We start from the raw sequence: 56,527 nt of genomic DNA, 5'->3' as shown, positions 1-56,527 counted from the left end.
CAGCCCGCCGAGCTGTGGGACGAGACCGGGCGCTGGGACAAGATGGGCGACGAGCTGCTGCGCTTCAAGGACCGCCACGAGCGCGACTTCGCGCTGCAACCCACCTCCGAGGAGGTCGTCACCGACATCGCGCGCCAGGAGCTCAAGAGCTACCGCCAGCTGCCGAAGAACTTCTACCAGATCCAGACCAAGTTCCGCGACGAACGCCGGCCGCGCTTCGGCGTCATGCGCGGGCGCGAATTCACCATGAAGGACGCCTACTCCTTCGACCGCAGCGAGGAAGCCGCCGGGCGCAGCTACGACATCATGTTCGCCGCCTACAAGCGCATCTTCGACCGCCTCGGCCTCGAATACCGCGCGGTGGCGGCCGACACCGGCGCCATCGGCGGCGACCGCTCGCACGAGTTCCAGGTCATCGCCGACACCGGCGAGGACGCCATCGTCTACTGCCCCGACTCCGACTACGCTGCCAACATCGAGCTCGCCGAGGCGGTGTCCCTGCTCGCCCGCCGCGCAGAGCCCGCCCGGGCGCTGGCAAAAACCCCCACACCGGGCAAGGCGACCTGCGAGGACGTCGCCGCGCTGCTGGGCGTGCCGCTGGCGACCACGGTGAAGTCGCTGGTACTCGCCACCGACGATGTCGATGAAAAGGGCAAGCCCGCCGGCGTCACCGTGTGGCTGCTGCTGGTGCGCGGCGACCACGCCCTCAACGAGGTCAAGGCCGGCAAGCTGGAAGGCCTCAAGGCAGGCTTCCGCTTCGCCACCGAGGCCGAGATCCTCGAACACTTCGGCTGCAAGCCGGGCTACCTCGGCCCCATCGGTCTGAAGAAGCCGGTCAAGGTCATCGCCGACCGCACGGTCGCCCACATGGCCGACTTCATCTGCGGCGCCAACGAGGCCGACTTCCACTTCACCGGCGTGAACTGGGGCCGCGACCTGCCCGAGCCCGACCAGGTCGCCGACCTGCGCAACGTCGTCGAGGGCGACCCCAGCCCGGACGGCCGCGGCGTGCTCGCCATCCAGCGCGGCATCGAGGTCGGTCACGTGTTCTACCTCGGCACCAAGTACTCCAAGGCGATGAACGCCACCTTCCTCGACGAGGACGGCAAGCCCAAGCACTTCGAAATGGGCTGCTACGGCATCGGCGTGACCCGCATCCTGGGCGCCGCGATCGAGCAGAACCACGACGCCCGCGGCATCGTCTGGCCGCGCGCGATCGCACCCTTCGAGGTGGTGGTCTGCCCGGTCGGCTGGGGCAAGTCGCAGGCGGTGCGCGACGAGGCGCAGAAGCTCTACGACGCGCTCGTCGCCACCGGCGTCGACGCCATCCTCGACGACCGCGACGAGCGCCCGGGCGTGATGTTCGCCGACTGGGAACTGATCGGCGTGCCGCACCGCGTCACCATCGGCGACCGCGGGCTCAAGGAAGGCGTGATCGAATACCAGGGCCGGCGCGATGCCGAAGCCGCCAAGCTGCCCGCAGGCGAGGTCCTCGGCCACGTGCTCGAGCGCCTGAACCAGGGCTGACCCCCGGGGAACCCGCCATGCGCCGCCTGCCCGCCCCGCTCCGCCAGCTCGCCGCCGCGTGTGCGCTCGCGCTCGCGGCCGGTAGCGCGCAGGCCGGCGCGCAGCAGTACGAGCCCATGGCGGCGAGCGTGCGCGCCGCGCTGCACGCCGCGGTCAGCGACGCCGTGGCACCGACGCTGCCGATCCCCGACGCCGGTGAACGTGCACAGTGGCTCGCCGAGATGTCGCGCCGGCTGGCCAGGCGCATCCCGGACGAGGCCTATCGCAGGGAGCTCCTCACCAGCATCCACTACGAGGCCACCCGCGCCGGACTCGACCCGCAGATGGTGCTCGGTCTGATCCAGGTCGAGAGCGCCTTCCGCAAGTACGCGATCTCCTCGGCGGGCGCGCGCGGCTACATGCAGGTGATGCCGTTCTGGATCAAGGTCATCGGCCGCGAGGACGACAACCTCTTCCACATGCGCACCAACCTGCGCTACGGCTGCACCATCCTGCGCCACTACCTCGACATCGAGAAAGGCAACCTCTTCCGTGCGCTGGGACGCTACAACGGCAGCCTGGGCAAGCCGGACTACCCCAACCTGGTCCGCGCCGCCTGGGAAAGGCACTGGACCTGGACGCCGCAGCAGCTTGCCTCCGCGGGCGCTTCCCAGCCGCAAAGCGGCGCCACGACGGCGCGCTGACCCCACCAGGGCATCGCGCTCACGAGGGGCACTACCGCCCCTCCACGCAGCACCGCACGGCTCGCGCCATGCGCGGACACGTCCGCTGCCATGCCGGGACCTGCCCCCTGCCGACCCGCTCAGCCCGCCACCGCGGCGAGCGCCCTCGGCTTGTCGTCGATCGCACGCAGCTCCTTGCCCGCGGCGCCCAGCGACTGCACGTCGCCAGACAGCTCGCCCCCCTCCTCGATGAGGATCTTGCCGTAGCGGATCTTGCCGCTCACCCGCCCGCCGGCGTGGATCAGCAGCTGTTTGCGGGCGGTGAGCTCACCCTCGAAATGGCCGTGGATCTCGGCGATGTCGATGCCGACCGTGCCCTTGAAGGCGCCCTTCTCGGCGATGCGCAACACGCGGCTGTCCATCGTCGCCTCGACCCGCCCCTCCACGACCAGGGTATCGCAGTCGAGGATCTCGGCGCCCTTGAGCTTCACCTCGGGACCGACGATCAGACGGCTCTCACCCACGGCCCCCGCAGCCGCCGCCGCCGCATCCGCGCGCTCGACCGCCTGCGGCTCGCGCGCTGCGGCCGAACCGCCGGTTTCGGCCGGCGGCGTCACGGGCACCGCGGCAACGTTCGTGCCTGCCGTGCGTTGGGCGTTGCGCTGGGCGGACACCTCGCCGGTGCCGTGGAACAGATTGGGCTTGTTGAACATGTTCTCTCCTGGAGTCCGGCGCAGCGACGGCGCTGCGCTCTCCAGCCCCTTCAGCAACCGCCATGCCAAAGGACCTTTTCCTTTTGCCTGCGGGCACTTGGCGCACCGACCCGGGCGGTACGTGGGCGCACGCGCGGGGAAACCGTCGCCCGTCCCCGACACCGCATCCCGAGATCGGGCGCAAGCCTCCGGGGAACAAGGCCTCCCCGCTGTCGCTCGGCGGCGACACCGATACCCGCCGCTTACTTCGTCTTGCACTTGCGCGACGCTGCGACCGCGCGCGCCGTCCTAGACTCGGCGACCCCGGCGCAGCACTCCGCTGCGATGCTCAACCCCCTCCCTGCATGCATCACCTCTCCTTTCGCAGCATCCTGCTCGCGAGCTTCCTGCTGATCACCGCCAGCCTGGCCGCCGCCGTCGCGGGCGGCTGGCGCGGCATGGAAACGGTCGTGCGCGCGATCCAGGAGGACAAGCAGCGCGCGCTCGCCCTCAGCGCCGCGGCGCGTCAGCTCCGCGAACGCAGCGTGAACCTCGAACGCAGCGCGCGCCAGTACGAGGTGCTGGGCGAGCCGGCACTCGCCCGGCGCTTCGAGGCCACCCTCGCCGAGGCACTGCCCGCGCTCGCGCTGCTGGAATCGGCCGGCCCCGCACTCGCCAGCGCAGGCGCGGCCTGGCGCGCCTGCGCGGACCGCATCGCCGCATGGCTGGCGAGCCTCGCCATACCCGGGCCGACCGACGGCGTGCGCGAACAGCCCATGCCCGCCACTGCGGCCGGGCGCGGCGACGGCCTCGCCACGGCGGACGACTTCCGCCACCTCGGCGCGCTCGCCGACCGGCTCGCCGCGGCGCTGGACCACCATCTCGGCGAGCGCGATCTCGCCCTCATGGACACGCTCGAGCGCGAACGCCGTGCCGTCGCCCTGCAGATCCTCGCCGCCCTGCTCCTCGCCGGCCTGCTCGCGGCACTCGCGGGCGGGTGGCTGCTGCGCCCGCTCGGGCGCATGGAACAGGCGATCGGCGAGCTCGGCGAGAACCGCCTCACCCGCCCGATCGACATCGACGGCCCTGCCGACCTGCGCAGGCTGGGCGAGCGGCTCGACTGGCTGCGCCTGCGCCTCGCCGAACTCGAGGCCGACCGCGGCCGCGTGCTGCGCCACGTCTCGCACGAGCTCAAGACCCCGCTCGCCTCGCTGCGCGAAGGGGTCGCCCTGCTCGAGGACGGCGTGCTCGGCCCGCTCGAACCCGAGCAGCGCGAGGTGACCGCCATCCTCGCGCACAGCGCGCGCACCCTGCAGGCGCGCATCGAACAGCTGCTGCGGCTCAACGCGAGCCAGTTCGACGCGCGCTCGCTGCACCTGCAGCCCACCGCCCTCCTGCCCCTGCTGCGCAAGATCGGCGAGGAGCAGCGCCTGCCGGCGCGCGCACGCCGGGTGACGATCGGACTCGCGGGCGACGCTCCCATCGTGCATGCCGACGCCGGCAAGCTGCACAGCGTGTTCTCCAACCTGCTCGCCAACGCGATCGCCTTCAGCCCCACCGGTGGCCACATCCGCATCGAGCTCCGCCGCGCCGGCGAGAACGTGGTGATCGACTGCCGCGACGAAGGCCCGGGGATCGCGCCCGACGAGCTCGAACGCATCTTCGAGCCCTTCTACCAGGGTCGTCGCAGCCCTCCCTCAAGCGCACGCGGCAGCGGCATCGGGCTGGCGATCGTGCGCGAGTTCATCGGCGCCCACCGCGGCCGGGTGCGCGCGCTGCCGAGCGAGCTTGGCGCCCATTTCCGCATCGAGTTGCCCCATGCCTGACGCCCGCCTCCACGTCGTCCGCGCAGTCTCCCGCGCAGCACGCCGCGTGTGCGTCCGGATCGCCCGCGCCGTGCTCCCCGCCACCCTCGCCCTGCTCGCGGGGTGCGCCGACCTCCCGGCCCGGCAGACGGCCGAGGACGACACGAGCGCCGCGGCACTTGCCCACGAAGCCGCGCAGCAGCGCCTGCACACCGCGGTGCAGGCCGCCCAACCCGGGCAGGAGCGGCTCGCCACGGCGCGGCGCGCGCTCGAAAGCCTGCTCGCCGACGATCGCGCACAGGCGCGCGCGCTGCATCCCTACGCACGCGCCCTGCTCGAACAGCTCCGCGTGCGCCAGCAAGTCGCCGCACTCGCCGAGCACCTGCGCCGCCAGCTCGACGAGCTTGCCCGCGCCAGCGACGCGCAGGCGCTGGAACTCGACGCGCTGCGCCGGCAGAACGCCGCGCTGCAGCGCCAGCTCGAGGCGCTCGCCGAGATCGAACGCGAGCTGACCTTGCCCGGCCTGCCGGTGCGGCCCCGCACCGGGCTGCCCGAATGAGCACGTCGACGGAGATGCACGCGACCGCGGCGGCGGCACCGGCGCGCCTGCTGGTGGTCGACGACGACGCCGACCTGCTGCGCCTGCTCGCGATGCGCCTGCAGGCCACCGGCTACGACGTCGCCACCGCGGACAGCGTCGCGGCCGCACGCAGCCGTCTCGGCGTGGAGCGCTTCGACCTCGTGGTGAGCGACGTGCGCCTGCCCGACGGCGACGGACTCGCCCTGTTCGAGGACATCCGCCGCCAGCATCCGGCGCTGCCGGTCATCCTGCTCACCGCGCACGGCACCATCCCCGATGCGGTCGAGGCCACCGCGCTCGGGGTCGCCGGTTATCTCACCAAGCCCTTCGACAGCCAGGCCCTGCTGCAGGGCATCCGCCAGGCCCTGCAACGCGCCGGCCCCACCCACGCCCGCAGCGGTCTCCGCGCCGACGCCCCCGGCAGCGCCGGCGACACGGCCTGGCGCGCAGCGATCCTCAGCCGCAGCAGCCGCATGCAGGCAGTCCTCGACGAGGCCCGTCTGGTCGCCGCCGCGGACGCCAGCGTGCTGATCCGCGGTGACAGCGGCACCGGCAAGGAGCTGCTCGCACGCGCGATCCACCTCGCCAGCCCGCGCGCCGCTGCGCCCTTCGTCGCGATCAACTGCGGCGCCATTCCCGAGCCGCTGCTCGAATCCGAGCTCTTCGGCCACGTGCGCGGCGCCTTCACCGGCGCCACCAGCGCCCATCAGGGCCTGGTGCAGGCCGCCCACGGCGGCACACTCTTCCTCGACGAGATCGGCGACATGCCGCCCGCGCTGCAGGTCAAGCTGCTGCGCGTGCTGCAGGAGCGCGCCGTGCGTCCGGTGGGTGCGACGCGCGCGCAGGCGGTCGACCTGCGCATCGTCTCCGCCACCCACCGCGACCTCGACGCGGCGCTGGCCGCGGGCCAGTTCCGCGCGGACCTCTACTACCGCATCGACGTGGTGAGCCTGCAGCTGCCCACCCTGGCCGAGCGCCGCGAGGACATCCCGCTGCTCGCCGGGCACTTCCTGCGCAGCCTCGCGCACAAGTACGGCAGGCGCCTCACCGGCTTCGCGCCCGAAGCGCTGGAGGCACTCGCCACCGCGCCGTGGCCGGGCAACGTGCGCCAGCTCCACAACGTGGTCGAGCAGGCGTGCGCGCTCGCCACCACGGCGCTGATCCCGCGCGCCCTGGTCGAACGCGCCCTGCGCGTGCAGCCGGCCGAGGCCCTCGGCTACGCCGAGGCGAAGCGCCGCTTCGAGCGAAACTATCTGATACAGCTGCTGAAACTGACTGCGGGTAATGTTTCGGACGCTGCACGGCTGGCGGAGCGCAATCGCACCGAGTTCTACCGCCTGCTGCAGCGGCACGACCTGACGCCCGAGCTCTTCCGCGGCGCCGGCCCCGATGTCGAACAATGAACAAGACCCAGACGGAGCCCGACATGATCAAACGCCAGACCATCGCCGCCATGCTGACCACCACCGCGATCGCCTTCTCGATCGCCACCCCGGCCCAGGCCGCCCGCCTGCTCGAAGCCGGACCGTTCGACACCGTCTCCGCCTGCAGCGGTGACAAGCCCGCCACCGCTACTCCGGGCGAGCGCAAGGACAAGCCCGCGCAGACCTGATCGCCGCCGGCCCTGCCCGCTTCAAATCCAGGCCGCGCCCCGGGCACCGGGTGCGCGGCCTTGTTCGTCAGTGCATGGGACGGAGGCGCGGCGGGTTCATGCAGGAGGCGCGAACGTGGCGGTCGAGCTGCGCCGCTCCGCTCAGGCGGTCCCGCCCACCGTCAGCCCGTCGATGCGCAGCGTCGGCTGGCCGACGCCCACCGGAACGCTCTGCCCGTCCTTGCCGCAAGTCCCGACGCCCGGATCCAGCCGCATGTCGTTGCCGATCATGCGGATCTTGGTGAGCGCGTCCGGGCCGTTGCCGATCAAGGTCGCCCCCTTCACCGGGCGGGTCACCTTGCCGTTCTCGATCAGGTAGGCCTCGGCAGTGGAGAAGACGAACTTGCCCGAGGTGATGTCCACCTGGCCGCCGCCGAAGTTCACCGCGTACAAGCCCTTCTTCACCGACTTGATGATCTCCTCCGGATCCTTGTCGCCGTTCAGCATGTAGGTGTTGGTCATGCGCGGCAGCGGCAGGTGGGCGAAGGACTCGCGGCGGCCGTTGCCGGTGACCGGCATGCCCATCAGGCGGGCATTCATCATGTCCTGCATGTAGCCGGTGAGGATGCCGTCCTCGATCAGCACGGTGCGCTCGGTCGGGTTGCCCTCGTCGTCGATCGACAGCGAGCCGCGGCGATCGGGCAGCGTGCCGTCGTCAACCACGGTGACGCCCCTGGCCGCCACCTGCTGGCCGATGCGCCCGGAAAACGCCGAGCTGCCCTTGCGGTTGAAGTCGCCCTCCAGCCCGTGGCCGATCGCCTCGTGGAGCAGGATGCCCGGCCAGCCGGGGCCGAGCACGACCGGCATGGTGCCGGCCGGGGCCGGGTCGGCGCCGAGGTTCACGCGCGCCTGATGCACCGCCTGGCGGGCGTAGTCGTGCAGGCGGTCGTCGCAGAACCAGCCGTAGTCGTAGCGTCCGCCGCCGCCTGCGCTGCCCTGCTCGCGGCGGCCGTCCTCCTCCATGATCACGGTGATCGACACGCGCACCAGCGGACGCACATCGGCGGCTTGATGGCCGTCGCTGCGCACCACCATCACCACCTCCCAGGAGCCGGCGATGTGGGCCATGACCTGGGTCACGCGCGCATCCTCGGCGCGTGCGAAGGCCTCGAGGCGCTCGAGCAGCTCGACCTTGGCGGTGTCGTCGAGCGAGTCGAGCGGGTCGTCGGCCCGGTACAGGCGGGTCCTGAGCTTGTGCGGGACGATGCCGACGCGGCGGCGCTCGCCGGCCGCGGCGATCGCACGCGTGGCGGTGGCGGCGCCGACCAGGGCGTCGAGCGAGATGTCGTCGGAGTAGGCGAAGGCGGTCTTCTCGCCGCTGATCGCGCGCACGCCCACGCCCTGCTCGATGTCGAAGCTGCCCGACTTGACGATGCCCTCTTCCAGGCTCCAGGCCTCGGAGCGCTGGTACTGGAAGTAGAGGTCGGCGAAGTCGATGTCGTGGCGCATCAGCTTGCGGAAGGTCTTCTCGAGCTCCGCCTCGCCCAGGCCGTAGGGCGACAGCAGGTAACGGTCGGCGACCTTGAGGGGATTCTGGCTCTTGCTCATCGGTAAATCCTTGGCGGAGGATGCCGATTGGACCGGCATCGGGCAAAAACGATCATTGCGGGGCGACGACACGAGGAGGCTGCGGCATCGGCCACGTTCGCCCCCTCGCGGACGGCGCGTTCAGGCCAGGCAGCGGTGGCGCAAGGCAGGCAGGCTCCCGCGTACCGCCGCGAGGCGCGCGGGATCGAGGTCCGCGACCACCACGCCGGGGCCCTCGTCGCGGCAGGCGAGGATCTCGCCCCAGGGATCGACGATCATGGTGTGGCCCCAGGTCACCCGCCCACTCTCGTGGCACCCGCCCTGGGCCGGCGCCATCACGTAGCACTGGTTCTCGATCGCGCGCGCACGCAGCAGCACCTCCCAGTGCGCGCGGCCGGTGGTCCAGGTGAAGGCGGCCGGCAGCACGATCAGATCCACCTCGCCCATGGCGCGGAAGAGCTCGGGGAAGCGCAGGTCGTAGCACACCGACAGCCCGATGCGCCCGGCCGGCGAGTCGAAGCAGGCGACCGTGCCGCCCGGCTCGATGGTGGCCGCCTCGTCGTAGCGCTCCTCGCCGCGCTGGAAGCCGAACAGGTGGATCTTGTCGTAGCGCGCCACGCGCCGGCCCTGGTCGTCGAAGACCAGGGTGCTGTTGCGCACCTTGTCCTCGGCCTCGGCGACCAGCGGGAGGGTGCCGCCGATCAGCCACACGCCGTGGCGGCGCGCCTCGCTGGCGAGGAAATCCTGCAGCGGGCCGGCGCCCTCGGGCTCGCGGATGCGCACCTTGGCGGTCTCGTCCTTGCTGATGAGCGGAAAGTATTCGGGCAGCGCGATCACGCGGGCGCCGGCGGCGGCGGCCTGGGCAATCAGGTGCGACGCGGTTTCCAGGTTGGCGGCGACGTCGGGCCCGGAGACCGTCTGGATGGCGGCGATGCGCACCGGCGCGGAAAGGGAGGTTTCGGTCATGTCGGCGAGCTTGGGGCGGGGTGCTGCCGCTGGCGGCAAGACCCCGCGGGGGTTGGGCAAGGAAGGGCACGCAGCTTGGGCGCTCGCCCCCGGATCAGCGCGACTCCGGCGCAGCGGCCCTGCCGCGCTTGGCGACCTGGGGGTCGGACCACGCGCCGGTCACCGTGTACTCGAAGGCGAAGAGCTTCTCGATCGGGTCGCTGAGCACCTTCTGGGCGAGATAGGTCACCACGCCGGCGACCGGATTCACCAAGCCCGCCGCCGCGCCGATCGCCACCGACTCGGACAGCGTCGGCTGCACCAGAACGCGCAGGTCCTGCGTTTCGGAGACCACGTCGGCGCTGCCGCTCATCGCGACGCGCGCCGCGGGTCCGCGGATCTCCAGGTCCTCGCTGCGCAGCACACCACGGTCAAGCTCGATGCTACCGGAAATGCGATCGAAGGCGAATCCTTCGGAGAACACGTCGCGGAAGTCGAGCGTGATCCGGCGCGGCAGCGACTGCAGGCTGAGGATGCCGAGCAGACGGCCGACGCCGGGTTCGAGCCGGTTGAACTGGCCCGCGCCGGTCTCCAGCCGCAGCCTGCCCGACAGGCTGGGATAGTCGATCCGGGTCGGCGCACCCCGCCATGCGAGCTGGCCGGCCAGGCTGGCGGCGCCGCCGCGCACCACGTCGGGGTGGCCCAGGCGCCGGATCAGCCCACCCATCGACGCGGTCTCGAGCGCGAAGTCGAGCTCGGTGCGCTGGCGCGCGCCCGCGCGCCACTGCCCCTTGCCGGCGAGGCGTCCGTCGGCGTTCATCAGCGCGAAGCGGTCGAGCTGCCAGAGGTTGCCGCGGTTGCGTGCGAGGACCTCGAGGCGGCCGAGTTCGAGCTCGTTGATGTCGAAGCGCTCGGCCACCACGTCGAGCGCGGGCAGGCGCTGCGGCGGATCGTCCACCGCCTCGTCGCCCGCGGAGTCACCGTCTGCGCCAGCCTGCACGCCGCCGGCCTCGCGCACCAGACGCAGGTGGCGGAAGCGCGCCGCGAGCGTGCCCTTGCCCGCCGCCCGCCAGTCGAACTCGCCGTCCGCGCGATCGCTCTCCAGGCGCGCCTTCCAGCCGCCCGGATCGGCGCGCGCGCGCAGGTCCACCGCCTTGAAGGTCTGGCCGAACACACCCACCTCGTCGGCCGCGAGCGCGAACTCCGCCACCGCGGCGGGCGCTCCATCGCCGGCCACGGCAGCCTCCTCCGCGCCCGCGGCGGGAAGGGGCGCGGCGCGCTCCAGCACGGCGCGCCAGGCGTCGAGGTCGAGGCGATCGAGCACCGCGGCGACACGCACGCCCGCCTCGGAACCCGGCGGCGCGTCTGCGCTCGCACGCCCGAGCGCAACGCCGCCGCGCACCACCCCGCCGGCGGAGCGCAGCAGCTCCGCGCGCAGGCGGTCGTCGATCGCGAGGGTGATGCGCGCATCCTGGCTGCCGGCCGGACGCTCGAAAGCCAGCCTCGCCGGCCAGCCCTCGGCGGCCGATTTGCCGAACGGCGGCGGCAGGCTGCAGGCGAAACCGGCAAGGTCGGAGGCGATCTCGACCCGCGTGCCGCGCCGGCCGACGCGGATGTCCGCGGACCACTCCGCGGTGCCGGCGAGTTCGTCGAGCAGCGGGACCTCCCAGGCCGCCGCCAGCGCCGCGGCGTCCGCCCGCCCGGCGGCGCGGAAGCGCACCGTGCCGTCCTCGCCGGTCTGCGCGGAGAGGCGCAATGGATTGCCGAACAGGCGCGCCTGCGCCTCCGGGATGCTCAGGGTGTCCGCGGTGAAGCGCAGCCGCCCGCGCGCCGCCTCGAGCGGCGGCAAGGCCTCCAGCAGCGCGATGCGGTTGTCGGCGAAGCGGTATTCGCCCTGCACGCGGGAGTCGATCGTCGCACGCAGCGGCATCACCAGCTCGAGTTCCAGTTCGCCCCGCCCCTCGGCCACCATGCCGTCGGTGAAGCCGTCGATGCGGCGCGACACCGGGCTCGCCGAGACGAAGCGCAGGAACTCGGCGGTCGGACCGCGCGCACGACCGGTGATGGTCATGATCTCGCTCGGAAGTTGGTCGAGGTCGGGCACCTCCGCCACCACGTCCACCAGATCCACCCCGAAGATGCGCCCGCGCGGCACGAGGATGCGCAGACCCGGGCCCTCGAAGCGCACCTCGCCGTCGATGCCCTCGATGCCCGGCCAGCCGGGGGCGTAGTCGAGCGCGGCGTCGGCAACCTGAACGCTCACCAGGAAGCGGCCCTGGCCGGCACGGAAGGGGAAGTCGTCGAGCGCGCCCCGCAATTCCAGCCGCGCCTCGGGCACCTTCGCGGAGCGGATCCCGCGGCGCAGCCAGTCGCGCGTGTCGTCGTTGACCGCCCTGGGCACGTAGCGCCACACCGCGGTCGACTCGGCGCGGGTCAGGCGCGCCTGCAGATCGATCTCGCCCGCCCCCGTCGTCGCCGGCCAGTAACGGCCCGCGGCGGTGCCGGCCGCGTCGGCGTTCTCGAACGCGGCCTCGTCGAGCACGATCGCCAGCCGGCCCTCCGCGCGCTGCCAGCCGCCCTGCGCCTGCAGGCGCGAGAAGTCCAGCGGACCGGGATCGAAGACCGCCGGCAGGTCGATCCGCATGTCCGCCGCGGCAAGCCGGAAGCGCCCGCGCTGCCGGTCGCCGTCCACACTGCCGGAGAGCCCGGTGACGCCGGGCAGACCGTCTTGCGCCGCCAGCCCGAGCCCGGCGAAGCTTGCCGTCAGCGCCCAGTGCTCGGGCGCGGCGGGCTCCCCCTTCCAGGCGAGGCGCAGGCCCTCGACCCGACCGCGCGGCGCAAGCGCCGCCAGGCGCGAGCGCAGCCCGGCATCGAGCGGCAGGTGGGCGGCGAGCGCGACGAGCGTGGCCAGTTCGAGCCGGTCTGCGACGAGGCGCCCCCCGGCCGCCGCGGGCCCGCGCCCGGCCTGCTCCTCGCCGGTGCCACGATCGCGCGCCTTGCCATCGAGCGCCGGATCCAGCCCCAGCTCGACATCGGTGGGGGGCAGCACGAGGCCCTGGGCGGTTTCGAACCCGAGCCCGCGGCCGGCGAAGCGGAATCCATCCTCGCCGCGGGCCAGCTCGACACGACCGTCGAGACGGGCGAGCTCGAGAACCGGCAGATCCTCGCCGAGCACGGCCCGCACCCCGTCCAGCGCGAGGTCGGCGGTCAGCGCATGACCGCCACGGCCGTCCGCGTCGAGCCAGGCTTGCAGCGCACCCTCGCCTTCCAGGCCGAAAGGCAGGTCGACCCAGGGCCGCCAGTTGCCCAGCGCCGTGCGCCCGAGTTCGACGTACAACCGACCGGCGAAACGCTGCGGGCGCAGCGGGTCGATGCGGCGCAGCTCGCCGCGCAGGCTCGCACGCTCGCCGAGGGCGGCCGGCAGCCGTGCCTCGAGCGCGAAGCGCGCCGGACGCGTGCGTCGATCGAGGCGGAATTCCACCTCTTCGAGCTCGAGCACCGGCGCACCGCGCGCTTTGTCCGCCCAGGCAAGACGCGCGCCGTGGATGAGGATCTGGCGCTGCGCGAGCAGCCAGCCGAGGCCGCCGTCGCCGCCCTCGTCCCCGTGTGCAAGCGCGATGCCTGCGACGTGCAGCGCTCCCTCCGGATCGCGGCGTACCAACAGGTCCGGCGCGCGGATCTCGAGGCGGTGGAAATGCGGCTCGAGCATCGCCAGCGAGGACCACGCCAGGGTGGCGTCGATCTCGGGCAGGGTCAGCGCGGGGCGGCCCTGCGCGTCGGACAGGCTCACCCCGGCCAGGCGCAGGCGCGGTCGCCAGCCCGCCCAGCCGCCCTCGATGCGCTCGATCGCCACCGCCACGCCAAGGCGCTCGCCGAGCAACTCGGCGATCGGCACGCGCAGTTCGCCCACTGCCGGCAGCACGAGATGGCGCAGCACCAGCACCCCGACCGCGAGCACGCACCAGACCAGCAGCAGCGCATCGGACAGCCTGCCGGCCGCGCGCCGCCAGCCGCCGCGCGCGGCCGGCAGGCCGTCGACGGACGGGGGTACGGATTCGGCAGGTGCGTGCGGGGCGGAGGGGCTCAGTCGGATGCTCGCAGGACGTTGTGTGGGAGCGCGGTTGCAGCGCTGCCGGCGCATGGCGCGGGCAGCTAGAATATTGGGATCGCGCCCGCCACCGGATCGCCGACGCGCGCGCATTCTACCAAGTCTCGATCGCCCTCTCGATCACCCTCTCGCGCCGCACTGGAGCCCCCTCATGTCCGCCCCGAACAGCGTTTCCGCCCCTGCCCTCCCGCCCGCGGTGGCGCAGGCGCGCCGCCTGTCGCGCTATCTGGCGCGCATGCTCGACAGCCAGCCCTGGCTGGCGGAGGCGCTGGCCGCCAGCATCGAGCGCCCGCTCGCCGAGGCCGACCTGCAGCGCTTCGTGGCCGCGCGCGAGGTCCTCCACGGTGGCGGCGACGGCGCGCTGCGCCCGGCGCTGCGCCAGCTGCGCATGTGGACGCTGTGCCACCTGATCGTGCGCGACCTCGCGCTCGGCGCCCCGCTCGCCGAGGTCACCGAGACCATGACCCTGCTCGCCGAGGTGGCGCTGCGCCACGCCCACGACGTGCTGCGCGCGGGATTGGTCGAGCGCCACGGGCAGCCGCTCTCGCCCACCGGCTGGGAGCAGGAGCTCCTCGTGGTCGGCATGGGCAAGCTCGGCGGGCGCGAGCTCAACGTGTCCTCCGACATCGACCTGATCTTCATCTACCCGGAGGACGGCGACACCGGCGGGCGCAAGGCGATCAGCAACTACGAGTTCTTCGAGAAGCTCGGCAAGCAGCTGATCCAGGCGCTCGCCGAGATCACCGAGCACGGCCAGGTCTTCCGCGTGGACATGCGCCTGCGCCCGAACGGCGACTCCGGCCCGCTGGTGTGCTGCTTCGACATGCTGGAGAACTACTTCGTCACCCAGGGCCGCGAGTGGGAGCGCTACGCCTGGATCAAGGCGCGGGTGATGCTGGGCGAGCGCTGGCCCGAGCTCGAACAGCTCGCGCGCCCCTTCGTGTTCCGCAAGTACCTCGACTTCGGTGCGATCAACGCGATGCGCGAGCTGCACGCGCAGATCCGCCGCGAAGTCGCCCGCCGCGAGCGCGCCAACAACGTCAAGCTCGGTCCCGGCGGCATCCGCGAGATCGAGTTCATCGCCCAGGTCTTCCAGCTCATCCGCGGCGGGCGCGACACCGCGCTGCAGGTGCGACCGACGCTCGCGGTGCTCGCCCGCTTGCCCGAGCGCGGCATCCTTTCGGAGGAGGCGGTGACGGAGCTGTCGAACGCCTACGTCTTCCTGCGCCGGCTCGAGCACCGCCTGCAGTACCTCGACGACGCCCAGACCCACGACCTGCCCGAGAAGGACGAGGATCGCGCGCTGATCGCCGAGGCCATGGGCTTCGCCGACTACGCGGCGCTGCTCGCGGTGCTCGACGCCCACCGCGAGGTGGTGAGCCGGCACTTCGACAGCGTGTTCGGCGACCCCTCCGAGGAGGACCACAGCCTTGATGCCACCTGGGCCAACGCGCGCGACACCGAGGCCGCCACCGGCGCGCTCGGCGAGCTCGGCTACCGCCACCCGCGCATGGCCGCCGAGCGTCTCGCCGCGATGCACGCCAGCCCGCGCTATCGCCAGCTGCCCAACAACATCAAGAGCCGCTTCGACGCGCTCATGCCGCGCGTGCTCGAAGCCGCCGCCAGCACGCCGGGCGCGGACGAGACGCTCGCGCGCATGCTCGACCTCATCGAGGCGATCGGCCGCCGCGGCGCCTATCTCGCGCTGCTGCAGCAATACCCGCAGGCGCTGCGCCGGGTCGCCGACCTGATGAGCGCATCGCGCTGGGGCGCGCAGTTCCTCACTCGCCATCCGATCCTGCTCGACGAGATGCTCGACGCGCGCAGCCTGGACAACGCCCCCGACTGGAAGGCCTTCCGCGCCAGCCTGGCCGAGGAGCTCGAGGCGCTCGAACCCGACATGGAGCGCCAGATGGACGTGATGCGCGAGCGCCATCACGCCCAGGTCTTCCGCCTGCTCACCCAGGACCTCGCCGGCCTGCTCACGGTCGAGAAGCTCGCCGACCACCTCTCCGAGCTCGCCGACATCGTGCTCGACCTCACCCTGCCGTTGTGCTGGCGGCGCATCAAGATCCGCCACCGCGAGGCGCCGAAGTTCGCGGTGATCAGCTACGGCAAGCTCGGCGGCAAGGAGCTCGGCTACGCCTCCGACCTCGACATCGTGTTCCTCCACGACGACGAGGCGGGGGAGGCGCCCGAGGTCTACACCCGGCTGGCGCAGCGCGTCAGCACCTGGCTGTCGAGCCAGACCGCCGCCGGCCAGCTCTTCGAGACCGACCTGCGCCTGCGCCCGAACGGCGAGTCCGGCCTGCTGGTGAGCTCGCTCGAGTCCTTCCGCAGCTATCAGCTCGAGTCGGCCTGGGTGTGGGAGCACCAGGCCTTGACGCGCGCGCGTTTCTCGGCCGGCGACCGCACGATCGGGGAAGCCTTCGAGCGCATCCGCTGCGAGGTGCTGTGCATGCGGCGCGACCTGCCCAGCCTGCGCGCCGAGGTGCTGGCGATGCGGCACAAGATGCGCGACGCACACGGCAGCAGGAGCGAGGAGGTGTTCGACCTCAAGCACGACGAAGGCGGGCTGATCGACGTCGAGTTCCTGATCCAGTACCTGGTGCTCGGCCACAGCCACGACCACCCGCGCCTCACCGGCAACCTCGGCAACATCGCGCTGCTGGGCATCGCCGGCGAGCTCGGCCTGGTCCCCGCCGACCTCGCCGCCGCCTGCGCCGACAGCTACCGCGAACTGCGCCGCCTGCAACACCGCCAGCGCCTCAACGAGCGTCCCTCCCGCGTCGATCCCGCCGAGGCCGCGGCCGCACGCAAGCCGGTGCGCGCGCTGTGGCGGGCCGTGTTCGGGGACTAGGCCGCCCGGCTGCGCAGCGCTTTCCCGTGGGAGCGACGCGAGTCGCGATCGACCGTCGAGCGGCGCGAGACGCCAGCGGGCACCGATCCGCTGCAGGCCCAGCGCGGGAAAGTGAAATATTTCACGTCGCAAAAGCGCGCATGACGCCCCGCGGGCCGGCGTCTAGAATCCAGGGCACCTGTCTTCCAGCGCCCGCCCGCGGGCGACCTCCATGAGCCACGAAATCGAACTCAAGCTCGCGCTGCCCAGGCGCGCGCTCCCGGCGCTGCGCCGCCACCCGCTGGTGGCCGCGGCGGAGAAATGCGGCAACGCCCTCACCCTCGACAACACCTACTACGACACCCCGAAGCTGCAGCTCAAGGCGCGCAAGGTGGCCGTGCGCACCCGCCGCCAGGGCCGCCAGATGCTGCAGACGGTGAAATGCGCGGCGGTATCGAGCGGCGGGCTGTCGCAGCGGCCGGAGTGGGAGACCGCGTGGACCGGCGGCTTCGATTTCACGCCGGTCGACGACCCCGCCACCGCGCGTCTGCTCGAACGCCACCGCGCAGAACTGGTGCCGGTGTTCACCACCCGCTTCCGCCGCGAGACGCGGCGACTCGTCCCGCAGGCGGGCGTGTCCATCCTGCTGATGATCGACACCGGCGCGGTGCATGTGCGCACCCCGGAGGGCGTCGAGCGCGAGGCGGAGATCTGCGAACTCGAGCTGGAACTCGAGAGCGGGCGCGCGCAGGACCTCCTCGACCTCGCCTGCACGCTCGCGCAGGACCTGCCGCTGATGCCGGCCGACCTCTCCAAGGCCGAACGCGGCTACCGCCTTTTCCTCGACACGCCCGCGGGCGCGCTGCGCTCCGAGATCTCCACGCTCGAGCCCGGCCAGAACGTGGTCGAGGCCTTCCAGGGCCTGGCACTGTCCTGCGTGCGCCAGTGGCAGGGCAACGCCGCGACCGCGCTCGCGCAGGGCGACCCCGACGCGATCGACCCCGACAACATCCACCAGCTGCGCGTCGCCCATCGCCGCCTGCGCGCGCTGCTCAAGATCTTCGCACCCGCCCTGCCCGCGACCTTCGCCGGCACCTGGAACGCCCGCCTGCGCGACAACGCCAACCGCTTCGGCGATGCGCGCGACCTGGATGTGTTCCACGCCGAGCTGCTCGAGCCGGTGACCCCCGAGGGCCTCGCCGACGCAGCCTCGATGGCGGCCCTGCTCGAGACCGTGCGCACGGCGCGCGCAAGCGCCCGCCACCACGCCGGCGTCAGCCTCGACCTCGCCACCCAGGGCCGGCTGCTGCTGGAGTTCACCGCCGCACTCCACCGCCTGCGTGCCGACAGCCTCGCCGAAGCCGCCGACCTGCGCAGCTTCGCCCGCCTGCGCCTCGACCGGCTGCGCAAGCGCGCCCGCCGCGGCGCCCGGGCAGCGGCCAGCCTGGAGCCCACCCGCCTGCACGCGCTGCGCATCGACTTCAAGATGCTGCGCTACGGCGTCGAGTTCTTCGCGCCGCTGTTCGGCACCAGGAGCATCACCCGCTATCTCGACGGCGTGGTGCGCGCGCAGACCACGCTCGGCTTCCTGCAGGACGTCGACACCGCGCACCAGCGCCTGGCCGACTGGTCGCGAACGCAGCCCGCGCTCGCCGCGGCCGCGGCCTTCGTGCTCGGCTGGCACGCCCCGCGCTACGCCCGCCTGCGCCGCCGCGTGCTGCGCGAGTGCGAGCCGCTGCTGTGGGGCGGCAAGCCGTGGTGAGACGGCGCCCCACGGCGGCGGCGCGACAGACCGCGGTCATCGTGCTGTAACCGCAGCCGCCGATGATGCGCGCCCTCGAACCCCGGATGAACGACATGGACCTGCTGCTCTGGCGTCACGCGGAAGCGGTGGACGGCAGCCCCGACCACACCCGCGAACTCACCCCCCGCGGTCTCAAGCAGGCGCGTCGCATGGCGCGTTGGCTGGAAGACAACCGGCCGAAGAACCTGAAGGTACTGGTCAGCCCCACGCTGCGCACCCGCCAGACCGCGACCGCCTTCACCGACGACTTCGAGATCGTCGGCGGCCTGGGCCCGGACGGCAACGTCGCGGACATCCTCGCCGCCACCGGCTGGCCCGAGGGCAACGGCGCCGCCCTGGTGGTCGGCCACCAGCCCGCCCTTGGCCGTCTGTGCGCGCTGCTGCTGTCGGGCAGCGAGGCCGACTGGACGATCAAGAAGGGTGCGCTGTGGTGGTTTACCAACCGCGTGCGCGAGGACGAGACGCAGACGGTGCTGCGCGCGGTGATTCCCAGCGAGCTGGTGTAAGGCGCCAGGCGTGAGGAGCGCGGGGCGCCCCGCTGCTCACGCCTGGCGCTCCCATTGAATTCCTCGCCGCGAGCACGGTCCAACCCGTCGTGAAATATCCCGGACGGCAGGCTCGCGCACGGTCCTCGAAGCCCGTGGAGGGCTCGCTTGTGCTTTGCGATGCAATGCGTAAGATGCCGTCTTCCTTCCGGAACGGACCATGCTCGAACGCTTTCTGCCCACTCGCGAGGCCATCACGCAAAGTCGCATGCTGCGCTGGCTGGGGCCGCGCCTGCACGACCCGCTGCTGTGGCACGTCAACCGGCGCTCGGTGGCACGCGGCGTGGCGATGGGCGTGTTCTTCGGGCTGATGATCCCGATCGCGCAAATCCCGGCGGCAGCGATCGCCTCGCTGCTGCTGCGCGGCAACCTGCTGATCGCGGCAGCCTCCACGCTGGTCAGCAATCCGCTCACCTACGGTCCGCTCTACTACTTCGCCTACCAGCTCGGCGCGGGCGTGATCGGCCGCCGCACGCCAGCCGCGCTCACCGCGGACGACGTCGAGGCGCCGGTGCGCGCCATCGACTCGCTCGCCCAAGCCTGGGCCTGGATCGGCGGCATCGGCCAGCCGCTGCTGGTCGGCATGGTGATCATGGCGGTGACGGGCGCGCTCGTCGCCTACTGGGGCACGCAGCTGGTGTGGCGGCTCCGCGTCGCCGCCCGTCGTCGCCGCCAGCGCCGCGAGCGCAGCGCGCGCGCATCCGCGCAGGCTATTGGAAGCGCCTGAACGCGGGCGTATCCTTCGCATCCCCTCATCCGCCCAACGGACGGCCATGGCCATGGAAGAGTGCATCCCCGACGGTACGGTCGCGATCATCGACGGCGTCCGCCGCATCTACTACGACGGCTACTGGCTCAAGGCCTACGAGCCGCCGGCGGACACGCTCGACGCCAAGAAGCGGCTGATCCAGGCGCTCACCCGGCGCCTGTTCAACCATGTCGAGCACGGCATCAACATCCCCGGCAAACGCCTCGACGATGCGCGCCGCGCCTACGAGACCGAGGAGGACCCCGCGCGCAAGCGCGTCAAGGGCGCGATGTACGCGGGCGCGCTGTTCAACCGCGCCACCGACATCTTCACCAAGCTGGTGGAGTTGCAGGAGCTGGGCATCGAGATCGCCACCGACAACCCGCTCATGCGCGAATGCGGCGGCTGCCTGCAGGAGGCGCTCAAGCTCGGCCGCCTGGTGCTGCACCGCAGCGGCGACGAGGGCATCGACGAGCTGTGGGGCGAGCCCTTCCGCGCCTTCTCGATCCCGGTCGAGGCCTTCTACGAGAGCCGCTACATCAAGATCGCCCAGGCGCTGCGCGAGGTCGACCGCATCGCTGCAGTGATGGCCGCCACCTTCGCCACGACGCCGCTCTTCCGCGGAATCGAGCCGCTGGTGTTCGAGTTCGCGCGCATCGCCAAGATCAAGTGCGAGACCTTGCGCACCGACCCGGACATCTTCGACGTGTGGGCGGAGTTCGTCACCGCCTCGGAGCGCCTCGCCGCGCTCACGCCGGCGCTCGGCCCGGGCGCCGACGAGTGCACCCGCCAGCTCGCCGCCGACGGCCTGCACCTGATCCTGCAGGGGCGCAACCTGGTCACCGACATCATCCGCGCACGCGTGACCATGCCCAAGAGCGCGCGCGAGTTCATCGAGCGCTGCGAGACCTTCGCGGCACGCGCGCAGGCGGCCTCGCATCCCCCGCTCGCTGCCGCCGACGTGGGCCTGGGCGAGACGCGCGCGTAAACAAACAGCGCGCGCGAGCGGGGGCGTGCGCGGAGAAGCATCGCGACTTGCGTCGCTCCTACGGGAGAGGCCGCTCGCGCCTCACAGGATGATCCCGCCGCCCAGGCACACCTTCGACTCGTAGACCACGACGCTCTGCCCGGGGGTCACCGCCCACTGCGGCTGGGCGAAGGCGATCTCGGCGCGGCCGTCGGCGATGCGGTCGATCTCGCAGGGCTGGTCGGGGGTGCGGTAGCGTGGCTTGGCGGTGTACACCCAGTGGGAGTGCGGGTCGCGTCCGGCGATCCAGTTCAGCTCGCCGGCGACCAGGTGGTCCCTGAGCAGCGCGGGGTGGGCGTGGCCCTGGACCACGTAGAGCACGTTGGCCTTGACGTCCTTCTGCGCCACGTACCAGGCCTCGTGTTCGCCCGCCTCGTCCTGGTGGCCCTTGAGGCCGCCGATGTGGAGGCCCTTGCGCTGGCCGATGGTGTGGTACATCAGGCCCTGGTGCTCGCCGAGCACGCGGCCGTCGTCGAGCGCGCGGATCTCGCCCGGCCGGGTCGGCAGGTAGCGCATCAGGAACTCGCGGAAGGGGCGCTCGCCGATGAAGCAGATGCCGGTGGAGTCCTTCTTCTCGGCCACGTGCAGCCCGGCCTCGGCGGCGATCCGGCGCACCTCGCGCTTGTACAGCGCGCCGAGCGGGAACATCGTCTTGGCGAGCTGCTCCTGGTTGAGCCGGTAGAGGAAGTAGCTCTGATCCTTGGTGCCGTCCTCGGCCTTGAGCAGCTGGTACTCGCTGCGGCCGTCGTTGGCCCACTCGCGCACCTGGGCGTAGTGGCCGGTGGCGATGCGTTCGGCACCGAGCTGCATGGCGTGGTCGAGGAAGCAGCGGAACTTGATCTCGGAGTTGCACAGCACGTCCGGGTTGGGCGTGCGCCCGGCCTCGTACTCGTGCAGGAAGTCGGCGAACACGCGGTCCTTGTATTCGGCGCTGAAGTTGACCACCTCGAGGTCGATGCCGATCACGTCGCACACCGAGGCCACGTCGACGAGGTCCTGCCGCGTCGAGCAATATTCCGAATCGTCGTCGTCCTCCCAGTTCTTCATGAACAGCCCGGTGACCTGGTAGCCCTGGCGTTTCAGCAGCAGCGCGGTCACCGCCGAGTCCACCCCGCCGGACATGCCGACCACCACCTTCATCCCCGCCCCGTCCTGCCTTCCATGCCGACTACTGGACATTCGGTCCACCTCCGTTGAGCCATTCCGCGAGCGGCAGCACGACCGCCGGCTCGCCATTGTCGACGAACCAACTGTCGACCACGTAACGTTGTCCCGGACGGTCGTCGCCGTCCATCTCTCCGATCACCAGCCCGTCCTCGGTGCAGTTGCAGCCCGCCAACGCCTGGCCGGGCGGCAGGCGCTCGAAGCGCTCCTCCACCGACAGCGCTTCGATCACCGCGCTGAAATGCTGCAGGATCAGCCGGGTGCGGCGCGCCGGTTCGACCACGCGATGGAAGCGCAGCGCGCCGCGCGCCTCGAGCAGCTGCAGCAGCCGGGTCGTGGAGGTCGAGTGATCGATGCAGTCCATGCGCCCGTCCGCGCCCTCGTCGAGCAGGTTGCCGGCGCGGTCGGCCGCGATCGCCGTCTGGGTCGCGGCCACCCGGTACAGCCCGCCCACCGCCTCGGCGAGGCGCGCGCGCTCCTCCCCGGCGCTGCGTGCCGCAGCGAGGCGTTCGCCGATCCGGCGCAGGGTGGACTCGCGCACGCGCACGCTGCCCTCGCTCGCGCAGCCGTAGTTGTAGCAGATGTTGACGCGCGCACCGCCGGCGGGGCCCTGCGCCCCCGCCATCGCCCACGTCGTCGCCGGCAGGGCGAGCAGCGCGGGCAGCAGCAGGCGGAGCGCAGGCGCCATCATCCCGTTCAGCGGTGATGCACCAGCGCCAGCGGATGGCGCTGCCCGGCGATCCAGTCCTCGATGCACTGCAGGATCAGCGGGCTGCGGTGGCGATCGGCGCATGCGCGCACCTCGTCGAGCGTCAGCCACACCGCGCGCACGATGCCCTCGTCCAGCCTGCGCCCGGACTCCTCGCCGCACAGACGCCCGCCGTAGGCGAAGCGCAGGTAGGTGATGTCGCCCTGGGGGCGGGTCCACTGATAGATGCCGACCAGGTATTCCGGCTCGAAGTGGTGGGCGGTCTCTTCCAGCACCTCGCGCACCGTGGCCTGCAGCAGGGACTCGCCCTCCTCGAGGTGGCCGGCAGGCTGATTGAAGCGCAGGCCTTCGGGCGTCTCCTCCTCGACGAGCAGGAAGCGGCCGTCGCGCTCGATGATGGCGGCGACGGTGACATTGGGTTTCCAGGGACGATCCTTCACTTCGATGCTCCAGGCGCATGAAGGCCCGCATTCTAGCGCGCACCACCGGGGATGGAGGAGCACCGCTTGCCCGTCGACCGCGCTGGCGCCCGGTCTGCGACGACGGTCGCGGCTTTGCGCGCGGCCCGCGTCCTCGGCACGGCTTTACGCTAGAATCCGAAGGCTTTGCGCCCCGTGGACGATCGAGGGTGCGCGACGAACCCATCCAGCGAACATTTTTCAAGGCGGAGATCTTCATCATGTCCATGGCTGACCGCGACGGCTTCATCTGGCAGGACGGCAAGCTCGTTCCGTGGCGCGAGGCGACCACCCACGTCCTCACCCACTCGCTCCACTACGGCCTCGCCGTGTTCGAGGGCGTCCGTGCCTACAACACCGTCAGCGGCACCGCGATCTTCCGCCTCGCCGAGCACACCCAGCGCCTGATCAATTCCGGCAAGATCTACATGATGGACATCCCCTATTCCAAGGATGAACTCATGGAGGCGCAGAAGGAGGTCGTGCGCGCGAACAAGCTCGAGTCCTGCTACCTGCGCCCGATCGCCTTCTACGGCTCGGAAAAGATGGGCATCTCCACGCTCGGCGCGCGCGTCCATGTCGCGATCGCGGCCTGGCCCTGGGGCGCCTACCTCGGCGAGGAAGGCCTGCAGAAGGGCATCCGTGTGAAGACCTCGTCCTACACCCGCCACCACGTCAACTCGACGATGCCGCGCGCCAAGCTGTCGGCGACCTACCCGAACTCGATCCTCGCCAACCTCGAGGTCACCCGCATGGGCTACGACGAGGCCCTGCTGCTCGACAACCAGGGCTTCGTCGCCGAGGGCGCAGGCGAGAACCTCTTCATCGTCAAGGACGGCCGCATCTACGAGCCCGAGATCGCCTCCGCGCTCACCGGCATCACCCGCGACTCCATCCACGTGATCGCGCGCGAGCTCGGCTACGAGGTCGGCACCAAGCGCCTGACCCGCGACGACATCTACCTCGCCGACGAGGCCTTCTTCACCGGCACCGCCGCCGAGGTCACCCCGATCCGCGAGCTCGACGACCGCCAGATCGGCGAAGGCAGGCGCGGCCCGGTCACCGAGAAGATCCAGACCCGCTTCTTCGACGTCGTCAACGGCCGTGCGCCCGAATACGCGCACTGGCTCGCCCACGTCTGATTTCCACGCTCCGAGGATTCCGTCATGGTTGAGAACACCGACAAGACCCAGGCCGTCGTCACCACCGCCAAGGACCTGCCGCTGCACTGCCCGCCGCCGGGCGCGCCGCTGTGGGCCCGCCACCCGCGCGTGTTCCTCGACATCCTGAAGACCGGCGAGGCGGTCTGCCCGTACTGCAGCGCGCACTACGTGTTCAACGGCGAGCGCCCCAAGGGCCATCACTGAGAACCCGGGTGCCGGGCCGGAATGGCCCGCGACCCGACCGGACCACGGGGGCTGCGGCCCCCGTGGTCTTTACGATCCACCCACAATAACAACACAACCTTGAGCAGACCTGTCTTCACCACCGCCCTCGAAGCGGAAGCCGCCTTCTACCGCGCACTCTCCGAGGGCGACTTCGAGGCCTTGATGGCCGTCTGGTCGGAAGAGGAGGAGGTCGTCTGCGTCCAGCCGGGCGGCCCGCGCATCGTCGGCCTGGCCGCGGTGCGCGAGATCTGGCGGCAGATCCTCGCCGACGGCGCCCGCATCCGCATCGACATCAGCCATGCGGTGACCAGCTCCACCGCGATGATGGCGATGCACTGCGTGCTCGAGCGCCTCGCCACCGACGGTCCCACCCCGCGTACCGCGACCATCGCCGCGACCAACGTCTTCGTGCGCGGCGCCGACGGCTGGCGCATGGTGCTGCACCACGCCTCGCCGGTGCCCGAGATCTCGGGTCCCGAGGATTCGACGCCGCGCGTGCTGCACTGAGCCCGCCCGCGCACGGCGACTCGTCCGCGGCGGCGTGACCCGGTCGCGCTTCGCGGCCTAGAATCGCGCCAACCGCCGCCCGGGCCGGCATCGCCGGGCGAGCTTCCCCGCCTTCGCCCTGCCTGGAACCGCCCATGCGCCACCCCCTGCCCGCAGCAGAGCTTTTCAAGGCCTACGACATCCGCGGCATCGTCGACACCGTGCTGACTCCCACGGCGGTGCGCGCGATCGGCCACGCGATCGGCTCCGAAGCCGCGGTGCGCGGCCAGCGCGCGATCGCGGTGGGCCGCGACGGCCGCCTGTCCGGCCCGGCGCTGGCCGGCGCGCTGACCGCGGGCATCCGCGCCGCCGGCATCGACGTGATCGACATCGGCTGCGTGCCCACCCCGCTCACCTACTTCGCCGCCTTCGAGCTCGGCTGCGCCTCCTGCGTGTCGGTCACCGGCAGCCACAACCCGCCCGCCTACAACGGCCTCAAGATCGTGCTCGACGGCCGCACCCTGCACGGCGAGGCGATCCAGGACCTGCGCCGGCGCATCGCCGAGGACGACCTCGTCGAGGGTGCCGGCGCGCTGCGCGGCGCCGACGTGCGCGCCGCCTACCTCGACCGCATCGTCGGCGACATCGAGCTCGCGCGCCCGCTGAAGATCGTGCTCGACTGCGGCAACGGCGTGGCCGGCGCCGTCGCGCCCGAACTCTTCCGCCGCCTGGGCTGCGAGGTCGTCGAGCTGTTCTGCGAGGTCGACGGCCGCTTTCCCAATCACCACCCCGACCCGTCGCGGCCGGAGAACCTGCAGGACGTCATCCGCGCGCTGCGCGAGACCGACGCCGAGCTGGGCCTGGCCTTCGACGGCGACGGCGACCGCCTCGGCGTGGTGTGCAAGGACGGCGAGATCGTCTTCCCGGATCGCCAGCTCATGCTCTTCGCCGCGGACGTACTCGCCCGCGTACCGGGCGGCGAGATCCTCTACGACGTCAAGTGCACCCGCAATCTGGCGCCGTGGATCCGCGCGCACGGCGGCCGGCCGACGATGTGGAAGACCGGCCACGCGCTGCTCAAGGCGAAGCTGCAGGAGACCGGCGCCGCACTCGCCGGCGAGATGAGCGGCCACATGTTCTTCAAGGAGCGCTGGTACGGCTTCGACGACGGCCTCTACGCGGGCGCCCGCCTGCTCGAGATCCTCTCCGCCCGCGCCGACGCCAACGCCGCGCTGAAGGCGCTGCCCGACGCGACGAGCACCCCGGAGCTGAACCTGAAGATGCAGGAGGGCGAGCCCTTCGAGCTGGTGCGCCGGCTGCGCGAGGCCGCGCTCGCCACGCCCTCGTGCTTCGCCGAAGCGCGCGAGGTGATCACGCTCGACGGCCTGCGGGTGGAGTTCGCCCACGGCTTCGGCCTCGCCCGCCCCTCGAACACCACGCCGATGGTGGTGCTGCGCTTCGAGGCCGACGACGCCGCGGCGCTCGCCTCGATCGAGGCGGCGTTCCGGCGCGCGCTCGACGCAGTCTGGCCCGGACTCGCGCTGCCGTTCTGAGGCCACGGACGAGCGCCCGCGCGCACGCCCGCCGGGCGCCGACCGGCCCGCCCATCCGGCATCGGCGCGCGCGGCACGCGGCGATCCGGGCAAGCGGACAGCAAACGCGAAAAAAAGCACGCTGCTCACATCAGTTGCAGCGCACAATCCGAAGATTCTTTTTACCCAATCCAAGGCGAGCGAGGCAGTCCATGACGGCACGGGAACAGCGCGAAGCACGCGCACGCGACAGCAGGCAGGCCCAGAAGGGCATCGACATCCCGTCCTGCCCCGGCGTCCTCGCCCAGCTCATGGACGAGTTCCGCCAGCCGCAGGTCAGCGGCAAGCGCATCGCCGCGCTGATCGGCCAGGACGTCGGGCTGGCCGCGGTGGTGGTGCGCTCGGCCAATTCGCCCTACTTCGGCAGCGGGCGGCGGATCGCCTCGATCGACGACGCAATCCGCATGCTCGGCTTCGGCATGCTCGCCAACCTCGTCCAGGAGGCGTTACTGCGCAGCAACATCGCCGACCCCGGCGCCGCGCTCGAACGCTTCTGGGACAGCTCGCGCTGCACCGCGCAGGCGAGCGCGATGCTCGCCCGCCGCACCGGCATCGCGCGCCCGGAGACCGCCTACACCTTCGGCCTCTTCCACGACTGCGGCATCCCGCTGCTGGTCAGGCGCTTCCCCGAATACAAGCGCATCCTGGCCACGGCCAACCAGGCCACCGGGCGCTGGTTCACCGATGTCGAGGACGAGGCGCTCGACACCAACCACGCCACCATCGGCTACCTGCTCGCGCGCTCCTGGGGCCTCACCGACGCGGTGTGCACCGGCATCCTGTGCCATCACGACTACTCGGTGTTCTCCCCCGACTCCGGCCTGGAGGTCGAGGCGCAAACCCTGATCGCGCTCAACCTGGTGGCCGAGTACGTCGCCGGCACCCACCTGCGCACCCGGCGCGATGCCGAGTGGGACAAGGGGCGCGAGGCGGTGGCGCGCTTCCTGGGCTACGCGCCGACCGAGCTCGACGACCTCGCCGACGACCTGCTCTACGCGCTCGATCGCCAAGGCGAGGACCTCCCGGCCTGAGCGCCGCGCGGATGCGCCGCCGCCGGCGGACGCGCGCCGCTCACACCGGCTCCAGCTTGGCCACTCCGAGCAGCAGCCACTTCACCCCCGCAGGGCCGAAGTTGATCTGCACCTTGGCATCGCTGCCGCTGCCTTCGGCGGCAACGATCACGCCCTGGCCGAATTTCGCATGCGCCACCGCCTGGCCGATGCGCAGGCCGCCGGGCAGCGTGGCGAAGGCCGGGCGCGGCGCGCGCTGCACCTGCGGCGTGCTCCCCACCGCGGACTTGGCCGAGGGCTTGAAGTAGCCCCCGCCCATCCCGCCCATCGCGCCGCCGGCGGCCGAGCGCGGCTGGGGCGGGGTGAGCCATTTGGTCAGCCCGGCGGGGATCTCCTCCAGGAAGCGCGAGCGCAGGTTGTAGCGCGTCTGCCCGTGCAGCATGCGGCTCTGCGCGAAACTCAGGTACAGGCGCTCGCGCGCCCGCGTCACCGCTACGTACATCAGGCGGCGCTCCTCCTCCAGCCCGTCCTGCTCGAGGATGCTGTTCTCGTGCGGGAACAGGCCCTCCTCCAGCCCGGACAGGAAGACCACGTCGAACTCCAGACCCTTGGCCGCATGCACGGTCATCAGCTGCACCGCGTCCGCGCCCTGGTCGGCCTGGTGGTCGCCCGCCTCCAGCGAGGCGTGGGCGAGGAAATCCGCCAGCAGCGCGTGCGGCTGCGCCTCGCCGGCGCCCGCCTGGGCCTGCGCCTCGGCGAGGAAGTTGGCCGCGGCGTTGATCAGTTCGTCGAGGTTCTCGAGGCGCTCGCGGCCCTCCTTGTCGGCCTTGTAGTGCGCGCGCAGCCCGCTCAGGTCGAGCACATGATCGACCAGCTCGGGCAGCGGCAGGCCGGCGGTGTCGCGGCGCAGCTCCTCGACCAGGCGCACGAAGACCGCGAGCGCGCTGCCGGGCTTGCCGGACAGATGCGGCACGGTGGCGTAGAGACTGGTGCTGTACGTGCGCGCGGCGTCGGCCAGCACCTCGAGCGAGCGCGCGCCGATGCCGCGGGTGGGAAAGTTCACCACGCGGGCGAACGAGGTGTCGTCGTCGGGGTTGGCGATCAGGCGCAGGTAGGCGAGCGCGTGCTTGATCTCCTGGCGCTCGAAGAAGCGCAGCCCGCCATACACGCGGTAGGGAATGCCGGCCGCGAAGAGCTGGTGCTCGAGCACGCGCGACTGCGCGTTGGAGCGGTAGAGCAGCGCGATCTCGCTGCGCAGCGCGCCGTCGCGCACCAGGGACTGGATCTCCTCGACGATCCAGCGCGCCTCGTCGGCATCCGCATAGGCCTCGAAGACACGGATCGGCTCGCCCGCGCCCTGGTCGGTCCACAGGTTCTTGCCGAGGCGGTTGCTGTTGTGAAGGATGATCGCGTTGGCGGCGTCGAGGATGTTGGCGTGCGAGCGGTAGTTCTGCTCCAGGCGGATCACGTTGTTCACCCGGAACTCGCGCTCGAAATCGCGCATGTTGCCGACCTCGGCGCCGCGGAAGCGGTAGATGCTCTGGTCGTCGTCGCCGACGCAGAACATTGCCGCACCGCCTTCACGGCCCTCGTCGGCGAAGAGCTTCAACCAGCGGTACTGCAGGCGGTTGGTGTCCTGGAACTCGTCGACCAGGATGTGGCGGAAGCGGCGCTGGTAGTGGCGGCGCAGCGGCTCGTTGCGCTCGAGCAGTTCGTGGCTGCGCAGCAGCAACTCCGCAAAATCCACAACAGACTCGCGCTGGCACTGCGCCTCATACTCCTGGTAGAGCTGCACGCGCAGGCGGGTGTAGTCGTCCCAGGCCTCGACCACGTGCGGGCGGTTGCCGGCTTCCTTCTGGCCGTTGATGAAATGCTGGAGCTCGCGCGGAGGGAACTTCTCGTCGTCGACGTTCAAGGTCTTCAGCAGGCGCTTGATCGCGGCGAGCTGGTCAGCCGAGTCGAGGATCTGGAAGAGCTGCGGCAACCCGGCGTCGCGGTGGTGGGCGCGCAACAGGCGGTTGGCCAGGCCGTGGAAGGTGCCGATCCACATGCCGCGGGTGCTCACCGGCAGCATCGCGCCGAGGCGGGCGAGCATTTCCTTGGCGGCTTTGTTGGTAAATGTAACCGCGAGGATGCCGGCCGGGTCGACTTGGCCGGACTGGATCAGCCAGGCGATGCGGGTGGTGAGCACGCGCGTCTTGCCCGAGCCGGCTCCGGCCAGGATCAGGGCGTGTTGCGCGGGCAGGCTCACCGCCTGCAGTTGTTCGGGGTTCAGGTTGCTCAGCAGGGTGGACATCGCGTTTCCTCTTCGAGCCGGCATTGTATCGACCCCGGGGGACGAGGCCGATACGGCAGGCCGGGGACAGCGCGGAGAGAAAAGGACACAACATGATGTTGCGTCGCAGCAACAACGTGTTTGCAGGATCCCGAGCTTGCGCTAAATTGAAGTTGTGCACTGCACCAAACGAATCGGAATCCCGGAACTTTCTCACGGAAAGACTGGTCGGAATTGTGCAGAATCAAGGAACTAACCCGGGCGCCCGGCTACTATTGCGCCACAACATTTTTTGATAAGGCCTCCGCCCAGAAGGCGGTTGCCGAAACGAGGGCCACACCCGGCCCCGACGGAGAACGCATCATGAAAACGCCCAAACTGCTGCCCTGGTATGCCCGCAAAGCGGGCGTCTCGATCGAGCGCGCCGAAACCCTGTGGCGCAAGGCCGTGCGCGAAGCCACCGCCGAAACCGGCTGGGTCGGCAATGCCGAATACTGGGGTGCGGCCATGGATCACTTCGTGCGTCTGCTCGAAGAAGAGCGCAGCACGCTGTGCGCGCCGCGCGTGCAGTCCTACGTCCGCACCCAGAACCGCATGTGGCGCCTGCCGCTGATCGCCATGGAAGACCTGTTCTCGGCCTTCCACGCAAGCTGGCAGCGCCAGCACGGCGCCGACCACCGCCGCGCCGCGTAAGCGGCACCCCGCCCCGAACCCCTCGCGCCGCGCCAGCGGCGCGACAACGCTTGCTTGTCTCCCTCCCTCCTTCAATGGAGATTCGGCGCTCCGCCCACGCGGAGCGCCATTTTTTTGCCCGCACCAAGCCTGTTTGCGCGCCGCGCGGGCTTCGCGGCGAGCCCTGCCTTGGCCCGGCCTGTCGCGGCAGGCATCGGGAGCGCCCGGTGTCGCGCTTCAAGGTATACTGGCGTGTTTTCAACGTCATCCAGCCCGCGCGCCCGCCATGCAGGAAAAATACCAGCCCGCCGCCCTCGAGACGGCCGCCCAGCAGCACTGGGACTCCACCGACGCCTTCCGCGTGACCGAGGATGCCAGCCGTCCGAAGTACTACTGCCTGTCGATGTTCCCCTACCCCTCGGGCAAGCTGCACATGGGGCACGTGCGCAACTACACCATCGGCGACGTGCTCGCGCGCTTCCACCGCATGAAGGGCTACAACGTGCTGCAGCCCATGGGCTGGGACGCCTTCGGCATGCCGGCCGAGAACGCCGCGATCCAGAACAACGTGCCGCCGGCGAAGTGGACCTACGCCAACATCGACTACATGAAGGCGCAGTTGAAGCGCCTCGGCTTCGCCATCGACTGGTCGCGCGAGCTCGCCACCTGCACCCCCGAGTACTACCGCTGGGAGCAGTGGCTGTTCACCCGCCTGTACGAGAAGGGCCTGATCTACAAGCGCCTCGGCACGGTCAACTGGGACCCTGTGGACGAGACCGTGCTCGCCAACGAGCAGGTCATCGACGGCCGCGGCTGGCGCTCGGGCGCGCTCGTCGAGAAGCGCGAGATCCCCATGTACTACATGAAGATCACCGCCTACGCGGACGAACTGCTGTCCGCGCTCGACGACCTGCCGGACTGGCCGGAGCAGGTCAAACTGATGCAGAAGAACTGGATCGGCCGCTCGGAAGGCGTGGAGATCAGCTTCCCGTTCGACGTTTCCAGCATCGGTCACGAGGGCGCGCTGAAGGTATTCACCACCCGTGCCGACACCCTGATGGGCGCGACCTATGTCGCGGTGGCCGCCGAGCATCCGCTCGCCACCCAGGCCGCGGCCAGCAACCCGGCGCTCGCCGAGTTCATCGAGGAATGCAAGCGCGGCGGCGTCGCCGAGGCCGACATCGCCACGATGGAAAAGAAGGGCATGCCCACCGGCCTCAAGGTGCGCCATCCGCTTTCCGACGAGCCGCTCGAGGTGTGGGTCGCCAACTACGTGCTGATGGGCTACGGCGAAGGCGCGGTGATGGCGGTGCCGGCGCACGATGAGCGCGACTTCGCCTTTGCCACCAAGTACGAGCTGCCGATCCGCATGGTGGTCGGCGCGGACGCCTACGCCGACACCGTCGCCCCGTGGCAGGACGCCTACGCCGATTACGGCCGCCTGGTGAATTCCGGCAAGTACGATGGCCTGGATTTCCAGGGCGCGGTCGATGCGATCTCCGCCGACCTCGAAGCCCGTGGTCTGGGCGCCAAGCGCGTGCAGTTCCGCCTGCGCGACTGGGGCATCTCGCGCCAGCGCTACTGGGGCTGCCCGATCCCGATGATCCACTGCGCCGACTGCGGCGACGTGCCGGTCCCGGACGAACAGCTCCCGGTCGTGCTGCCCGAGAACGTCGAGATCACCGGCCGCGGCTCGCCGCTGGCCAAGATGGCCTCGTTCTACGAATGCAGCTGCCCGAAGTGCGGCAAGCCGGCCAAGCGCGAGACCGACACCATGGACACCTTCGTGGAGTCGTCGTGGTACTTCCTGCGCTACGCCTGCGCCGACAGCACGACTGCGATGGTGGACGCGCGCGTGAACTACTGGGCGCCGGTCGACCAGTACATCGGCGGCATCGAGCACGCCATCCTGCACCTGCTGTACTCGCGCTTCTTCACCCGCGCGATGCGCGACTGCGGCCTGGTGAAGGTCTCCGAGCCCTTCAGCGCGCTGCTCACCCAGGGCATGGTGGTGGCCGAGACCTATTACCGCGAGATCGACGGCGGCAAGAAGCAGTGGATCAACCCGGCCGACGTGGTCGTCGAGCGTGACGAGCGCGGCCGCATCGTCGCCGCGAAACTCGAATCCGACGGCCTGCCGGTGGTCATCGGCGGCACCGAGAAGATGTCGAAGTCGAAGAACAACGGCGTCGACCCGCAGTCGCTGGTGGACCAGTACGGCGCCGACACCGCGCGTCTCTTCATGATGTTCGCCGCGCCGCCCGACCAGCAGCTCGAGTGGTCCGACTCCGGCGTCGAGGGCGCTTCGCGCTTCCTGCGCCGGGTGTGGAACTACGGCCACACCTTCGCCACCGCCACGCGCGCCGCGCTGCCGGCCACGCGCGCGCTCGCCGCCGGCACGCTGCCCGTCGCCGCGGCCGACGTGCGCCGCGAGGTGCACACCCACCTCAAGCAGGCGAGCTACGACTTCGGCAAGCACCAGTTCAACACGGTGGTGTCGGCGGCGATGAAGATCCTCAACGCGCTCGAGAAGGCGCACAAGGATCTGGCCGGCACCGAGCCGGCGGCGCACGCCGAGGTCGCCGAAGAAGGCTTCTCCATCCTGCTGCGCCTCCTGTCGCCGATCACCCCGCACATCTGCCACGCGCTGTGGCAGGACTGCGGCTTCGGCACCGACATCCTGGCGGCGCAGTGGCCCGAGGTCAGCGAGGACGCGCTGAAGCGGGACGAGATCGAGCTGATGCTGCAGGTCAACGGCAAGCTGCGCGGCAGCCTCGAGGTCGCGGCCGACGCGGCGAAGGCCGACATCGAGGCGCTCGCCCTCGCTTCGGAAGCGGCGCAGAAGTTCATGGAGGGCAAGCCGGCGAAGAAGGTGGTCGTCGTGCCCGGCCGCCTGGTCAACATCGTCGTTTGAGGAAGCGCGGCATGACTGCTCCTGGTCCCGTCATGGCCACCGCGCGGCGGCGCCTGCTCGGTGGCGCCCTCGGTGCCGCGGCGCTGCTGCTGTCGGGCTGTGGCTTTCGCCTGCGCGGCCCGCAGGCGCTCGACTTTGCGACCGTGCACATCAGCGTGCCGGAGCAGAGCGAATTCGGCGCCCAGCTGCGTCGCCTCGTCGCCACCACCGGCACCACCCGGGTCGAGGAGGACGCAGCCAAGGCCGAAGCCCGCCTGCAGATCCTCTCCAACGACCGCGGCCGCGAGATCCTCAGCCTCACCGGTGCGGGCAAGGTGCGCGAGTACCAGCTCGTCCAGTCCTTGCGCTTCCAGCTCCTCGACCGCGCGGGCAAGGCGCTGATCCCGCCCACCAGCCTGACGGCGCGGCGCGAGTACACCTTCGACGACAGTCAGGTGCTCGGCAAGGAACAGGAAGAGGCCTTGCTCTACCGCGACATGCAGAACGACCTGGTGCAGCAGCTCATGCGCCGCCTCGCCGCCGCCCGCCGCAGCGGCTGAACCCGTTCCGCCGCCCCGCGTGAACCTGCGCCCCGACCAGCTCGCCGCCCAGCTCGAGCGCCCGCTCGCGCCGCTCTGGCTGCTGCACGGCAACGAGCCGCTGCTGGTGCTCGAGGCTGCCGACGCAATCCGCGCCGCAGCCCGTCGCCAGGGCTACGAGGAGCGCGAGACCCTGGTCGTCGGCCACGGCTTCAAGTGGGACGCGCTCGCCCTCGCCGCGGGCAACCTGTCGCTCTTCGGCGGCGCCAAGCTGATCGACCTGCGCATCCCGACGGGCAAGCCCGGCCGCGACGGCGGCGATGCGCTGCAGCGCTACATCGCCCACCTGCCTTCCCAGACCCTGACCCTGGTCACCCTGCCCGAAGTCGATTGGGCGACGCGCAAGACCGCCTGGTTCAAGGGCCTGGCCGACGCCGCGACGACGCTGGAACTCCACGCCCCCGAACGCGAACGTCTGCCCGAGTGGGTCGCGCGCCGGCTCGCCGCGCAGAAGCAGTCCGCCCCGCCCGAGGCGCTCGCCTTCATTGCCGATCACGTCGAAGGCAACCTGCTCGCCGCCCACCAGGAGATCCTCAAGCTCGGCCTGCTGCACGGCGAGGGCGCGCTCACGCTCGAGCAGGTGCAGGACGCGGTGCTCGACGTCGCCCGCTACGACATCGACAAGCTGCGCCTGGCGGTCGTCGAGGGCGACCCGGCGCGCTGCGCCCGCCTGCTCGAAGGCCTCGAGGGTGAGGGCGCCGCCCCCCCGCTGGTGCTGTGGGCGCTCGCGCACGAGACACGCAGCCTCGCCACCCTGAGCGCGGGCCGCGACGCCGGCCAGCCCCTGGCCGCCCTGTTCAAGGCCGAGCGCATCTTCGATCCGCGCCGCCAGCAGGCCATGACCCGTGCCCTCGGTCGCCTCGGCCAGGGCCATCTGCGCGCCGCGCTGATGCACGCGGCGCGCATCGACCGCATGATCAAGGGCCTCGCCAGCGGCGACCTGTGGGACGAGTTCCTCCAGCTCGCGCTGCGCCTGGCGCGCCGCGGCTGAACCGCGGCCGACCCGCGCCAGGCTTCATCCGCATCCGGTTCGATGATTTAATGCGGATTTGCCCCGCGGCGTCCGTGGATGCCGCGACCGACGCCGAAGAAGAGCCCCCATGGACATCCAGCACTACATGCAGACCCTGGGCCGCCAGGCCCGCGCCGCCTCGCGCGTGCTCGCCGCCGCCTCCACCGCGGCCAAGAACGCCGCCCTGATCGCGATGGCCGCCGAGATCCGCGCCCGCCGCGCCGAACTGCTCGCCGCCAATGCCCAAGACCTCGACGAGGCGCGTGCCGCCGGCCTGGAGCCGGCGCTGATCGACCGCCTGACGCTGGACGAGAAAGGCATCGAGTCCATGGCCGCCGGCCTCGAGCAGGTCGCCGCGCTGCCCGACCCGGTGGGCGAGATGAGCGACATCAAGCGCCGCCCCTCCGGCATCGCGCTCGGCAAGATGCGCGTGCCGCTGGGCGTGATCGGCATCATCTACGAGGCCCGCCCCAACGTCACCGCCGACGCCGCGGCGCTGTGCCTCAAATCCGGCAATGCCGCGATCCTGCGCGGCGGCAAGGAGGCGATCCACGCCAACCGCGCGATCGCCGCCTGCGTGCGCGCCGGCCTGCTGGCGGCCGGTCTGCCCGAACACGCGGTGCAGGTGGTCGAGATCACCGACCGCGAGGCCGTCGGTGCGCTGATCACCATGCCCGAGTTCGTCGACGTGATCGTGCCGCGCGGGGGCAAGGGCCTGATCGAGCGCATCTCCAGGGACGCGCGCGTGCCGGTGATCAAGCACCTCGACGGCAACTGCCATGTTTATATCGACGATGAGGCCGACCCTGCCAAGGTCGTACCCATCGTCGAGAACTCCAAGACCCAGCGCTATGGCACCTGCAACACCGCCGAATCGCTGCTGGTGGCGCGCGACGTCGCCGACATCTACCTGCCCGAGATCGCCCGCACGCTCGCCGCCAAGGGCGTGGAGATGCGCTGCTGCGCCGAGTCGCTCGCCCTCCTGCGCGAGGCCGGCATCGCCGGGGCGAAGCTGGTGGAGGCGACCGCGGCCGACTGGCGCGAGGAATACCTCGCCCCGATCATCGCGGTGAAGATCGTCGCCGGCCTCGACGAGGCGATCGAGCACATCAACACCTGCAGTTCGGGCCACACCGAAGCGATCGTCACCGAGAACTATTCCCACGCCATGCGCTTCCTGCGCGAGGTAGATTCATCCTCGGTGATGGTCAATGCCTCCACCCGCTTCGCCGACGGCTTCGAGTACGGCCTCGGCGCGGAGATCGGCATCTCCACCGACAAGATCCACGCCCGCGGCCCGGTCGGCCTGGAGGGCCTTACCAGCCAGAAATGGATCGTGTTCGGCAACGGCGAAGTCCGCCGCTGACACTGCCAAATGGAACCACCCCGACAAGGAACCCCATGAGCATCCGCATCCTCCGCAGCCTGATCGTCGCCGCCCTGCTCTCGGCCAGCCTCGCCCAGGCCGCCGTCAAGGTCGGCAACGTCGAGTTCGCCCCGCAGCAGACCGTGCAGCAGCGCACGCTCGAGCTCAACGGCGCCGGCCTGCGCACCCGGCTCGGCTTCAAGGTCTATGCGATGGGCCTGTACCTGCGCGCCCCGCTCGCCGAGGCCGGCGCGATCCTGGCCGACAAAGGCGAGAAGCGCATCCGCATCGTGCCGATCCGCGACCTCGAGGCGAAGCAGTTCGGCGATGCCCTGCAGACCGGGCTCGAGAAGAACCACGACGACGCCGCGCTGGCCGCGCTCAAGCCCGCCACCGACGCGCTGCTGGGCGCGCTCGCCGCGGTCGGCGAGGTCAAGGCCGGCACCGAGATCGTGCTCGATCGCCTCGGCAACGGCGCCACCCGGCTGCTGGTCGATACGAAGCAGCAGGGCGAGGACATCGCCGACGCCGCCTTCTATCCCGCGCTGCTGCGCATCTGGCTGGGCGAGCGCCCGGCCGACAGCGAGCTGCGCGAGGCGCTGCTCAAGAATCCGCAGTGAGGCAGGAACTCGCCATGACGGCGGGCCGTGCTCCCGCGTCCGTATTCGACGCCGTGATCGCGCTGCCCTTCGGCCCCTTCGGCATCCGCGCGCACGACGGGCAGGTGCAGGAGCTCGTCTTCCTGCCTCCGGGCACGCCCTTGCACGAACCGCGCAACGCCAGCGCCGGCGCCGCGGCGCACGCGCTGCGCGCCTGGATCGACGACCCCGACCAGCCCTTCCCGGTGCCGCTCGCACCCTGCGGCACGCCCTTCCGTCGTCGCGTATGGACGGCCATCGCGGCAATCCCGCGCGGACGTACCGCAACCTACGGCGAGCTCGCCGCCAGCCTGGACAGCGCGCCGCGCGCGGTCGGCCAGGCCTGCGGCGCCAACCCCTTTCCCCTGATCGTGCCCTGCCACCGCGTGACCTCGGCCGCCGGGCTCGGTGGCTTCGCCAACGCCCGCGAAGGCTGGCTCCTCGACGTCAAGCGCTGGCTGCTCGCTTTCGAAGGGGCGCTGTGAGCGGACGCGCGCCGGCACGCGAAGCCGGCCTGCAGCCCGCGCACCGCGCCGAGCTCGACCGCTTCGCCGATGCGCTCTGGCTCGAGCACGGGCTGGCCAGGAACACCCTCGCCGGCTACCGCAGCGACCTCGCCCGCTTCGCCGCCTGGCTGGAGACGCGTGCGCAACGCCTGCCCGCCGCCGCCGGCGCGGACCTCGCCGCCTACCTCGCCGAATTCAGCCGCGCCGCGAAGCCGGCGAGCCAACGCCGGCTGATCGCCGCGTGGCGGCGCTATTACCGCCTGCTCCTCGCCAACCGCGAGATCGCCGAGGACCCCACGCTGGCGATCGACACCCCGCGCGCGGCCGAACGCTTTCCCAAGACCCTGAGCGAGCCCCAGGTCGAGGCCCTGCTCGCCGCTCCCGCGCTCGACACCCCGCAAGGCCTGCGCGACCGCTGCATGCTGGAGGTGCTCTACGCCGCCGGCCTGCGGGTCTCCGAGCTGGTCGGCCTGAAGATCTTCGCGGTGGGGGTGAATGAGGGCGTGGTGCGGGTCATGGGCAAGGGCAGCAAGGAGCGCCTGGTGCCGCTCGGCGAGATCGCCGCCGACTGGCTGCAGCGCTACCTGGCCGAGGCACGCCCGGTCCTGCTCGCCGGCCGCAGCTGCGACGAGATCTTCGTGACCCGCCTGGGGGCGGCGATGTCGCGCCAGATGTTCTGGCGCCTGATCAAGCACTACGCCCTCGCCGCCGGCATCGCGCCCGAGCGCATCTCGCCCCACACCCTGCGCCACGCCTTCGCCACCCACCTGCTCAACCACGGCGCCGACCTGCGCGTGGTGCAGCTGCTGCTCGGCCACGCCGACATCTCGACCACGCAGATCTACACCCACGTCGCGCGCGAGCGCCTCAAGCAGCTGCACGCGCGCCACCATCCGCGCGCATGAGCGCGCCGGCCGCGGCCGGGGCGACGCGTCCATACGCCCCGGCATGGCGGATGGCACTACAATGTGGAGACCGCGCCGCCCGCTCGCGGCGGCGCGCCCGACAGGCCGTCCGATCATGAGCAGAAACGAAGCCCACGCCCCCGAGACCCCCGCCACCCGCTTCCTGCGCCAGCACGGCGTCGCCTTCTCCAGCCACCTCTACGAATACGAGGAGCACGGCGGCACCACGGTGTCTTCGCGCGAACTCAACGTGCCCGAGCACGCGGTGGTCAAGACCCTGATCATGGAGGACGAGAACGCGCAGCCGATGGTGGTGCTGATGCATGGCGACCACAAGGTGTCCACCAAGGAGCTCGCGCGCCAGATCCCGTGCAAGCACGTCGAGACCTGCAAGCCGGAGACCGCGAACCGCCACAGCGGCTATCTGGTGGGCGGCACCTCGCCCTTCGGCACGCGCAAGAAGATGCCGGTGTACATGGAGCGCACCGTGCTCGATCTGCCGCTGGTCTACATCAACGGCGGGCGGCGCGGCTTCCTGGTCGGGATCCACCCGCACGACCTGCTGCGCGTGCTCCAGCCCAGGCTGGTGCAGGTGGCGAACTGAAGCGAGCGCACGCGGGCGCTCAGGCGGCCGGCGGTACGACCACACCCGCCTTGCTGCGCTGGATATAGACGCCGACGCGGCGCACATCCTTCATCACCCCGATCTTGCCCACCTTGAGCTTGACCCAGGGCGCGCCGAACTCCTCGAACAGCAGCTTGACGACGAACTCGCCCAGACTCTCGATGAGGTTGAAGTGGCGCTCGCCGAGCTCGCGGCGAATGCGCTCGGTCACCACCGCATAGTCGATGGTGTCGGCGATGTCGTCGTGCTCTGCGGCGGCGTCGGGAACGCCGAAGGTGAGGTTCAGCTCGACCGTCTGCGGGCCGGTCTTCTCGCGCGCGTAGATGCCGACCCAGGCCTTGACCCGCAGTTCCTCGATGAAGATGAAATCCATGCTGCTTCCCGTTTAGAATCGTCCGGATTCTAACGCGCCCCCGCGCGCGCGCCCGGAAAAGCTGTCGCACACCATCGGTGCCGGCTTGTGACAGGCGAGGCGTGCCGGATGCCCCCTCCCCCCTTCCGTCCCTTTCGAGCTGCCCGCCGGCGGGCAGTGGAGCCAAGATGTCCACCCTGCTTCTGATCGTCGCCGCCTACCTGCTCGGCTCCATTCCCTTCGCGATCGTCACCAGCCGCCTGTTCGGCCTGGAAGATCCGCGCAAGTACGGCTCGGGCAACCCCGGCGCGACCAACGTGCTGCGCAGCGGCAACAAGGCCGCGGCCGTGCTCACCCTGCTCGGCGACGCGCTCAAGGGCTGGCTGGCGGTGTGGGCGGCGCTGCGCCTCGGCTTCGAGCCGGACATCGCCGCGCTCGCCGGGCTGGCCGCCTTCCTCGGCCACGTGTTCTCGCTCTTCCTGCGCTTCAACGGCGGCAAGGGCGTGGCCACCGCGCTCGGCGTACTCGCCGGGGTCGACGCACGCATCGCGATCTTCTGCGCGGTGATCTGGCTTATGGTGGCCTACACCACGCGCTACTCCTCGGCCGCGGCGCTGTCGGCGGCGCTCGCCGCGCCCCTCGCGGGCCTGCTCTTCCTCGGCGCCAAGCCGGCGGTCGGCCTGCTCGCGGTGATGACGGCGGTGCTGTTCTGGCGCCACAAGGAGAACATCGCCCGCCTGCGCGCCGGCACCGAGGGCAAGATCGGCGGCAAGAAGAAGGACGGGCCGGCGGCGTAAGGCCTCCGGGCGCGCGGAGGTCCATGCAGGAGCGCCCGCAGGCGCGAATGCGGGGGAGGAGCGGCGGCTCTGATGCCGGGCGCCGGGTTCGCGGCTTGCGCCGCTCCTACAAAGGGAAGCCGCAACGTTTCCTGTGGGAGCGCCGCCAGGCGCGAATACGGCGGTGGAGCGGCGGCGGCTCTGATGCCGGGCGCCGGGTTCGCGGCTTGCGCCGCTCCTACAGGATGGCGGGCGCCTGCACCGGCGGGCGCAGTTCGACCATGGGCCAGCGCGGGCGGATGCGGACGGCGCAGACTTCCGGCACGGACTCGCCGGCCGCCAGGCGCAAGGCGCCGGCGAAGGCGATCATGGCGCCGTTGTCGGTGCACAGCGCCGGCTCGGGGTAATGCACGCGCCCGCCGCGGCGCGCGAGCGCGGCGTCCAGGGTGGCGCGCAGGCAGCGGTTGGCACCCACCCCGCCGGCCACTACGAGGGTCTTCAGCCCCACCTTCTTCAGCGCCGCGAGCGCCTTCGCGCACAGCACATCGACCACGGCCTGCTGAAACTCGGCAGCGAGGTCGGCCATGCGCGCCGGGTCCCAGTCGGGCGCCGACACCACGTTGAGCACCGCGGTCTTGAGACCGCTGAAGCTGAAGTCGAGGTCCCCCGAGTGCAGCATCGGCCGCGGCAGGCGGAAGCGGCCGGGCACGCCGGATTCGGCCAGCCCGGCGAGCTGCGGCCCGCCGGGATAGCCCAGGCCGAGCAGCTTGGCGGTCTTGTCGAAGGCCTCGCCGGCGGCGTCGTCCACCGACTCGCCGAGCAGCGCGTAGTCGCCCACCCCGCGCACCCGCATCAGCTGGGTGTGGCCGCCCGAAACCAGCAAGGCCACGAAGGGGAAGGCCGGAGGATCGGCCGACAGCAGCGGCGACAGCAGGTGGCCCTCGAGGTGATGCACCGGCAGCGCCGGGATCCCGCGCGCCATCGCGAACGACTCCGCCACGCTCGCCCCCACCAGCAGCGCGCCCGCGAGCCCGGGACCGCTGGTGTAGGCCACGGCGTCGATGTCCGCGGCGGCGAGGCCGGCCGCGGCCAGGGTCTGGCGCAGCAGCAGCGGCAGGCGGCGGATGTGATCGCGCGAGGCGAGCTCGGGCACCACCCCGCCGTAGGCCGCGTGCAGGTCGATCTGCGAGTGCAGGCAGTGCGCGCGCAGGCCGGTGTCGGTGTCGTAGATCGCCACGCCGGTCTCGTCGCAGGAGGTTTCGATGCCGAGCACTTTCATCGGGATGCATCCGTTTGATTCGGTGTCGCATTTTAACCCGCCACCGCCGGCGCGGGCGATCCGCGGCCTTGCCATCGACGGTCGGCTGGTTTATATTCGCGGTCTTTCTGCCCACCAGACACCCAAGGAAGTCCGCAATGCCCGGTATCCGCGTCAAGGAAAACGAGCCGTTTGAAGTTGCGATCCGCCGCTTCAAGCGCACCATCGAGAAGACCGGTGTGCTGACCGAACTGCGCTCGCGCGAGTTCTACGAAAAGCCCACCGCCGAGCGCAAGCGCAAGCTGGCCGCCGCCGTCAAGCGCAACCACAAGCGCCTGCGCAGCCAGACGCTGCCGCCGAAGCTCTACTGATCCGGTACGCGACCCGCCCTCGCGGGACGCCCATGCCCGCCCTGGCGGGCGATCACACGCCGGCCCGGGGTCGCTCGATCCCCGCCCGGCGTGATGCTTTTTCACGAACACCCGTCGTCCGCGCATGCGGAAGCGACGGGCGTTTGTCTTTGCGCGCGCGATGATTCCCCAGTCCTTCGTCCAGGAACTGCTTTCCCGCGTCGACATCGTCGACGTCATCGAACGCTACCTCCCGCTCAAGAAGAGCGGCGCCAACTACTTCGCCTGCTGCCCCTTCCACGGCGAGAAATCCGCCTCGTTCTCGGTCAGCCCGTCCAAGCAGTTCTACCACTGCTTCGGTTGCGGCGTGCACGGTAGCGCGGTCGGCTTCCTGATGGAGTACAGCGGGCTGGGCTTCGTCGACGCGATCAAGGAGCTCGCTGCCCAGGTCGGCCTGCAGGTGCCCGACGATGGCCGCAGCGCGGCACCCGTGCATGACGACCCGAGCGAACGCCTTTATGAGGCGATGGCGGTGGCGGCGCGCTTCTACCGCGACCAGCTCAAGCCTTCCCGCCAGGCCATCGACTACCTCAAGCGCCGCGGGCTGTCGGGCGAGGTCGCCGCGCGCTTCGGGCTCGGCTACGCGCCCGACGAGTGGCAGGCGCTGGAGAAGGCCTTCCCCGACTACCAGGCGAAGACGCTCGCCGACGCCGGCCTGGTCATCGACAACGAGCAGGGGCGGCGCTACGACCGCTTCCGCAACCGCATCATCTTCCCGATCCACGACCGCCGCGGACGCATCATCGCCTTCGGCGGGCGCGTGCTCGACAAGGGCGAACCCAAGTACCTGAACTCGCCCGAGACCCCGCTGTTCGAGAAGGGGCGCGAGCTCTACGGCCTCTTCCTGGCGCAGAAGGCGATCCGCGACGCCGGCTTCGCGGTCGTGGTCGAGGGCTACATGGACGTGGTCGCGCTCGCCCAGTTCGCCATCGAGAATGCGGTCGCCACGCTCGGCACCGCGACCACGCCGCAGCATATCCACACCCTGCTGCGCCAGACCGACCGCATCGTGTTCTGCTTCGACGGCGACGCCGCAGGCCGCCGCGCGGCATGGCGTGCGCTCGAGAACGCACTCGAATCCCTGCGCGACGACGCCACCCTGGCCTTCCTGTTCCTGCCCGCCGAGCACGACCCGGACTCCTTCGTGCGCGCCGAGGGCACCGAAGCCTTCCGCAAGGCCGCGCTCGCCGCCACCCCGCTGGGGAGCTTCCTGATCCAGGAGCTGTCCGGCCGCCATCCGCTCGACAGCGCCGAGGGCCGCGCGGCCTTCGTGCATGAGGCGGCGCCGCTGGTCACTCGCATCGCCGCGCCGCTGCTGAAGCTGCAGGTGGTGAAGGCGGTGGCCGAGAGCGCGGGCATGACCCAGGGCGAGGTCGAATACGCCTTCGAGCAGCTCGCCGCCAGCGCCCCGCGCCGGCGTGGCGCCTCGGCGCCCACCCCGCCCCGCGCCCCCGCCGCGAGCATCGCAAGCACCGAGGCGGACGCCCCCTTCTTCGACGATGCCCCCCCGCCCGCCCGCAGCGCGCCGCCGCGCGGCCAGGCGCCGCGCCCGCGCGCGGGCGGCCGGCGCAAGCCCCCCTCCACCGCCGGCACCCTGCTGCGCCTGGTGATGCAGCACCCGACCTGGGCCGCGCGCATGCCGGTCGGCCTGGTGCCCGACGACAGCCCGGAAGGCCTCGCGCTGATCGCGATCATCGACCTCTGCAGCCTCGGCGAGCCGATCCCCTCGGGCGGACTGGGCGCGCTGATCGAGCGCTTCCGCGAGACACCCCACGCCGAAACCCTCTCACGTGTCGCCGCGGAACTCGTGGAGGCGGAATTCGACGAAGCGGTGGTCGAGACGCTGTTCGAGGACGCCCTGCGCAAACTGCAGATCGACGGCGTCGGCAAGGAGATCACCGCCCTGCTACAACGGGATCGTGAGCAAGGCCTGGACGCCGCCGGCCGCCATCGCCTCGGAGAGCTGCTGCTCGAGAAGCGGAACCTCGCGAGCAGCGGCAAAGTCTCAGATTTATAGTACAATTTCGGGTTTCCCCATTTTCTTACACCCTCACTTGAGGAGTGCTATGGCACGCGAAAAAGCCAAGGACCCACGCAAGGACGCCCCCGCGAAGGGCCGCCCTGCCAAGGCCAAGGACAAGGCAGCCCCGGTGGTCGAAAGCCCCGCCGCCACCCCGCTCGACGCGGAGGTGCGCCGCACCCGGCTGAAGACGCTGATCACGCTCGGCAAGGAACGCGGCTATCTCACCTACGCCGAGATCAGCGACCACCTCCCCGACGATGTGGCCGATGCCGAGCAGATCGAAGGCATCATCGCCACCTTCAACAACATGGGCATCCAGGTCTATGACGAGGCGCCGGCCGCCGAAGACCTGCTCATGTCGGACAGCGTCGCCACCAACGTGGACGAGGACGTCGCCGAAGAGGAAGCCGAACAGGCGCTGTCCTCGGTCGACTCCGAATTCGGCCGCACCACCGACCCGGTGCGCATGTACATGCGCGAGATGGGCACGGTCGAGCTGCTCACCCGCGAGGGCGAGATCGAGATCGCCAAGCGCATCGAGGACGGCCTCAAGCACATGGTGCAGGCCATCTCCGCCTGCCCGACCACGATCGCCGAGATGCTCGGCATCGTCGACCGCATCGCCGCCGACGATGCCAAGATCGACGAGCTGGTCGACGGCCTGATCGACCCCAACGCCGGCAGCGCCGAGGAAGCGGCCGCGGAGGAGGAGTCCGCCGACGAGGACACCGAGGCCGAAGAGGACGAGGGCGCGGAGGACGAGGACGAGGGCGACGACGAGGAAGACAGCGCCGAGAGCGCCGAGCGCGCCAATGCCGCCTCGCTGCTGCAACTCAAGAACGACGCGCTCGCCCGCTTCGACGTCATCCGCGGGCTGTACGAGAAGAAGATGCAGGCGCTCGAGAAGCGTGGCTCGCAGGACCTCTCCTACCTCGCGCTGCAGCAGCAGATCTCCGACGAGCTGCTCAACATCCGCTTCACCGCCAAGGCCATCGAGAAGCTGTGCGACTCGGTGCGCCACATGGTCGAGCAGGTGCGCAGCCACGAGCGCCAGATCCTGCAGCTGTGCGTGGATCGCGCCGGCATGCCGCGCCAGCACTTCATCAAGGTGTTCCCCGGCCAGGAAGTGAACCTCGACTGGCTCAAGGACGAGATCGCCGCCGGCAAGAACTACGCCGACGGCCTGATGCGCATCCACCCCGCGGTGCTCGAGGAGCAGCAGAAGCTCATCGACCTGCAGGACCGCATCGGCATCCCGCTCAAGGAACTCAAGGACATCAACCGCCAGATGTCCACCGGCGAAGCCAAGATGCGTCGCGCCAAGCGCGAGATGACCGAGGCCAACCTGCGCCTGGTGATCTCGATCGCGAAGAAGTACACCAACCGCGGCCTGCAGTTCCTCGACCTCATCCAGGAAGGCAATATCGGCCTGATGAAGGCGGTGGACAAGTTCGAATACCGCCGCGGCTACAAGTTCTCGACCTATGCCACGTGGTGGATCCGCCAGGCCATCACGCGCTCGATCGCCGACCAGGCGCGCACCATCCGCATCCCGGTGCACATGATCGAGACGATCAACAAGATGAACCGCATCAGCCGCCAGATCCTGCAGGAGACCGGTCAGGAGCCGGATCCCGCGACGCTGGCCGAGAAGATGGAGATGCCCGAGGAGAAGATCCGCAAGATCATGAAGATCTCCAAGGAGCCGATCTCCATGGAGACGCCGATCGGCGACGACGACGACTCCCACCTGGGCGACTTCATCGAGGACACCGCCACCCTGGCCCCGGCCGAGGCGGCGATGTACTCCGGCCTGCGCGACGCCACCTGCGAGGTGCTCGACTCGCTGACCCAGCGCGAGGCCAAGGTGCTGCGCATGCGCTTCGGCATCGAGATGAACACCGACCACACGCTGGAAGAGGTCGGCAAGCAGTTCGACGTCACCCGCGAGCGCATCCGCCAGATCGAAGCCAAGGCCCTGCGCAAGCTGCGCCACCCGAGCCGCTCCGAGAAGCTGCGCAGCTTCCTCGACAGCGACGCGTAAAGGCCCGGTGCACCGCCCGGCGGCGCCTGCCGTCGGGCATGCGGGCCTTTAGCTCAACGGTTAGAGCAGAGGACTCATAATCCTTTGGTTGCGGGTTCGAATCCCGCAGGGCCCACCAACGTTTTCAAGCACAACGCCAGTCCTCCCCGGGGCTGGCGTTGTGCTTTTCGGGTCTCCCACATTCCGTCCAAGGCAGCGTCGTACTGGAAGGGGCACTGGCGCGTGCCGCCGATCGAGTCGTTGTCGGCGTTTTTTACAGTTCCGCCCGGATCACGCCAGCCAATCACCTTGCCCGCAAGAATTTACTATTTTCCATTCAACAACTTGCCGATTTTCACCCGAGGCAGGCATGCCCCTTGCTTTACACCCTTCGAGACCCGGAGTTCCGGGAGTGTCACACGGGACCCGAAAGGAGTGATGATCATGCAAGTCAAACCTCTCTGCGCAGCGCTGACGCTGGCAGTGCTCGCCTCCACGGCATCGGCCGCCACGACGACGCTGTCCGGCACCATCCGCGATTTCTGCGCGCCATCGATCACGGGCACCACGGGCGCTACGACATGCACCCAGCTCGCCGATTTCGAAGGCGCCATCCCCGGGGTGGTGCCGAACATGACCGGAACGACCCTGAGCGGCGGGCTCCCCGTCGCCGGCGCGAACATCGTTGCCGGAGCTTCGACGGCGGCCAACTTCGCGAAATGGTACGTGGACAGCCCGGGCTACAACCTGAGCCAGGCCTTCTCGCTGACGCTCGGCGAAACCACGCCCGGAAGCGGCGTCTATTCGTACGCCTCGTCGAGCTTCTTCCCGATCGACGGCCAACTCTTCGGCAACCAGGGGCGCGGCCACAACTACCACTTCACGCTGCACCTCGAGGGCCAGCTCTCCTTTGCCGACCCCACCGCCGCTGCAGACAATTCATTCAGCTTCACCGGCGACGACGACCTGTGGGTGTTCGTGAATGGCATCCGGTTCATCGACCTCGGTGGCGTGCATGGCGCCGCAAGCGCCTCCTTCACCGAGGAGACGCTGAAGACCGCCGGACTGGCACCGGGAACGGCCTACGACCTGGATATCTTCTTCGCCGAGCGCCACACCAGCGAGTCGAATTTCAACATCACCACGAGCTTCGCGATCACGCCTCCTTCGAACAACGTGCCCGAGCCGGGAGGGCTCGCGCTGCTCGCCCTCGGACTCGCCGGCCTTGGGGCCATTCGGCGCCGGTCTCGGGTGGGATGACCCTCGGGAAGGACGGATAGAGACCCGGAACGGCCGCCTGAAGAGCGGCCGTTTTTTTACGGTGTTCTCACGGCTTCGAGCCGAACTCACGGCGCGGGGTCGAAATCCTCCTCCCGGAACTCGAGCGGCGGACGTGCCTCCCCGGGGTCGCGCCCCATCTCCGCCGTGCGAAGCTGCACGCGGCGGATCTTGCCGGAGATGGTCTTCGGCAGCTCGGCGAACTCGATGCGCCGGATCCGCTGGTAAGGCGCGAGACGCGCCCGCGCGAAGGCGAGGAGTTCCCCGGCGAGCTCGCGGCTGGGCACATGACCGGCGGCAAGCCCGACAAAGGCTTTCGGGACAGCAAGCCGGACGACATCCGGACACGGCACGACCGCAGCCTCGGCGACCGCAGGATGCTCGACGAGCACGCTCTCGAGTTCGAACGGACTGATCCGGTAGTCGGAGACCTTGAACACGTCGTCACTACGTCCCACGTAGTGGATGTAGCCCTCGTCGTCGCGATGCGCGATGTCGCCGGTATGGTAATAGCCGTCCCGCATCGCGATGGCGTTGCGCTCGGGCGCACCGGCATAGCCACTCATCAGGCCGAGCGGACGCGGTTCGAGGCCGATGCAGATCTCGCCCTCCATGGCCTCCACTCCCTGCTCGTCGAGAAGGACGACACGGTAGCCTGGCAGAGATTTACCGATCGCCCCCGGTCGGGGCCGTACCCCCGGTGGCGTGCCGAGAACAGCGGTCGTCTCGGTCTGGCCGTAGCCCTCGCGGATGACGATACCCCACGCCTCGCGAACCTCATCGACCACCTCCGGGTTGAGCGGCTCGCCCGCACTGGCCAGTTCCCGCAGTACCGGTGGCCGCTCGCCGAGCACCTCCTGCACCAGCATGCGCCAGACCGTCGGTCGCGCGCAGAACGAGACCACCGGATACGCGTGCAATACGTCGAGCACCGTGCGCGCGCTGAAGCGCGCAGCGTCGAATGCGAACACCGCCGCCTCGGCATTCCACGGGGCGAAGAAGCTGCTCCACGCATGCTTGGCCCAACCGGGCGAACTCAGGTTCCAGTGCAGATCGCCACGGCCCAGGCCGAGCCAGTACATGGTCGACAGATGACCGACCGGATAGCTCTGCTGCGTGCCGAGGACGAGCTTCGGCTTCGCCGTCGTGCCCGAGGTGAAGTAGAGGAGAAACTCCTCGTCGCGCGCGGTCGGCCTGTCGGCCACGAACACGGCCGACTCCGCGCCCGCATCCTCGTAACAGGCGCAGCCGGGCCGGCGCGCACCCACCACGATCCGACTGAAAGGCGCGGCCAAGTCGTCGAATTTCGCGGCGTGGCTCGCATCGACGATCACGTGCTCCACCTGCGCTCTCGCCAGTCGATCCGCCAGATCGGCCCCAGTCAACTGGGGGGTGGCCGGAATGACCGCCGCCCCGAGCTTCATCGCGGCCAGCATGCATTCCCACAACGCCAACTCGTTACCGAGCATCAGCAGGATGCGTGCTCCGCGGCGGACGCCAATTCGACGCAGGAAATTCGCCGTACGGTTCGAGCGTTGTGTAAGGTCGGCGAAGCTCAACCGCTCTTCCCCGCCCCCTTCGTGCACCACCCAGAGCGCGAGGCGGTCCGCAGCGTCCGCAACTTGGTCGAAATAATCCAGCGCCCAGTTGAAATGCTCGAGTTGTGGCCATGCAAAACCCCGCCACGCACCCTCTGGATCCGAGCGATGCGCACTCAGGAAGTCGCGCGCGTTCAGGAATGTGTCAGTTGCCAGCATCGGAACTCTCCCGGCAGACTACCCGTTTCGAGCCTAGACCCGGGTTGCGGAGAGATCACGATCGTCGATCAGGACTATTGACGAAGGTCAACGCGTGTGCCGAATCGTGGTGTGGCCGACCCGGCACGCAGCCTGCCGGGCGGAGCGCGCGACGGAGCGTAGACGTGACGATGGGGACCGAAGTCCCCACCGGCTTTTCTTTGGTAACAAGGCTCAAGCAGCCTCGGCATAGGCCTTAAGCGGCCAGTGCGAAACGCTCATCGTTGGCGTTTATGGATTTGCGCGGATTACGTCCGTCGCCTCTCGGGTTGCCTGCTCACCTTTGCCCGCCCTGTCGAAACCGGTACACCCCCACCCAAGCACACTCCCGAATGCACTTGGGTGGAGGTGAGGGGAATCGAACCCCTGTCCAGAACGCCTCCAGATTGCCGGGATTACAACCATGTCCGCGATCTTACGCAGGTCGGCGGCTGCATTCAATGCCTGTGCGAGGACAAGGCCCGGTCCGTTTGTAAGCAATTGCACCGCGCCGGACGAACTCCCTATCCGACGCGGCTCCAGCCCGCACGCACCTCGCACCTCGCACCTCACGCCTTCGGCACCCTCCCCATCAGGTAGAAGGGCTCGTTGGGCGGCGTACCGGTCAGATGCACCAGCCGGTTGCTCATGCTGAAGAAGGCGGTGATCGCGCCGATGTCCCAGATCGCCTCGTCGTCGAAGCCATGCGCGCGCAGGACCGCGAGGTCGGCCTCGTCGACCTCGGCGCCACGCGTGCTGAGCTTGATGGCGAAGTCGAGCATCGCGCGCTGGCGCGGGCTGATCTCGGCCTTGCGGTGATTGGTGGCGAGCTGGTCGGCGAGGCGCGGGTTCTTCGCGCGGATGCGCAGGATGGCGCCATGGGCGATCACGCAGTACAGGCACTGGCCGGCAGCCGAGGTGGCGACGACGATCATCTCGCGCTCGGCCTTGCTGAGGCCGACGTCCTTCTCCATCAGGGCGTCGTGGTAGTCGAAGAAGGCGCGGAATTCGGCCGGGCGGTGGGCGAGCATCAGGAACACGTTGGGCACGAAGCCCGCCTTCTCCTGCACGGCGAGGATGCGCTCGCGCACGTCCTCGGCAAGGTCGGCGAGTTCGGGCACCTTGAAGCGGCTGATGGTTTCGGTCATTGGAAGTTTCCTCCGTCGATGTGTTTATGGTCGGGTTCAGCGATCGACATCGACCACGATGCGCCCGCGCTCCTGGCCGTCGAGCAGCGCGGCGGCGGTGTCGACCACCTCGCCGAGGCCGATCTCGCGCGTCATGCGCTCGAGCTTGTGAACGTCGAGGTCGCGGGCGAGGCGGCTCCAGGCCTCGATGCGCTCCTCGCGCGGCGCCATCACGCAGTCGATGCCGACGAGAGTGACGCCGCGCAGGATGAAGGGTGCGACCGAGGCCGGGAAATCGAGTCCCTGCGCCAGGCCGCAGGCGGCGACCGTGCCGCGGTACAGGGTGGTCGCGCAGGCGTTGGCCAGGGTGTGGCTGCCCACCGTGTCGACCACCCCCGCCCAGCGCTCCTTGCCGAGTGCGCGGCCGGGGAGGCCGAGTTCGCTGCGGTCGATGATGGTGGTCGCGCCCAGTTCGCGCAGGTAGTCGGCCTCCTGCGGACGCCCGGTGGAGGCCACCACGGTGAAGCCCAGCCTGGAGAGCAGCGCGATCGCCACGCTGCCCACGCCGCCACTCGCGCCGGTCACCAGCACCTCGCCGCGCTGCGGAACGACGCCGTGGCGCTCGAGCGCCATCACGCACAGCATCGCGGTGTAGCCGGCGGTCCCGATCGCCATCGCCTGGCGCGGGGTGAAGGCCGCGGGCAGCGGCACCAGCCACTCGCCGCGCACGCGCGCACGCTGCGCGAGCCCGCCCCAGTGCACCTCGCTCGTCCCCCAGCCGTTGAGGATCACCTTGTCGCCCACCGCCACGCCTGGATGCGCGCTGGACTCGACCGTGCCGACGAGGTCGATGCCCGCGACCATCGGGAATTTGCGCACCACCGCACCACGCCCGGTGATCGCCAGGCCATCCTTGTAGTTCAGCGAAGAGTATTCCACCCGAACGCCGACGTCGCCTTCGGGCAGCGCGGCCTCGTCGAGCTCCTTCACCGCCGCGCGGTAGCCGGCATCATCCTTCTCGATCAGCACTGCCTTGAACATTTTTCTCTCCCTGGGCGCACCTCGCGCCGGTTTCGCAGTCGAACCCGCATGTTAAACGATGCCCGCATGGCGCTCGAACTTGGGCCCAAAGGGGCTCTCGGGTGATAATGTCGGACTGCCGAATCAACGGACTCCAAGCAATGAAGCGTGTAGATGACTTCCGCCTGAAACTGGGCTCCCAGGAACTCGTGCCGATCATGGTGGGCGGGATGGGGGTGGATATTTCCACCTCCGATCTGGCGCTCGAGGCCGCCCGGCTGGGCGGGGTCGGACACATTTCCGACGCGATGCTGCCGACCGTGTCCGACCGGCGCTACAACACCAAGTACGTCAAGAACAAGCTGCAGCAATACAAGTTCAACGTCGCCAACGCAGACAAGTCGGTGGTGCAGTTCGACCTCGGCCTCATCGCCGAAGCGACCGCGACCCACGTCGGCCGCACCATGGAGCGCAAGCGCGGGCCGGGCATGGTGTTCATCAACTGCATGGAAAAGCTGACGATGAACGCGCCCAAGGAAACCCTGCGTGTGCGCCTGCGCACCGCGATGGACCACGGCATCGACGGCATCACACTGGCAGCCGGCCTGCACCTGGGCTCGCTCTCCCTCATCGAGGACCATCCGCGCTTCCGCGACGTGCAGCTGGGCATCATCGTCAGCTCGCTGCGCGCGCTGCAGCTCTTCCTCAAGAAGAGCGCGCGCACCGGGCGGCTCCCCGACTACGTGGTGGTCGAGGGCCCGCTCGCCGGCGGCCACCTCGGCTTCGGCATGGACTGGGCGCAGTACGACCTCGCCACCATCGTCGCCGAGATCCGCGACTGGATGCGCGAGCAACAGCTCGACATCCCGCTGATCCCGGCCGGCGGCATCTTCACCGGCACCGACGCGGTGAATTTCCTCGAGGCCGGCGCCGCGGCCGTCCAGGTCGCGACCCGCTTCACGGTCACCAAGGAGTGCGGCCTGCCCGACGAGGTCAAGCAGGACTATTTCAAGGCCGAGGAAGACGAGATCGAGGTCAACCAGATCTCGCCCACCGGCTACCCGATGCGCATGCTGAAGAGCAGCCCGGCGATCGGCAGCGGCATCCGCCCCAACTGCGAGGCCTACGGCTACCTGCTCGACTCCAGCGGCAACTGCCAGTACATCGAGGCCTATAACCGCGAGGTTGCCGCGCACCCCGAGGCGAAGAAGGTCAAGGTCTTCGACAAGACCTGCCTGTGCACGCACATGCGCAACTTCGACTGCTGGACCTGCGGCCACTACACCTACCGGCTCAAGGACACCACCGTGCGCGAGGACGGCGGCGACTACCGCATCCTGTCCGCCGAGCACGTGTTCAAGGACTACCAGTTCAGCACCGAAGGCCGCATCGCCCTGCCCGACTGAACCGAGGATGCGCGGATGCGATGCCGTCCGCGCAATAGTTCCTCGGTGCGAGGCCCAAGGCCTCCGATACTCATCCGATGAGATTCCCACTCGACCGTCCGATGCAGGTCGCGGTGGTCTACGACACGCAGCTCAACCTGTTCCTGATCGGCAAGCTCGTCGACCGCATGCAAGATGCGCGTGCACACAACTTCGAGCGCCCCACCGCCGCGCTCGAGTGGTGCCTCGCCAATGCGCCCGACCTCATCATCGTCGACTACATGATGCCCGAGATGGACGGGCTGGAATTCATCCGCCGCATCCGCGCCTGCCGCGACCGCGACGACCTGCCCATCCTGATGGTCACCGCCAGCCACGAGCGCGACGTGCGCTACGCGGCACTCGACTGCGGCGCGAGCGACTTCCTCACCAAGCCGGTCGATGCGCGCGAGTTTGAAGCGCGCGTGCGCAACATGCTCAAGCTGCGCCAGGCCCACCTCGCCAACGAGCACCGCGCCGAGACCCTCGCCGCCGAGGTGCGCCGGGCGACCGCCGACATCCTCGACCGCGAGCGCGAGACCATCACCCGGCTGTCGCGTGCGGCCGAGTTCCGCGATCCCGAGACCGGCGCCCACATCCAGCGCATGTCGCACTATTCGGCCCTGATCGCCCGCCGCCTGGGCCTGGGAGACACCTTCGCCGAGACCCTGCTGATGGCCGCACCGATGCACGACGTGGGCAAGCTCGGCATCCCCGATACCATCCTGCTCAAGCCCGGCCGACTGACTGCGGACGAGTTCGCGGTGATGAAGCGCCACCCGCAGATCGGCCACGACATCCTCAAGGGTTCGTCATCCAGCATCCTGCGCCTGGGCGCAACCATCGCCCTCACCCACCACGAGAAGTTCGACGGCAGCGGCTACCCGCAGGGACTCTCCGGCCAGTCGATCCCGATGGAGGGCCGCATCGTCGCGGTCGCCGACGTGTTCGATGCGCTCACCTCCGCACGGCCCTACAAGCCGGCATGGCCGATGTCGCGGGCGATCGCGCTGCTGCGCGAGCGGCGCGGCACCCACTTCGACCCGACCTGTGTCGACGCGCTCTTCCACACCTGGGAGGACGTGCTCGCCGTGCAGTCGCGCTACCAAGACGAGCACGCCCCGGAGCCGCCCGTCTCGCCCCCCTGCTGAGGCCTGCGCCCCCCACCCCCGGGGGCGCCTGCGTCAGCCCTTGCGCTCGATCAGTTCGACCTTGTAGCCGTCAGGATCCTCGACAAAGGCGATCACGGTGGTGCCGTGCTTCATCGGTCCCGCCTCGCGCACCACCTTGCCGCCGCGCGCGCGGATGTCGTCGCAGGCCTTCTTCGCGTCCGCGACCTCTAGGGCGATGTGGCCGTATGCGGTGCCGAGTTCGTACTTGTCCACGCCCCAGTTGTGGGTCAGCTCCAGCACCGCTCCGTGAGCCTCGTCCTGGTAGCCGACGAAGGCGAGGGTGAACTTGCCGTCCGGATAGTCCTGGCGGCGCAGCAGGCGCATGCCCAGCACCTCGGTGTAGAAGGCGAGCGAGCGCTCGAGATCGCCGACGCGCAGCATGGTGTGAAGGATTCGCATGGGGTGTCTTCCTGTATCGTGGTGGTTTCAATCTTCGCGGGTGAAGGCGCCGCGGTCGGCGGCGGCGGTCGCGATCACCGGCAGCGTCGCCGCCGCGCTGCGCAGCGCGGCGCGCGCGGCACGCCAGTCCGGGTACAGACGCTCGACGACCGCCCAGAAGCGCGGCGAGTGATTCATCTCGGCCAGGTGCGCGACCTCGTGGGCGACCACGTAGTCGATCAGCGCCGGCTCGAGATGGATCAGCCGCCAGTGCAGCCGGATCCCCGAGCGGGTGCTGCAGCTACCCCAGCGCGTGGCCGCGCTCGACAAGCTCACCGGCGGAACCGCAACGCCGAGACGGTGGCAGTACTCCTCCGCCCGCCCGCGGTACCAGGCCAGTGCGCGCGCGCGCAGCGCGCGCACCAGCGCCCGCTGCGGATCGACGCCCGCGGGCAGCAGGAGTTCCTCCCGTCCATCCGCCAGGCCCCGCCAGCGCGCCGCGCGCGCCGACACCCGGCGCAGCACCAGGACACGCCCGAAGAGCGGCAGGCATACGCCCTCCGCCACCTCCAGCGGCAGCGCCTGCGGCGCCTGCGCCCGCGCCCGCAGACGGTCGAGCAGCCAGGCACCGTGGCTATGCACGAAACGCTCGACCTCGCCGAGCGGGGTGCGCAGTGGCACCGACACGCGCGCGCCGCGGTGGTCCACCTGGAGCGCGAACGAGCGCCGCGCCGAGCGCCGCAGCACCAGATCGACACGGGTGCCCTCGACGAGCACGCTGTGCGGCTCTTCCGAGGCCGCCGCCCGAGCGCTCAAGCCTTGTCTTCCCACTCCAGCCCGCGTGCGGAGAGATCGGCCTTGATCACCGCCATCGCCGCCGCGACGCGCGCCGCCGTGCCTTTCATGCCGAGTTCGAGCGAACGCCGCTGGCCCTCGGCGGCGATCGTGGGCAGGCTGAACAGGGTGGTGTCGGGGAAGTCGGCGGTGACCTGACGCATCAGGCCGATCAGCTGGCCCTCGTAGGCATCCCACACCGTCACCGCCTGCTCGACGTAGTCTTCGGCGTGGTGCAGGTGGGCGTACTTGGTGTCGAGCACCCACTCCACCATCGGCCAGGCCATCACCGGAAAGCCCGGGGTGAAGTAGTGCTGGCGGATCGAGAAGCCGGGGATGCGGTTGAAACTGTTGGGGATGATCTCGCTGCCCACCGGATACACGCCCATCTGCAGGCGCTCGGGGGTGATCTCGGCACCGAAGCGGGCACGGATCTCGGCCTCCGCCTCGGGGTGCAGGGCGAGTTCCAGTCCGAGCGCGGCGCCCGCGGCCTCGCGCGTACGGTCGTCGGGGGTGGCGCCGATGCCACCGAAGCTGAACACCACGTCACCGGTGGCGAAGGTCTCGCGCAGCGTCCCGGCAAGGCGCGCGAAGTCGTCGCCGACGTAGCGCGCCCACGACAGCTTGAGCCCGCGCGCACCGAGCAGTTCGATCAGCTTGGCGAGGTGTTTGTCGCTGCGACGGCCGGAAAGGATCTCGTCGCCGATGATCAGTGCACCGAAATTCATCTCAGCTTCCGCAGGTCGGCACCCGGCTCTGCGTCGAGCACGGTGATGCCGTGCTGGATGCGATGCCGGCGCAGGGTTTCGAGCATGTAATGGACGAAGGCGAGGCCGGCGAAGGCGGGCGCCACCAGGTTGATCACCGGGACATACGCGAGCAGGGCCGTGCCGCCGCCGAGGAGGAGCATCTGCGGCCGCCAAGCGTCGCGCAGGCGCTGCAGTTCGCCCTTGTCGGCGTGGTACATCAGCGCGTCGTAGCCGAAGGCGCGCTGGTTCAGCCAGCCGGTGAGGGTGACCGAGATCAGCAGGCCGGCGCCCGGAATCAGCCACAGCGGCAACGACAGCACCAGCGCGAGCAGGAACAGCACGCCGGCGACGATGGAGTTCATCGCGCTGCCCAGGTTGGAGCCGCCGCGACGCTGCTCGAGGTCGGCGTAGTCGGTGCGCGCGACGCGCTCGAGCATCAGCGGCAGGGCCACCGTCGCCACCAGCATCGCGGCGGTGACGTACACCAGCGGGACCACCAGCAGCGCGGTGGCGATCTGGATCAGCACCAGCACGATCGCCGCGGTGGTCTCCGAGGCCGACAGCCATCCGCCGACGAAGGACCACCCGCTCACCGCGGCATAGAGCCACTCGGTGACCGGCGTCCACGCGTAGAAGGCCACGCCGGCCCAGATCACCACCGCGAGCAGGCCGGGCCACAGCAGGTGCCAGAACATGTCGCGCCGCCCGAGGCTGCGACCGGCGCGCCCGAAGGCGACGAGGATGTCCTTCATGCGTCCGCCCCCCCCCTCAGCGCGCATGCCCGGCAGGCCGCCCGGCATCATGCCCTTCATCGCTCGCATCATCTTGCTCATGCCCCCCTTGGAGAACTGCTTCATGACCTTCTGCGTCTGCTCGAACTGGTTGAGCAGACGATTGACCTCCTGCACCGTCACCCCGGCGCCCGCGGCGATGCGGCGCTTGCGGCTGGCCTTGAGGATCTCGGGCTTGGCGCGCTCGAGCGGGGTCATCGAGTTGATGATGCCCTCGATGCGCGAGATCGCCTTTTCCTCGGCCCGCCCTGCAGCTTGCCCGCCGCCTGGGCGAACTGTGCCGGCAGCTTGTCCATCATCGAGGATAGCCCGCCCATCTTGCGCATCTGGGCGATCTGCTCCTTGAAGTCGTCGAGATCGAAGCCCTTGCCGGTCTTGA

General features: G+C 70.2%; 49 protein-coding genes, 1 tRNA gene, 1 other RNA gene and 1 pseudogene (1 of these 52 cut by a window edge). 33 read left to right on the top strand and 19 right to left on the bottom strand.

Annotated features, from left to right (window positions below; all coding sequences use genetic code 11):
- Positions 1–1,527 carry the 3' portion of a proline--tRNA ligase gene (locus PO78_RS02295; RefSeq protein ID WP_004327533.1) on the top strand. Its footprint begins 222 nt before the window's first position, so 1,527 of the gene's 1,749 nt are visible here — the last part of the coding sequence; its start codon lies off the left edge, out of view; the stop codon is at positions 1,525–1,527.
- A 17-nt stretch (positions 1,528–1,544) separates the two neighbouring features.
- A complete protein-coding gene (locus PO78_RS02290; RefSeq protein WP_012584930.1) occupies positions 1,545–2,210 on the top strand; it encodes a lytic transglycosylase domain-containing protein in 666 nt (221 codons plus the stop codon).
- Between the two features lie 119 nt (positions 2,211–2,329).
- On the opposite strand, the gene PO78_RS02285 is transcribed toward PO78_RS02290, so the two are convergent.
- The gene (locus PO78_RS02285) at positions 2,330–2,902 is read right to left on the bottom strand and encodes a bactofilin family protein (RefSeq protein WP_043741850.1); all 573 of its coding nucleotides are present in this window, start codon (positions 2,900–2,902) and stop codon (positions 2,330–2,332) included.
- A 344-nt stretch (positions 2,903–3,246) separates the two neighbouring features.
- Between PO78_RS02285 and PO78_RS02280 the strand changes: the two genes are divergently transcribed.
- The 4 genes from PO78_RS02280 to PO78_RS02265 are packed head-to-tail and all read left to right on the top strand — an operon-like array spanning position 3,247 to position 6,878.
- On the top strand, positions 3,247–4,707 hold the full coding sequence (locus tag PO78_RS02280) for a sensor histidine kinase (protein ID WP_012584928.1): 1,461 nt from the start codon (positions 3,247–3,249) through the stop codon (positions 4,705–4,707).
- Entirely contained in the window at positions 4,700–5,245 is a 546-nt protein-coding gene (locus PO78_RS02275; RefSeq protein WP_004324453.1) for a hypothetical protein, read from the top strand. The genes PO78_RS02280 and PO78_RS02275 overlap by 8 nt, the downstream gene beginning before the upstream one ends.
- A 14-nt stretch (positions 5,246–5,259) precedes the next feature.
- Positions 5,260–6,669: a sigma 54-interacting transcriptional regulator gene (locus PO78_RS02270; protein WP_004324452.1), complete on the top strand. Its 1,410-nt coding sequence runs from the start codon at positions 5,260–5,262 to the stop codon at positions 6,667–6,669.
- Positions 6,666–6,878 carry a hypothetical protein gene (locus PO78_RS02265; RefSeq protein WP_004324450.1) on the top strand — a complete coding sequence of 71 codons (213 nt, stop codon included), beginning with the start codon at positions 6,666–6,668 and terminating at the stop codon, positions 6,876–6,878. The genes PO78_RS02270 and PO78_RS02265 overlap by 4 nt, the downstream gene beginning before the upstream one ends.
- 141 nt (positions 6,879–7,019) lie before the next feature.
- Here the strand turns inward: PO78_RS02265 and tldD are convergent, their stop codons facing one another.
- The 3 genes from tldD to PO78_RS02250 all read right to left on the bottom strand — a co-directional run bounded on the left by tldD (position 7,020) and on the right by PO78_RS02250 (position 13,530).
- Positions 7,020–8,465 (bottom strand): metalloprotease TldD, encoded by a 1,446-nt coding sequence (gene tldD, locus PO78_RS02260; protein ID WP_004324448.1) that lies wholly within the window; start codon positions 8,463–8,465, stop codon positions 7,020–7,022.
- Between the two features lie 120 nt (positions 8,466–8,585).
- Positions 8,586–9,410 carry a carbon-nitrogen hydrolase family protein gene (locus tag PO78_RS02255; RefSeq protein WP_012584926.1) on the bottom strand — a complete coding sequence of 275 codons (825 nt, stop codon included), beginning with the start codon at positions 9,408–9,410 and terminating at the stop codon, positions 8,586–8,588.
- Positions 9,411–9,504: 94 nt separating this feature from the next.
- Positions 9,505–13,530, bottom strand: a complete 4,026-nt coding sequence (locus PO78_RS02250) for a YhdP family protein (RefSeq protein WP_082047676.1) — start codon at positions 13,528–13,530, stop codon at positions 9,505–9,507.
- A gap of 118 nt (positions 13,531–13,648) precedes the next feature.
- Here PO78_RS02250 and glnE point away from each other — a divergent pair, with 118 nt between their 5' ends.
- The 5 genes from glnE (at position 13,649) to PO78_RS02225 (ending at position 20,421) form a co-directional block, all read left to right on the top strand.
- Positions 13,649–16,357, top strand: coding sequence for a bifunctional [glutamate--ammonia ligase]-adenylyl-L-tyrosine phosphorylase/[glutamate--ammonia-ligase] adenylyltransferase (glnE, locus tag PO78_RS02245; protein WP_004326783.1), 2,709 nt, complete (start codon positions 13,649–13,651; stop codon positions 16,355–16,357).
- 211 nt (positions 16,358–16,568) lie between these two features.
- Positions 16,569–18,098, top strand: coding sequence for a CYTH and CHAD domain-containing protein (locus PO78_RS02240; RefSeq protein ID WP_043741849.1), 1,530 nt, complete (start codon positions 16,569–16,571; stop codon positions 18,096–18,098).
- A 95-nt stretch (positions 18,099–18,193) separates the two neighbouring features.
- A complete protein-coding gene (locus tag PO78_RS02235; RefSeq protein WP_040829532.1) occupies positions 18,194–18,646 on the top strand; it encodes a SixA phosphatase family protein in 453 nt (150 codons plus the stop codon).
- 199 nt (positions 18,647–18,845) lie between these two features.
- A complete protein-coding gene (locus PO78_RS02230; protein ID WP_004324107.1) occupies positions 18,846–19,412 on the top strand; it encodes a DUF2062 domain-containing protein in 567 nt (188 codons plus the stop codon).
- A 52-nt stretch (positions 19,413–19,464) separates the two neighbouring features.
- Entirely contained in the window at positions 19,465–20,421 is a 957-nt protein-coding gene (locus PO78_RS02225; RefSeq protein ID WP_043741892.1) for a hypothetical protein, read from the top strand.
- Between the two features lie 81 nt (positions 20,422–20,502).
- Here the strand turns inward: PO78_RS02225 and mnmA are convergent, their stop codons facing one another.
- From mnmA to PO78_RS02210, 3 genes are read right to left on the bottom strand one after another with little or no spacing between them, the layout of a single operon-like run.
- Positions 20,503–21,600: a tRNA 2-thiouridine(34) synthase MnmA gene (gene mnmA, locus PO78_RS02220; protein WP_004324112.1), complete on the bottom strand. Its 1,098-nt coding sequence runs from the start codon at positions 21,598–21,600 to the stop codon at positions 20,503–20,505.
- Positions 21,601–21,628: 28 nt separating this feature from the next.
- Positions 21,629–22,312, bottom strand: a complete 684-nt coding sequence (locus PO78_RS02215) for a hypothetical protein (RefSeq protein ID WP_082047677.1) — start codon at positions 22,310–22,312, stop codon at positions 21,629–21,631.
- Between the two features lie 8 nt (positions 22,313–22,320).
- Positions 22,321–22,773, bottom strand: a complete 453-nt coding sequence (locus PO78_RS02210) for an NUDIX hydrolase (protein WP_004324116.1) — start codon at positions 22,771–22,773, stop codon at positions 22,321–22,323.
- 239 nt (positions 22,774–23,012) lie between these two features.
- On the opposite strand from PO78_RS02210, the gene PO78_RS02205 reads away from it, so the two are divergent.
- The 5 genes from PO78_RS02205 to PO78_RS02185 all read left to right on the top strand — a co-directional run bounded on the left by PO78_RS02205 (position 23,013) and on the right by PO78_RS02185 (position 27,288).
- On the top strand, positions 23,013–23,933 hold the full coding sequence (locus tag PO78_RS02205) for a branched-chain amino acid transaminase (RefSeq protein WP_012584918.1): 921 nt from the start codon (positions 23,013–23,015) through the stop codon (positions 23,931–23,933).
- Positions 23,934–23,957: 24 nt separating this feature from the next.
- Entirely contained in the window at positions 23,958–24,158 is a 201-nt protein-coding gene (locus tag PO78_RS02200; RefSeq protein ID WP_004324121.1) for a zinc-finger domain-containing protein, read from the top strand.
- 99 nt (positions 24,159–24,257) lie between these two features.
- The gene (locus PO78_RS02195) at positions 24,258–24,686 is read left to right on the top strand and encodes a YybH family protein (protein WP_004324122.1); all 429 of its coding nucleotides are present in this window, start codon (positions 24,258–24,260) and stop codon (positions 24,684–24,686) included.
- 134 nt (positions 24,687–24,820) lie between these two features.
- Complete coding sequence (locus PO78_RS02190; protein WP_043741848.1) at positions 24,821–26,218, top strand: phosphomannomutase/phosphoglucomutase; 1,398 nt, start codon at positions 24,821–24,823, stop codon at positions 26,216–26,218.
- 191 nt (positions 26,219–26,409) lie between these two features.
- Entirely contained in the window at positions 26,410–27,288 is an 879-nt protein-coding gene (locus tag PO78_RS02185; protein ID WP_043741847.1) for an HDOD domain-containing protein, read from the top strand.
- Positions 27,289–27,328: 40 nt separating this feature from the next.
- Here the strand turns inward: PO78_RS02185 and PO78_RS02180 are convergent, their stop codons facing one another.
- Positions 27,329–29,563: a UvrD-helicase domain-containing protein gene (locus tag PO78_RS02180; RefSeq protein ID WP_043741845.1), complete on the bottom strand. Its 2,235-nt coding sequence runs from the start codon at positions 29,561–29,563 to the stop codon at positions 27,329–27,331.
- 342 nt (positions 29,564–29,905) lie between these two features.
- On the opposite strand from PO78_RS02180, the gene PO78_RS02175 reads away from it, so the two are divergent.
- From PO78_RS02175 to ybaK, 9 genes are all read left to right on the top strand, one after another.
- On the top strand, positions 29,906–30,235 hold the full coding sequence (locus tag PO78_RS02175) for a hypothetical protein (RefSeq protein WP_004323696.1): 330 nt from the start codon (positions 29,906–29,908) through the stop codon (positions 30,233–30,235).
- Between the two features lie 265 nt (positions 30,236–30,500).
- Entirely contained in the window at positions 30,501–33,128 is a 2,628-nt protein-coding gene (leuS, locus tag PO78_RS02170; protein WP_043741843.1) for a leucine--tRNA ligase, read from the top strand.
- A gap of 11 nt (positions 33,129–33,139) precedes the next feature.
- Positions 33,140–33,667 (top strand): LPS-assembly lipoprotein LptE, encoded by a 528-nt coding sequence (locus PO78_RS02165; RefSeq protein ID WP_043741842.1) that lies wholly within the window; start codon positions 33,140–33,142, stop codon positions 33,665–33,667.
- A 19-nt stretch (positions 33,668–33,686) separates the two neighbouring features.
- Positions 33,687–34,697 (top strand): DNA polymerase III subunit delta, encoded by a 1,011-nt coding sequence (gene holA, locus PO78_RS02160; RefSeq protein ID WP_004323460.1) that lies wholly within the window; start codon positions 33,687–33,689, stop codon positions 34,695–34,697.
- Between the two features lie 109 nt (positions 34,698–34,806).
- The gene (locus tag PO78_RS02155) at positions 34,807–36,084 is read left to right on the top strand and encodes a glutamate-5-semialdehyde dehydrogenase (protein WP_004323462.1); all 1,278 of its coding nucleotides are present in this window, start codon (positions 34,807–34,809) and stop codon (positions 36,082–36,084) included.
- Between the two features lie 35 nt (positions 36,085–36,119).
- On the top strand, positions 36,120–36,704 hold the full coding sequence (locus PO78_RS02150; protein ID WP_004323464.1) for a chalcone isomerase family protein: 585 nt from the start codon (positions 36,120–36,122) through the stop codon (positions 36,702–36,704).
- A 14-nt stretch (positions 36,705–36,718) separates the two neighbouring features.
- Positions 36,719–37,207, top strand: coding sequence for a methylated-DNA--[protein]-cysteine S-methyltransferase (locus PO78_RS02145; protein WP_004323466.1), 489 nt, complete (start codon positions 36,719–36,721; stop codon positions 37,205–37,207).
- Positions 37,204–38,133, top strand: coding sequence for a site-specific tyrosine recombinase XerD (gene xerD / locus PO78_RS02140; RefSeq protein ID WP_004323467.1), 930 nt, complete (start codon positions 37,204–37,206; stop codon positions 38,131–38,133). Before PO78_RS02145 ends, xerD begins: the two co-directional genes overlap by 4 nt.
- A gap of 115 nt (positions 38,134–38,248) precedes the next feature.
- On the top strand, positions 38,249–38,737 hold the full coding sequence (gene ybaK, locus PO78_RS02135; protein ID WP_004323469.1) for a Cys-tRNA(Pro) deacylase: 489 nt from the start codon (positions 38,249–38,251) through the stop codon (positions 38,735–38,737).
- Between the two features lie 19 nt (positions 38,738–38,756).
- Here ybaK and PO78_RS02130 read toward each other — a convergent pair whose 3' ends face one another.
- Positions 38,757–39,131 (bottom strand): dihydroneopterin aldolase, encoded by a 375-nt coding sequence (locus PO78_RS02130; protein ID WP_004323471.1) that lies wholly within the window; start codon positions 39,129–39,131, stop codon positions 38,757–38,759.
- Between the two features lie 167 nt (positions 39,132–39,298).
- On the opposite strand from PO78_RS02130, the gene plsY reads away from it, so the two are divergent.
- Positions 39,299–39,907: a glycerol-3-phosphate 1-O-acyltransferase PlsY gene (gene plsY, locus PO78_RS02125; protein WP_004323472.1), complete on the top strand. Its 609-nt coding sequence runs from the start codon at positions 39,299–39,301 to the stop codon at positions 39,905–39,907.
- 217 nt (positions 39,908–40,124) lie between these two features.
- Here plsY and tsaD read toward each other — a convergent pair whose 3' ends face one another.
- A complete protein-coding gene (tsaD, locus tag PO78_RS02120) occupies positions 40,125–41,165 on the bottom strand; it encodes a tRNA (adenosine(37)-N6)-threonylcarbamoyltransferase complex transferase subunit TsaD (protein WP_012584910.1) in 1,041 nt (346 codons plus the stop codon).
- A gap of 137 nt (positions 41,166–41,302) precedes the next feature.
- Between tsaD and rpsU the strand changes: the two genes are divergently transcribed.
- The 5 genes from rpsU to PO78_RS02095 all read left to right on the top strand — a co-directional run bounded on the left by rpsU (position 41,303) and on the right by PO78_RS02095 (position 46,860).
- On the top strand, positions 41,303–41,515 hold the full coding sequence (gene rpsU, locus PO78_RS02115; protein ID WP_002924646.1) for a 30S ribosomal protein S21: 213 nt from the start codon (positions 41,303–41,305) through the stop codon (positions 41,513–41,515).
- Positions 41,516–41,675: 160 nt separating this feature from the next.
- Positions 41,676–43,571 carry a DNA primase gene (gene dnaG / locus PO78_RS02110; protein WP_012584909.1) on the top strand — a complete coding sequence of 632 codons (1,896 nt, stop codon included), beginning with the start codon at positions 41,676–41,678 and terminating at the stop codon, positions 43,569–43,571.
- A gap of 49 nt (positions 43,572–43,620) precedes the next feature.
- On the top strand, positions 43,621–45,621 hold the full coding sequence (gene rpoD / locus PO78_RS02105; protein ID WP_004302431.1) for an RNA polymerase sigma factor RpoD: 2,001 nt from the start codon (positions 43,621–43,623) through the stop codon (positions 45,619–45,621).
- Positions 45,622–45,663: 42 nt separating this feature from the next.
- Positions 45,664–45,739: transfer RNA gene (locus PO78_RS02100), tRNA-Ile, on the top strand.
- Positions 45,740–46,038: 299 nt separating this feature from the next.
- Positions 46,039–46,860 carry a fibro-slime domain-containing protein gene (locus tag PO78_RS02095; RefSeq protein WP_004302433.1) on the top strand — a complete coding sequence of 274 codons (822 nt, stop codon included), beginning with the start codon at positions 46,039–46,041 and terminating at the stop codon, positions 46,858–46,860.
- An 86-nt stretch (positions 46,861–46,946) separates the two neighbouring features.
- On the opposite strand, the gene PO78_RS02090 is transcribed toward PO78_RS02095, so the two are convergent.
- The 4 genes from PO78_RS02090 to acuI form a co-directional block, all read right to left on the bottom strand.
- Positions 46,947–48,635: an AMP-binding protein gene (locus tag PO78_RS02090; protein WP_043741836.1), complete on the bottom strand. Its 1,689-nt coding sequence runs from the start codon at positions 48,633–48,635 to the stop codon at positions 46,947–46,949.
- A gap of 165 nt (positions 48,636–48,800) precedes the next feature.
- Positions 48,801–49,128: a transfer-messenger RNA gene (gene ssrA, locus PO78_RS22085) on the bottom strand.
- A 94-nt stretch (positions 49,129–49,222) separates the two neighbouring features.
- On the bottom strand, positions 49,223–49,801 hold the full coding sequence (locus PO78_RS02085) for a peroxidase-related enzyme (RefSeq protein WP_004302438.1): 579 nt from the start codon (positions 49,799–49,801) through the stop codon (positions 49,223–49,225).
- Positions 49,802–49,837: 36 nt separating this feature from the next.
- Entirely contained in the window at positions 49,838–50,821 is a 984-nt protein-coding gene (gene acuI, locus PO78_RS02080) for an acrylyl-CoA reductase (NADPH) (RefSeq protein ID WP_004302439.1), read from the bottom strand.
- 140 nt (positions 50,822–50,961) lie between these two features.
- Here acuI and PO78_RS02075 point away from each other — a divergent pair, with 140 nt between their 5' ends.
- Together PO78_RS02075 and PO78_RS02070 are read left to right on the top strand one after the other, a co-directional pair.
- Positions 50,962–52,206: a nitronate monooxygenase gene (locus PO78_RS02075; protein WP_004302441.1), complete on the top strand. Its 1,245-nt coding sequence runs from the start codon at positions 50,962–50,964 to the stop codon at positions 52,204–52,206.
- A 77-nt stretch (positions 52,207–52,283) separates the two neighbouring features.
- Entirely contained in the window at positions 52,284–53,375 is a 1,092-nt protein-coding gene (locus tag PO78_RS02070) for an HD domain-containing phosphohydrolase (RefSeq protein ID WP_082047666.1), read from the top strand.
- Between the two features lie 33 nt (positions 53,376–53,408).
- Here the strand turns inward: PO78_RS02070 and gloA are convergent, their stop codons facing one another.
- From gloA to PO78_RS22080, 5 genes and pseudogenes are all read right to left on the bottom strand, one after another.
- On the bottom strand, positions 53,409–53,795 hold the full coding sequence (gloA, locus tag PO78_RS02065) for a lactoylglutathione lyase (RefSeq protein ID WP_043741425.1): 387 nt from the start codon (positions 53,793–53,795) through the stop codon (positions 53,409–53,411).
- A 27-nt stretch (positions 53,796–53,822) separates the two neighbouring features.
- Positions 53,823–54,590 carry a M48 family metallopeptidase gene (locus tag PO78_RS02060; protein ID WP_004302447.1) on the bottom strand — a complete coding sequence of 256 codons (768 nt, stop codon included), beginning with the start codon at positions 54,588–54,590 and terminating at the stop codon, positions 53,823–53,825.
- The gene (locus PO78_RS02055; protein WP_004302449.1) at positions 54,587–55,336 is read right to left on the bottom strand and encodes a competence/damage-inducible protein A; all 750 of its coding nucleotides are present in this window, start codon (positions 55,334–55,336) and stop codon (positions 54,587–54,589) included. Before PO78_RS02055 ends, PO78_RS02060 begins: the two co-directional genes overlap by 4 nt.
- Positions 55,333–56,109: an EI24 domain-containing protein gene (locus PO78_RS02050; protein WP_004302451.1), complete on the bottom strand. Its 777-nt coding sequence runs from the start codon at positions 56,107–56,109 to the stop codon at positions 55,333–55,335. The genes PO78_RS02055 and PO78_RS02050 overlap by 4 nt, the downstream gene beginning before the upstream one ends.
- A gap of 24 nt (positions 56,110–56,133) precedes the next feature.
- A pseudogene (locus PO78_RS22080) lies at positions 56,134–56,527 on the bottom strand (signal recognition particle protein); the annotation flags it as partial.

This window comes from Thauera sp. SWB20 (assembly GCF_000831325.1).
Taxonomy (GTDB): Bacteria; Pseudomonadota; Gammaproteobacteria; order Burkholderiales; family Rhodocyclaceae; genus Thauera; species Thauera aminoaromatica.
The sequence above is the reverse complement of the archived record's forward strand: the minus strand, read 5'-3'. Positions and strand labels throughout refer to the sequence as shown.

Bases quoted from the DNA above. Each gene is read 5' to 3' on its own strand.
- PO78_RS02290 (WP_012584930.1), top strand. From the start codon at position 1,545: ATGCGCCGCCTGCCCGCCCCGCTCCGCCAGCTCGCCGCCGCGTGTGCG.
- PO78_RS02285 (WP_043741850.1), bottom strand. From the start codon at position 2,902: ATGTTCAACAAGCCCAATCTGTTCCACGGCACCGGCGAGGTGTCCGCC.
- PO78_RS02280 (WP_012584928.1), top strand. From the start codon at position 3,247: ATGCATCACCTCTCCTTTCGCAGCATCCTGCTCGCGAGCTTCCTGCTG.
- PO78_RS02275 (WP_004324453.1), top strand. From the start codon at position 4,700: ATGCCTGACGCCCGCCTCCACGTCGTCCGCGCAGTCTCCCGCGCAGCA.
- PO78_RS02270 (WP_004324452.1), top strand. From the start codon at position 5,260: ATGCACGCGACCGCGGCGGCGGCACCGGCGCGCCTGCTGGTGGTCGAC.
- PO78_RS02265 (WP_004324450.1), top strand. From the start codon at position 6,666: ATGAACAAGACCCAGACGGAGCCCGACATGATCAAACGCCAGACCATC.
- tldD (WP_004324448.1), bottom strand. From the start codon at position 8,465: ATGAGCAAGAGCCAGAATCCCCTCAAGGTCGCCGACCGTTACCTGCTG.
- PO78_RS02255 (WP_012584926.1), bottom strand. From the start codon at position 9,410: ATGACCGAAACCTCCCTTTCCGCGCCGGTGCGCATCGCCGCCATCCAG.
- PO78_RS02250 (WP_082047676.1), bottom strand. From the start codon at position 13,530: ATGCGCCGGCAGCGCTGCAACCGCGCTCCCACACAACGTCCTGCGAGC.
- glnE (WP_004326783.1), top strand. From the start codon at position 13,649: ATGTCCGCCCCGAACAGCGTTTCCGCCCCTGCCCTCCCGCCCGCGGTG.
- PO78_RS02240 (WP_043741849.1), top strand. From the start codon at position 16,569: ATGAGCCACGAAATCGAACTCAAGCTCGCGCTGCCCAGGCGCGCGCTC.
- PO78_RS02235 (WP_040829532.1), top strand. From the start codon at position 18,194: ATGGACCTGCTGCTCTGGCGTCACGCGGAAGCGGTGGACGGCAGCCCC.
- PO78_RS02230 (WP_004324107.1), top strand. From the start codon at position 18,846: ATGCTCGAACGCTTTCTGCCCACTCGCGAGGCCATCACGCAAAGTCGC.
- PO78_RS02225 (WP_043741892.1), top strand. From the start codon at position 19,465: ATGGAAGAGTGCATCCCCGACGGTACGGTCGCGATCATCGACGGCGTC.
- mnmA (WP_004324112.1), bottom strand. From the start codon at position 21,600: ATGAAGGTGGTGGTCGGCATGTCCGGCGGGGTGGACTCGGCGGTGACC.
- PO78_RS02215 (WP_082047677.1), bottom strand. From the start codon at position 22,312: ATGGCGCCTGCGCTCCGCCTGCTGCTGCCCGCGCTGCTCGCCCTGCCG.
- PO78_RS02205 (WP_012584918.1), top strand. From the start codon at position 23,013: ATGTCCATGGCTGACCGCGACGGCTTCATCTGGCAGGACGGCAAGCTC.
- PO78_RS02200 (WP_004324121.1), top strand. From the start codon at position 23,958: ATGGTTGAGAACACCGACAAGACCCAGGCCGTCGTCACCACCGCCAAG.
- PO78_RS02190 (WP_043741848.1), top strand. From the start codon at position 24,821: ATGCGCCACCCCCTGCCCGCAGCAGAGCTTTTCAAGGCCTACGACATC.
- PO78_RS02185 (WP_043741847.1), top strand. From the start codon at position 26,410: ATGACGGCACGGGAACAGCGCGAAGCACGCGCACGCGACAGCAGGCAG.
- PO78_RS02180 (WP_043741845.1), bottom strand. From the start codon at position 29,563: ATGTCCACCCTGCTGAGCAACCTGAACCCCGAACAACTGCAGGCGGTG.
- PO78_RS02175 (WP_004323696.1), top strand. From the start codon at position 29,906: ATGAAAACGCCCAAACTGCTGCCCTGGTATGCCCGCAAAGCGGGCGTC.
- leuS (WP_043741843.1), top strand. From the start codon at position 30,501: ATGCAGGAAAAATACCAGCCCGCCGCCCTCGAGACGGCCGCCCAGCAG.
- PO78_RS02165 (WP_043741842.1), top strand. From the start codon at position 33,140: ATGACTGCTCCTGGTCCCGTCATGGCCACCGCGCGGCGGCGCCTGCTC.
- PO78_RS02155 (WP_004323462.1), top strand. From the start codon at position 34,807: ATGGACATCCAGCACTACATGCAGACCCTGGGCCGCCAGGCCCGCGCC.
- PO78_RS02150 (WP_004323464.1), top strand. From the start codon at position 36,120: ATGAGCATCCGCATCCTCCGCAGCCTGATCGTCGCCGCCCTGCTCTCG.
- PO78_RS02145 (WP_004323466.1), top strand. From the start codon at position 36,719: ATGACGGCGGGCCGTGCTCCCGCGTCCGTATTCGACGCCGTGATCGCG.
- ybaK (WP_004323469.1), top strand. From the start codon at position 38,249: ATGAGCAGAAACGAAGCCCACGCCCCCGAGACCCCCGCCACCCGCTTC.
- PO78_RS02130 (WP_004323471.1), bottom strand. From the start codon at position 39,131: ATGGATTTCATCTTCATCGAGGAACTGCGGGTCAAGGCCTGGGTCGGC.
- plsY (WP_004323472.1), top strand. From the start codon at position 39,299: ATGTCCACCCTGCTTCTGATCGTCGCCGCCTACCTGCTCGGCTCCATT.
- tsaD (WP_012584910.1), bottom strand. From the start codon at position 41,165: ATGAAAGTGCTCGGCATCGAAACCTCCTGCGACGAGACCGGCGTGGCG.
- rpsU (WP_002924646.1), top strand. From the start codon at position 41,303: ATGCCCGGTATCCGCGTCAAGGAAAACGAGCCGTTTGAAGTTGCGATC.
- dnaG (WP_012584909.1), top strand. From the start codon at position 41,676: ATGATTCCCCAGTCCTTCGTCCAGGAACTGCTTTCCCGCGTCGACATC.
- rpoD (WP_004302431.1), top strand. From the start codon at position 43,621: ATGGCACGCGAAAAAGCCAAGGACCCACGCAAGGACGCCCCCGCGAAG.
- PO78_RS02095 (WP_004302433.1), top strand. From the start codon at position 46,039: ATGATCATGCAAGTCAAACCTCTCTGCGCAGCGCTGACGCTGGCAGTG.
- PO78_RS02090 (WP_043741836.1), bottom strand. From the start codon at position 48,635: ATGCTGGCAACTGACACATTCCTGAACGCGCGCGACTTCCTGAGTGCG.
- PO78_RS02085 (WP_004302438.1), bottom strand. From the start codon at position 49,801: ATGACCGAAACCATCAGCCGCTTCAAGGTGCCCGAACTCGCCGACCTT.
- acuI (WP_004302439.1), bottom strand. From the start codon at position 50,821: ATGTTCAAGGCAGTGCTGATCGAGAAGGATGATGCCGGCTACCGCGCG.
- PO78_RS02075 (WP_004302441.1), top strand. From the start codon at position 50,962: ATGAAGCGTGTAGATGACTTCCGCCTGAAACTGGGCTCCCAGGAACTC.
- PO78_RS02070 (WP_082047666.1), top strand. From the start codon at position 52,284: ATGAGATTCCCACTCGACCGTCCGATGCAGGTCGCGGTGGTCTACGAC.
- gloA (WP_043741425.1), bottom strand. From the start codon at position 53,795: ATGCGAATCCTTCACACCATGCTGCGCGTCGGCGATCTCGAGCGCTCG.
- PO78_RS02055 (WP_004302449.1), bottom strand. From the start codon at position 55,336: ATGAATTTCGGTGCACTGATCATCGGCGACGAGATCCTTTCCGGCCGT.
- PO78_RS02050 (WP_004302451.1), bottom strand. From the start codon at position 56,109: ATGAAGGACATCCTCGTCGCCTTCGGGCGCGCCGGTCGCAGCCTCGGG.